The 57671-nt window shown below is 39.6% G+C and carries 43 protein-coding genes and 1 tRNA gene (2 of these 44 running past the window's edge); 14 read left to right on the forward strand and 30 right to left on the reverse strand.

What is annotated here, in order from left to right; all coding sequences use genetic code 11:
• The 10 genes from VCM39_RS15415 to VCM39_RS15460 form a co-directional block, all read right to left on the reverse strand.
• Window positions 1-79, reverse strand: partial view of a sialate O-acetylesterase gene (locus VCM39_RS15415; RefSeq protein ID WP_322932906.1) — the 5' portion only. Its footprint begins 1874 nt before the window's first position; only the first 79 of its 1953 coding nucleotides appear in the window; its start codon is at window positions 77-79; its stop codon lies off the left edge, out of view.
• Window positions 80-99: 20 nt separating this feature from the next.
• Window positions 100-2307: an alpha-galactosidase gene (locus VCM39_RS15420; RefSeq protein ID WP_322932905.1), complete on the reverse strand. Its 2208-nt coding sequence runs from the start codon at window positions 2305-2307 to the stop codon at window positions 100-102.
• Window positions 2308-2338: 31 nt separating this feature from the next.
• A complete protein-coding gene (locus tag VCM39_RS15425) occupies window positions 2339-3862 on the reverse strand; it encodes a sialate O-acetylesterase (RefSeq protein ID WP_322932904.1) in 1524 nt (507 codons plus the stop codon).
• A 56-nt stretch (window positions 3863-3918) separates the two neighbouring features.
• Complete coding sequence (locus VCM39_RS15430) at window positions 3919-5892, reverse strand: T9SS type A sorting domain-containing protein (protein WP_322932903.1); 1974 nt, start codon at window positions 5890-5892, stop codon at window positions 3919-3921.
• A gap of 40 nt (window positions 5893-5932) precedes the next feature.
• Window positions 5933-7294, reverse strand: a complete 1362-nt coding sequence (locus VCM39_RS15435) for an MGH1-like glycoside hydrolase domain-containing protein (RefSeq protein WP_322932902.1) — start codon at window positions 7292-7294, stop codon at window positions 5933-5935.
• Between the two features lie 89 nt (window positions 7295-7383).
• Window positions 7384-9249, reverse strand: coding sequence for a T9SS type A sorting domain-containing protein (locus VCM39_RS15440; RefSeq protein ID WP_322932901.1), 1866 nt, complete (start codon window positions 9247-9249; stop codon window positions 7384-7386).
• An 80-nt stretch (window positions 9250-9329) separates the two neighbouring features.
• Window positions 9330-11507 (reverse strand): GH92 family glycosyl hydrolase, encoded by a 2178-nt coding sequence (locus VCM39_RS15445; RefSeq protein WP_221648581.1) that lies wholly within the window; start codon window positions 11505-11507, stop codon window positions 9330-9332.
• A 325-nt stretch (window positions 11508-11832) separates the two neighbouring features.
• Window positions 11833-14253 (reverse strand): hypothetical protein, encoded by a 2421-nt coding sequence (locus tag VCM39_RS15450; RefSeq protein ID WP_322932900.1) that lies wholly within the window; start codon window positions 14251-14253, stop codon window positions 11833-11835.
• A gap of 547 nt (window positions 14254-14800) precedes the next feature.
• A complete protein-coding gene (locus tag VCM39_RS15455; RefSeq protein ID WP_322932899.1) occupies window positions 14801-15697 on the reverse strand; it encodes a LysR substrate-binding domain-containing protein in 897 nt (298 codons plus the stop codon).
• 43 nt (window positions 15698-15740) lie between these two features.
• On the reverse strand, window positions 15741-16319 hold the full coding sequence (locus VCM39_RS15460) for a DUF6621 family protein (protein WP_221648584.1): 579 nt from the start codon (window positions 16317-16319) through the stop codon (window positions 15741-15743).
• Between the two features lie 423 nt (window positions 16320-16742).
• On the opposite strand from VCM39_RS15460, the gene clpB reads away from it, so the two are divergent.
• Window positions 16743-19331, forward strand: coding sequence for an ATP-dependent chaperone ClpB (clpB, locus tag VCM39_RS15465; protein WP_322932898.1), 2589 nt, complete (start codon window positions 16743-16745; stop codon window positions 19329-19331).
• A 71-nt stretch (window positions 19332-19402) separates the two neighbouring features.
• Here clpB and VCM39_RS15470 read toward each other — a convergent pair whose 3' ends face one another.
• The 6 genes from VCM39_RS15470 to nusB all read right to left on the reverse strand — a co-directional run bounded on the left by VCM39_RS15470 (window position 19403) and on the right by nusB (window position 23601).
• Complete coding sequence (locus VCM39_RS15470) at window positions 19403-19642, reverse strand: hypothetical protein (RefSeq protein ID WP_221648586.1); 240 nt, start codon at window positions 19640-19642, stop codon at window positions 19403-19405.
• Between the two features lie 493 nt (window positions 19643-20135).
• The gene (locus tag VCM39_RS15475; protein ID WP_221648587.1) at window positions 20136-20570 is read right to left on the reverse strand and encodes a DUF5606 domain-containing protein; all 435 of its coding nucleotides are present in this window, start codon (window positions 20568-20570) and stop codon (window positions 20136-20138) included.
• Between the two features lie 104 nt (window positions 20571-20674).
• On the reverse strand, window positions 20675-21283 hold the full coding sequence (gene coaE / locus VCM39_RS15480; RefSeq protein ID WP_322932897.1) for a dephospho-CoA kinase: 609 nt from the start codon (window positions 21281-21283) through the stop codon (window positions 20675-20677).
• Window positions 21273-22286: a YbbR-like domain-containing protein gene (locus VCM39_RS15485; protein ID WP_322932896.1), complete on the reverse strand. Its 1014-nt coding sequence runs from the start codon at window positions 22284-22286 to the stop codon at window positions 21273-21275. Before VCM39_RS15485 ends, coaE begins: the two co-directional genes overlap by 11 nt.
• A 22-nt stretch (window positions 22287-22308) precedes the next feature.
• Window positions 22309-22632, reverse strand: coding sequence for a preprotein translocase subunit YajC (gene yajC / locus VCM39_RS15490; protein ID WP_221648590.1), 324 nt, complete (start codon window positions 22630-22632; stop codon window positions 22309-22311).
• A gap of 42 nt (window positions 22633-22674) precedes the next feature.
• The gene (gene nusB / locus VCM39_RS15495) at window positions 22675-23601 is read right to left on the reverse strand and encodes a transcription antitermination factor NusB (RefSeq protein WP_221648591.1); all 927 of its coding nucleotides are present in this window, start codon (window positions 23599-23601) and stop codon (window positions 22675-22677) included.
• A 168-nt stretch (window positions 23602-23769) separates the two neighbouring features.
• Here nusB and VCM39_RS15500 point away from each other — a divergent pair, with 168 nt between their 5' ends.
• The 4 genes from VCM39_RS15500 (at window position 23770) to VCM39_RS15515 (ending at window position 26047) form a co-directional block, all read left to right on the forward strand.
• Window positions 23770-24132 carry a DUF3276 family protein gene (locus VCM39_RS15500; protein WP_322932895.1) on the forward strand — a complete coding sequence of 121 codons (363 nt, stop codon included), beginning with the start codon at window positions 23770-23772 and terminating at the stop codon, window positions 24130-24132.
• Window positions 24133-24267: 135 nt separating this feature from the next.
• Complete coding sequence (locus VCM39_RS15505) at window positions 24268-24858, forward strand: 50S ribosomal protein L25/general stress protein Ctc (RefSeq protein ID WP_221648593.1); 591 nt, start codon at window positions 24268-24270, stop codon at window positions 24856-24858.
• A gap of 101 nt (window positions 24859-24959) precedes the next feature.
• Complete coding sequence (pth, locus tag VCM39_RS15510; RefSeq protein ID WP_221648594.1) at window positions 24960-25523, forward strand: aminoacyl-tRNA hydrolase; 564 nt, start codon at window positions 24960-24962, stop codon at window positions 25521-25523.
• Window positions 25524-25618: 95 nt separating this feature from the next.
• The gene (locus VCM39_RS15515) at window positions 25619-26047 is read left to right on the forward strand and encodes an RNA-binding S4 domain-containing protein (RefSeq protein ID WP_221648595.1); all 429 of its coding nucleotides are present in this window, start codon (window positions 25619-25621) and stop codon (window positions 26045-26047) included.
• An 82-nt stretch (window positions 26048-26129) separates the two neighbouring features.
• Here the strand turns inward: VCM39_RS15515 and VCM39_RS15520 are convergent, their stop codons facing one another.
• The 7 genes from VCM39_RS15520 to VCM39_RS15550 form a co-directional block, all read right to left on the reverse strand.
• Window positions 26130-26555 (reverse strand): HIT family protein, encoded by a 426-nt coding sequence (locus VCM39_RS15520; RefSeq protein WP_322932894.1) that lies wholly within the window; start codon window positions 26553-26555, stop codon window positions 26130-26132.
• A gap of 153 nt (window positions 26556-26708) precedes the next feature.
• A complete protein-coding gene (locus tag VCM39_RS15525) occupies window positions 26709-28961 on the reverse strand; it encodes a cation:proton antiporter (RefSeq protein WP_221648597.1) in 2253 nt (750 codons plus the stop codon).
• A 139-nt stretch (window positions 28962-29100) separates the two neighbouring features.
• A complete protein-coding gene (gene gcvT / locus VCM39_RS15530) occupies window positions 29101-30186 on the reverse strand; it encodes a glycine cleavage system aminomethyltransferase GcvT (protein WP_322932893.1) in 1086 nt (361 codons plus the stop codon).
• A gap of 49 nt (window positions 30187-30235) precedes the next feature.
• Window positions 30236-31462 (reverse strand): peptidase T, encoded by a 1227-nt coding sequence (pepT, locus tag VCM39_RS15535; protein WP_221648599.1) that lies wholly within the window; start codon window positions 31460-31462, stop codon window positions 30236-30238.
• Between the two features lie 136 nt (window positions 31463-31598).
• Entirely contained in the window at window positions 31599-33005 is a 1407-nt protein-coding gene (locus VCM39_RS15540) for an amidophosphoribosyltransferase (protein WP_002562019.1), read from the reverse strand.
• Between the two features lie 185 nt (window positions 33006-33190).
• Window positions 33191-35347: a glycoside hydrolase family 97 protein gene (locus VCM39_RS15545; RefSeq protein WP_289290844.1), complete on the reverse strand. Its 2157-nt coding sequence runs from the start codon at window positions 35345-35347 to the stop codon at window positions 33191-33193.
• 167 nt (window positions 35348-35514) lie between these two features.
• Window positions 35515-37080: a DUF6377 domain-containing protein gene (locus tag VCM39_RS15550; protein ID WP_322932891.1), complete on the reverse strand. Its 1566-nt coding sequence runs from the start codon at window positions 37078-37080 to the stop codon at window positions 35515-35517.
• A 156-nt stretch (window positions 37081-37236) separates the two neighbouring features.
• Between VCM39_RS15550 and crcB the strand changes: the two genes are divergently transcribed.
• The 3 genes from crcB to eno all read left to right on the forward strand — a co-directional run bounded on the left by crcB (window position 37237) and on the right by eno (window position 40434).
• A complete protein-coding gene (gene crcB / locus VCM39_RS15555) occupies window positions 37237-37620 on the forward strand; it encodes a fluoride efflux transporter CrcB (protein ID WP_289290846.1) in 384 nt (127 codons plus the stop codon).
• A 52-nt stretch (window positions 37621-37672) separates the two neighbouring features.
• Window positions 37673-38341 (forward strand): pentapeptide repeat-containing protein, encoded by a 669-nt coding sequence (locus tag VCM39_RS15560; protein ID WP_221648603.1) that lies wholly within the window; start codon window positions 37673-37675, stop codon window positions 38339-38341.
• An 812-nt stretch (window positions 38342-39153) separates the two neighbouring features.
• A complete protein-coding gene (gene eno, locus VCM39_RS15565; protein WP_195449890.1) occupies window positions 39154-40434 on the forward strand; it encodes a phosphopyruvate hydratase in 1281 nt (426 codons plus the stop codon).
• Window positions 40435-40517: 83 nt separating this feature from the next.
• Here the strand turns inward: eno and bglX are convergent, their stop codons facing one another.
• From bglX to VCM39_RS15600, 7 genes are all read right to left on the reverse strand, one after another.
• On the reverse strand, window positions 40518-42767 hold the full coding sequence (gene bglX, locus VCM39_RS15570) for a beta-glucosidase BglX (RefSeq protein WP_322932890.1): 2250 nt from the start codon (window positions 42765-42767) through the stop codon (window positions 40518-40520).
• 2 nt (window positions 42768-42769) lie between these two features.
• Window positions 42770-44056, reverse strand: a complete 1287-nt coding sequence (locus tag VCM39_RS15575; RefSeq protein ID WP_322932889.1) for a hypothetical protein — start codon at window positions 44054-44056, stop codon at window positions 42770-42772.
• Between the two features lie 79 nt (window positions 44057-44135).
• Window positions 44136-44978, reverse strand: coding sequence for a family 16 glycosylhydrolase (locus VCM39_RS15580; protein WP_221648606.1), 843 nt, complete (start codon window positions 44976-44978; stop codon window positions 44136-44138).
• A gap of 3 nt (window positions 44979-44981) precedes the next feature.
• Entirely contained in the window at window positions 44982-46658 is a 1677-nt protein-coding gene (locus VCM39_RS15585; protein WP_322932888.1) for a RagB/SusD family nutrient uptake outer membrane protein, read from the reverse strand.
• 20 nt (window positions 46659-46678) lie between these two features.
• Entirely contained in the window at window positions 46679-49810 is a 3132-nt protein-coding gene (locus VCM39_RS15590) for a SusC/RagA family TonB-linked outer membrane protein (RefSeq protein ID WP_407934701.1), read from the reverse strand.
• A gap of 217 nt (window positions 49811-50027) precedes the next feature.
• Entirely contained in the window at window positions 50028-52919 is a 2892-nt protein-coding gene (locus VCM39_RS15595) for a triple tyrosine motif-containing protein (protein ID WP_323673982.1), read from the reverse strand.
• A 129-nt stretch (window positions 52920-53048) separates the two neighbouring features.
• A tRNA-Thr gene (locus tag VCM39_RS15600) sits at window positions 53049-53122 on the reverse strand.
• Between the two features lie 316 nt (window positions 53123-53438).
• On the opposite strand from VCM39_RS15600, the gene VCM39_RS15605 reads away from it, so the two are divergent.
• The 6 genes in view from VCM39_RS15605 to VCM39_RS15630 are tightly spaced (at most 31 nt apart) and all read left to right on the forward strand, a layout consistent with a single transcriptional unit that may run on beyond the window.
• Window positions 53439-53966 (forward strand): DUF4199 domain-containing protein, encoded by a 528-nt coding sequence (locus VCM39_RS15605; RefSeq protein ID WP_289290967.1) that lies wholly within the window; start codon window positions 53439-53441, stop codon window positions 53964-53966.
• 27 nt (window positions 53967-53993) lie between these two features.
• On the forward strand, window positions 53994-54947 hold the full coding sequence (locus VCM39_RS15610) for a glycosyltransferase family 2 protein (RefSeq protein WP_002562033.1): 954 nt from the start codon (window positions 53994-53996) through the stop codon (window positions 54945-54947).
• Between the two features lie 31 nt (window positions 54948-54978).
• Window positions 54979-55485 (forward strand): DUF6452 family protein, encoded by a 507-nt coding sequence (locus tag VCM39_RS15615; protein WP_221648611.1) that lies wholly within the window; start codon window positions 54979-54981, stop codon window positions 55483-55485.
• Window positions 55442-56221 carry a DUF6048 family protein gene (locus tag VCM39_RS15620; RefSeq protein ID WP_289290970.1) on the forward strand — a complete coding sequence of 260 codons (780 nt, stop codon included), beginning with the start codon at window positions 55442-55444 and terminating at the stop codon, window positions 56219-56221. Before VCM39_RS15615 ends, VCM39_RS15620 begins: the two co-directional genes overlap by 44 nt.
• Before the next feature lie 5 nt (window positions 56222-56226).
• A complete protein-coding gene (locus tag VCM39_RS15625) occupies window positions 56227-56808 on the forward strand; it encodes a manganese efflux pump MntP family protein (protein WP_323673981.1) in 582 nt (193 codons plus the stop codon).
• Between the two features lie 12 nt (window positions 56809-56820).
• Window positions 56821-57671, forward strand: the 5' portion of a protein-coding gene (locus VCM39_RS15630; protein WP_221648614.1) for an FAD:protein FMN transferase. 157 nt of this gene lie beyond the right edge of the window; only the first 851 of its 1008 coding nucleotides appear in the window; it begins with the start codon at window positions 56821-56823; its stop codon lies off the right edge, out of view.

Genomic DNA, 57671 nt, shown 5'->3' on the forward strand with positions numbered 1-57671 from the left:
CACCGGATACCTTAATCATCGCGGATAAATCAGTAATGCCCAGCAATCCAAGAATAATCACTATAAATTTTCTTATCATAATTCAATTCTTTAACATTATCAATTAACTTCTGTAAGCATGAAAACGAAACTATCAAACATGGCACTATCATTTACATTTATCCCCATCTTCATCAATTCTTCACCTGTAAAGATCTTGTCATTTCCCCAAAAGGAACTTTTTTTGCCTATCCTGTTCAGTTCTGTCAGTTTATACTTCTTCTTTTCGTCCAAACCATCCAATTTAAATTCCAGGAAACGATCTCTGCCGTGAAATTCGAAACTATAAGCAAACACAACTGCATTTTTTTTATCTTTATCAACATACATGGATACTGCCCATCCCCCCTCATCATAGGGCGAAATAAGCCGGTATAAGTCACCGAACTGTACGATTGGCCGAATCTGTTTATAGGTTTCTACCGCATTTTTAGCAAAAATACGTTCATCGCCCTGCAAATCTTCAGGTTGCAATTCCATACCTAAACGTCCGGCCATAGCTACATCGAACCGATACTTTAGCGATGCATGCATTTTGGTTTGATGATTAGGACTGATCGAAACATGGGCTCCTGTAGCGATAGCCGGAAAAAACATATTAGTACCATATTGGATAAATATCCGACTAAGCGGATTCGTATTATCACTGGCCCAGACTTCATCATGATACTTTAAGGCACCATAATCCAAACGTCCTCCGCCCGATGAACAGAGTTGGATAGTAATATGCGGATATTTCTTACGTACCCGGTCGTAAACTGAATATAAACCATTGATGTAATCCACCCAGAAATGAGACTGCCTGTCAGCCGGAAGATATTCCGAACCTGCACGATTAATAAAACGATTCGAATCCCATTTAATGTACGAAATGTTAGGCGAACTACTCACTATATCATCAAATGTTCCGACGATAAAATCTTGTACTTCCGGATTAGTCAAATCCAATACACACTGACTTCTAACTAATAAAAGCTCCCGATTACCACTTCTAACGATCCATTCCGGATGTTTTTCGGCTAATTCACTTTTAGGATTCACCATTTCCAACTCTACCCAAATCCCGAACTTTACACCTTTCTTATGTGCATAATCGGCTAAATGACCTATCCCTCCGGGAAGTTTTTTCTTATTCACCTGCCAATCTCCCAATCCGCACCGATCGTCATCACGAGGATATTTATTACCGAACCAACCATCATCAAGAACAAACATTTCAATACCGAAATCAGCAGCGGCATCAATCATCCTTTTCACCTTTTTCTCATCAAACTTAAAATAAGTGCCTTCCCAACTGTTCAAGACAACTGGACGTATCTCATTCCCATGCGCCAATGCGTACTTACGACACCAGTCATGATAATTTCTTGAAATCTGCCCACGCCCACAAGAGCTATAAGTCCAGATCATTTCCGGCATTTTAATTTTCTTTCCCGGTTCTATCAGGAGCATCGAAGCATATGGATTAATCCCTCCTACCATATGCAATATACCATATTTATCAAGTTCGAAAGTCATTTTATAATTCCCCGACCAGGCTAAAGATCCGGCATATATCTCACCAGCTCTTTCTTGTGCCGGAGCATCTGCCGAAAGCATAAAAGAAGAATTCACCGACTCCGTTGTCAAAATTCCGGTCCGTGCTTCTATGCTCTTTGTTCCCGGTGTCAACTGCTCTTCTTTCATTTTCATTTCAGTTCCCCATCCTCCATAAAAATGAGTGAGATAATAAGACTTACGATGTAAAGGAAGATAAGCCGAAGCTATTTTTTCAATCTTGATGGCATCTTGTTCTTCATTTTCCAATTCTATGTATTGAGCGATAATATTCTCCTTTTTATATGCCTTAAATACAATATTGACAAAAAGAGGATATAATTTATCTTTAAGTCGAATGGTCGTCTCAGATACATTATCATCCATATTTATCGTATTATGCTCTACATAATATAGATCGGTAGTAAATACTCCATCAGCGTGTGTCAACTGCAAAGCGGGATCCAGACAGTCTCCGGAAGTAGGAAAAATCTCCGGTATAAGTGGACGACCATCACGTCTGAGCTTGTATTCCTTATTTAAAACAGTAGTCCGACTGTCAGAAACTAATCTATCTCCAAAATACAGAAAAGAGACCTTCTTATTTTCCGAAACAGTAAAAAACATATTCAATCCGGCCGTTTCTATAGTTATAAAATCTATTGATTTCGCACAAACTCCCACTCCGCACAGAACAAACAATAAAAAAGTAATCAATACACACTTTCTCATATCATATCATAATATTAGTTTTCCATCCTATTTATTTCTCAGATATTCTCACCGGTAAGGTAAAAGGAAATGCCGGTAAGCCATTTTTATTATATAGATTTGCGTTCACGTTATTTTCTACAGCATAACTTACTTTTACCGGATTCTGAATATTTTCACAACCTATTATCAATTTATTTCTTTTAACAACAGCTTTCACTTTTTGCTTCTTTCCGGTAGTATCAGTCACCCAAATATCATTTATCTCTTTCCCTTTTATGCACAATTCTTTCACAAGATTAAAACTCACTACTATTTTATCTCCTTTAGCTACCGCTCTCTCCGCTACCGGATAATCTGCAAAGTTTTTTCTCCCATATATCTTATTCAACGCCATATCAGCAAACCGCTGTCCGAAAGGTAATTTGTTATTCGGATGTACATCATCAGGATTTCCAATATCAATCGTACAAATAACATAAGTATTTTTCTTCTCACGCGCCTTCAGTTGAGCATCTCTTAAAATCGCTGCTCGCTCAGCAGACGGATAATTAAAATTAGTCAGCTGCCCGATAAGAACAGGAAAATCCGAATGGAAACCATCTCTCCAATTATCAATCATACTCTGTAACTGATATTCGTATTCATCTGCCCATTCCACACTATTCTCTCCTTGATACCAGATCAGTCCGGATATGGTATAGGGCATGCAAGGATGAACCATTCCGTTATAAAGGGAGCCGGGCTTACAATGTGGCCGTTGTAACATATGAACACTTTTCGGTTTTTTGACAATCTCCTGGGCAGTACCTTTTGCCAAATTTTCTTCCTGCAAAGCCAGCTTCTCTGCGTATGCAATGCTATCATGCGGAAAATCCTTCTTCCATTTCCACCATCTGTCTGTCGCTTTTCTCAAATTATCGTCAGAGGCCTGCAAATCATAAGAAAGCCATGATTCAATACCTGTTCCGGCCCAAGAAGCAGAAATAATTCCAATCGGAACATTTAACTGTTCTTGTAAGAAAACGGCAAAATGATAACTTATAGCCGAGAAATGTCGAACAGTCTCAGCATTACATTCTTTCCAAACAGCATTCTTACCAAAAACAGATTCCTTCCGGTCTGAGACATGACGCGGAACATGAAACAAACGAATATTGGCATGGTCGGCATTTTTCAATATGTTTTCAGCCTCCTTTTCTTCTATGATTGACCATCCCATATTAGATTGCCCACTAGTAAACCAAACTTCCCCTATTAAGACATTATTCAGTTCTATCCGATCCGTTCCATTAATCAAAATATGATAGGGTCCCCCGGCTTCAGGAGTAGAAATATACATATTCCATTTACCATCCAATCCGGCTTTTGCCACATACTTCCTATCGTTCCAACTTGTCTCTACGGATATATCCGTCCCTGGCTTGTCCCAACCCCAAAATGCAACTTTTGATTTCTGTTTCAAGACCATATCATTACCTATAAGTCCAGGCAAAATAGTCTTTGCATACAGAGTACCGAATGAAGTGATAGAAAGAAGAAAAATCACCAGAAGATTTGCAAAAAACTTTTTCATAATATTAAATATTTTCAGAACACTGGAATTACTGTATAAAAGTATCCTCTGTAATATCAGAAGACAGAGTACTTTTTAGAAAAACTCTCATCATTATAAATAAGATTAATAATATAAATTCCCTGTTTAAGCCGATGTAAAGTAACCGAAGAATATCCCCAAAAAGAATCTTCAAGAATTAATTGCCCGTAAGCATCAAAAACTCTCATTTTCACCTGTTTTTCCTGGTATCCATTTAAGCTTACATATCCATTATTGTCTACACAGATCAATTTCTCCCCATCGTGCTTTATTTGACTCAATCCTGTCCCCATAGGATCTTCATCCGTAACAATATTTTTCACATACTTCGTAACATATTCCATATCATTCCGAATCAAAAAATTCTGTCCATGATCTCGTACCCAGGTTGCAGGCTCAATCGTATTCTTGTAAAAATATCCACCATCTATCGCATTCAGAAACACACACGGTTTCGGACAATTCTTTATCGTATTACGATGAATAATGATATTCCTAAAACCACCGGCAGGTGCCAAATCACCATTCGATGCTTCCAATACTACTGAAATAGCAGCAGCCTGAGAACGTTTCAAATTTTGGCGAAACATACACGTTTCGATATGATTACCACTTATTTCCAGATTTCTCGACAGTCCTGCCTCCATCCAATTAAATTCAGGAGCAATAATTATTGCACCGGCACCAGTATATGTTATTTCATTATTTTGTATTTTTCCATCAGATGACTTTACCAATATTCCTCTTCCCGGAACATGGCCAATTTTATTATTGATAACCCGGAACCCCGCCCCGATTCTGTCAGTTGAATAAATCACATCACCAGGGGAGACATTACTAACTTTATCCCAATCTTCCGCTGAAAAACGAATCATAACAGTTCTTATATACCGGGTATCTTTAATATCTTTAAAATAAGATAAACATTTCTTTATATCCTCTGCGGTAGGATCGGCTGACAACGTCACTCGTGTGGGCTTAGCCTCTCCACGACAGACCCCATCATTCGAAACAACAACAACATTTTCATCTTTCTTGATAGTTACATCTGCAAGATTATAATCCCTTGCCAAAATATACAATTGTTTATATTCTTTATCTACCCTATATACCGGATAAAAATTCCCGTTAATTGCTATCGGGTCGTCATTTGTATACTGAATAACACATTCCTCTATAGTAGGTCCTATTGTCGCATGCTTACTATGAATTCCATCGGCAATACCAGGTCGTAACCTATCTTGAGGATATTTGGGATCGTCTACTTTCCGATCGATAATACAACGATAATAATGTGTATTTTCACAATAATGTTCGGCAAAATGAAAAGCAGGAGAATCATAAATGGTTATACCGGACATTGTCAGATTCTTACAATGATTCATAATGATACAATGACCAACATAAGTAGTAGGAATATTATTGAATACAACAAAATCACCGACTTCATAAGTTCCGACCTTAGGCATTGTCAAATTTACCTGTACTTTACGATCCTCTAAATAAACAATCGGATCTTTTATTTCATTGGTATAAAGATTCCAAATCAACTCCCGGGTATCTTTATCAAAGAAATGTACTCTATTCTGTACTGTTTCCGGATTCAGCATCGGATACCCTTCATGTATCTCCACTTGAAGTGTCTTTGCATCGGCCGACATTTGAGTAATCGTACCTTGTGTAGAGCAAGGCGGATCATACTCTATTGTCAAATCAGAAAAGACCATATCTTCACAATACTCAAAACTAAAAGCCTGTTTCTGATAATTACAAATAATTGTCGAACCATTTCCCTTTACCTGAATATTTTTTTTATAACTGAATAAGTAAGGTTGTTTTCCATCTTTCAAATCAAGGATATAAGTCCCTTTAGGAATATCAATCACAGAATTATTGATTTGAGCATCAAGAACAGTCCGTAGATCCCCACTTACTTCTCCCGCATTGCTCGTACAGGAGATCATTCCCCAAAAGAATAGTAAACAGAAAGACTTCATTTTATGTTTCATAAGTATTTTATTGATTCTTTATTTATTCGATTTTTACTTCTTAAAATTCATCAACCAATGGTCTTTTCTCCAGCCATGCCAACATATTCATAACCAGATAATTCCAATTCTGAAACCCAGGATTTAGTATAGGTTCCCCATTTTCAGGCTGATAATACTCGTGTAAAGCCCCGAAACGTTTAAAATCGCTTCCAAACAACTTTATAGTTTTCTCGGCCAGTTCGCATGCTTCTTCTTCATACCCATATTTCACCAACCCTTTCCAAACCATATAATTCGAAATCCCCCACACAGGTCCCAACCAAGACGACGGATTACCGGTAGCTTTCAAATTATACATCTTCTCCATTTTAGAAAGAGTTCTGATGCCATACGGAGCATTAAAGGTTTTTGTATTTTTAAAATGTTCCCGAACGATTCTTTCCGATTGTTCCGGCGTTGCAATATCTGCCCACATGGCCAAAAAGCCTGACCAAACACCAATTCTCATAATCAGACAATCCCAATCACGCGGCATGCCACTATGTCTCTCAAATGCCTCCGGACTTTTTACAGGCAATAAATTCAAATCTACACTATAAAAGAAGCCGTCTCTGTTATCCCAACAATGTTTTTGAATAGCTTCTTGCAAATCCGATGCATTCTTTTGGTATTGAGGTGCGGTCTCAAACAGACCCAACCTTTCACACAAATAAGCTACAGCTTTCAATTCCTTATACATCAAACAATTTAAAAAAATAGATCCGGAGCTTCTTGCCGGACGATAATAGGTACACGGATCATTATCTACTCCGATAGCTACATCATTTTGCCAATAATATAATCCGGTAACCCGATCCCGGTGATGGTTAACATAATTATTCACAAAAGTCTGAAGATAATAAAATTTAGCTCTGAGCCATTCGGCATCACCATCATTGAGTTTTGTTAAAAATGCAGCATGTTGAGCCAAACACGGCTTATGCATATTCGTTTTATAAATTTCTTTAGGTTGTATTTCGGCTCTCACAGATTCCCGCTTTATATTTATAGGTATCCAACCATCCATTCCTCCAAATTCCAAAAAATTCAAAATACAACCTTGTTCATATTTTATGGCTTCTTTCGAAGCTTTATCATTACCTATATCCAACAAAATCTGACGTAATGCTATATTAGTCAGCCAAGAATCCCAATCCCATAAAACATCGGAGTATTGACTGCTTCCCGGAGTAATGAAAGGATATTTCAAAGCTTTACCTTCTTCTCTGAACATACCTTTATAATCATTATAAATACATTTTTTTATGATAGAGCTATAATCTCTCCATGTTCCTTCTTGCTGAGAAAAAACAGAAAATATTGCTATCGAAAATACAATAAATAAAGAAAAGGCCCTTCTCTTTTCCAAGAATTTATCCATAGTTACAGGATTTAATCTCCAATAATTATTTTTATAATTCACAGAAAGGTGCATAAACCTTTTCAAAGCACCTTTCTGCGTTTTATTTTTTATTTCAATATCTTTTCAGAATATACCTTTCCATTTTTGTCTACTATCCGCACGATGTAAATACCCTTTGCCAGATTCCGTATATTAACAGATGTAACGTTCACAGCAACAGGGATGCACGGCATACCAAAAGATGTATATATTTGAACCGATGCAACTTCTTCAGAAAAATACAAAGTTCCCGTAGGATGATTCAAATAAACATGTACCTGAGAATCTACTTTAAATTCATTGACGGAAGAAGCAACTCCATTATACTCGAAAGCACCTAAGTCTCTGGAATTACCAGTTTTAGCAACACCTCTTATATCAGTTTGCGGAATCAACTCCTCTCCTTCATATATCAACGAAGAAACTCCATTATCAATAGCATATCCTTCAGGGTCATTGATCTCGATATAAGGAATACCTTCTGTCGGTTCGGTTAACTTACGATCAATTCCCACTTGTTTCAGTTTCTGGTCAGTAGACTTGCCGCGAACACTTTTATTGTTATTTGCCGTAGCAATATCTTCATTATTAAAATGATATAAAAATCCGGCACCCCAAGTTGCATCATACGCTCCACCTACACCATCAATTAAATTATTCTTAATAATATATTCACCTGTCGATCTGGCATCTTTTTCCCGGATTGACCATCCCCAACCTAACTGGTCAACCATTGTTCCGTCACCTTTATCGATAGGTTCTATCATACAATCCAACATAATATTATTAACAAAAACCAAATCGAAATCACCACCAAAATCACTGAAATTTATGGCATTCTGGTCTGTCTGAACTAATCCGTCAACACCTGTATTGTTCATCATGGACGTATTGTTTACAAAAACAAAACTTCCCGACATTCCTAAAGTAGGCGCTGATTTCTGAGAAGTAATAAGATTCGCTTGCGGGCCTTCCGTACGATTTTTGTAAAATACATTATTAACAAACTTCAAGTTTACATTTCCTTGTTCACATCTTGCCCAGTGCATGAATCCACTGGCACCTACAGACTTATTGTTTGATACCGTACAATTCATAAATGTTACATTTGCATTACATTCCTCATTAAGAAATAAACGTACGCCACCTGCTGTAGCATTTCTGGCTGTATTAGTAGCTACGTTAGAATCAAAAAAACACTTGTCAAAAGCAATATCCATCTCCATACCTTCTATGTATAAAGCCCCTCCGGAAGCTCCACTACCATTTTCAACCGTACCGTCTCCCGTTTCATTATTTCTGAATATACAATCTTCAAATCGGGCATAAATAGGATTCTCAGATTCTCTCAGACAAACGGCACCTCCTTGATAAGCTTTACATCCTTCAAAAATTGTATTTTTTACAATCAGTTTACCTTCACTGCAAATAGCGCCTCCACGACAGTTTACTCCAGTAGTAACCACTCCGTTTCTTACAACAACATTATTAAGGTTCAACTCCGAATACGGATCTACGTATATCATACCACCAGATCCGGTTCCCCCGTCCCGATGCAAATTCTTCAGCGTAATATCCTCCAAATTCAATTTCACTCTTCTCAAATCAAAGAAACTTGAAACATTCATTTCTCCATCATTAAACTCATCATCATTCACCCCCATTATTGCAGCTTCAGGAGTACCTCCTTTTATTGTAACTTCTTTGATAGTAGCCTCCTTACTTACGTCAATTACCGGGTCCAAATAGATTTCATCCAATACGATAATTGTACATCCATCTGTCCAATTATCAGCATTTAGTGAATACCAAGGTTGTTCTTTAGTTCCAGGATTGTCATCACTTCCACTCGAACTTACATAAAAAGTTTCTTGGGCTGATAAATTTGACTGCCAGCACAATGCCAATACCAGAGAGTAAAATAAGTTTTTCATAAATTTCAAATTTTAATGTTTAACATAAGCTCTATTACTACATTTATATCAAAGTACTTTAATGTTCAGATTATAACCTATCAGTGCTCGTTGCTCATTACAAACTCTAACGTTCCACCCCGCATAATATCATCATATGAGATTTTATGATCTCTGATTTGCCTTCCATTCAACTTAACCGATTCCACATATTTATTCTCCTTAGACAAATCATGCGCTATCATTGTGAATACTTTTCCATTCTTCAATTTTATTTGTGCCCGAGGAATCTGAGGGGCACCAATTACATATTCAAGACTGACCGGATTCACAGGATAAAATCCTAATGCACTGAATATATACCAGGCTGACATCTGACCACAATCATCATTCCCACATAGCCCATCAGGTTTTGGTAAATAGAAACGATCAAATACTTCACGGACTAATTCAGCTGTACGATCATTCTTCCCAAGTAAAGTATACATATATATTACATGATGACTCGGTTCGTTTCCATGAGCATATTGACCTATCAGGCCTGTTACATCTCCAACAAATCCAGTCTGATCAGCAGATTGTTCAATAACAAAAAGTGAATCCAGCTTCATTATCATCTTATCTGTTCCCCCCATTAACTCGGTCAATCCTGCTATATCTTGTTGTACATGCCATGTATATTGCCAAGCATTCCCTTCAGTATAATCACCACCGGCAGTCCCGGCATGAGATAAATGAAAAACATTGAATGGTGTACGCCATTTGCCGTTGGAATCTTTTCCACGCATCAACCTCGTTTCATTATCAAATAGATTTTTATAACTCGCCGAACGTTTCATAAAAAAATCATAATCATCACTTTTACCCAGTTTCTTGGCCAACTGTGCTGCACAATAATCATCATAAGCTCCCTCCAATGTACGAGAAACAGATTCTTCTTCTACAATGTCAAAAGGAAAATATCCATATCGGTCATAGGCCTCTACATCATATTTAAAATGAGAAACTGTCAAAGATTTCTTGATCAAATGATAAGCCTGTTCCACATCAATTCCTGGAAAGTTTTTCAAACAGGCTTCTACAATAACCGGGACTGCATGATTACCAATCATACAATGTGTCTCTTTTCCCCATAATGTCCAAATCGGTAGATACCCTTGGCATTCGGCATGCAGTAACATAGAATTTACCATATCGGGAAGTAACTCTGGAGTAAGAATGGTATATAGAGGATGAGCAGCCCGATAAGTATCCCATAAGGAAAAAGTAGAATAATATATTCCAAAAGGAGAAAGAGAAACTGAATCTTTCGCATTTTTATATTGTCCGTTTACATCAGCTACATTATTAGGTTGTATCAGTAAATGATACAAAGCCGTATAAAAATTTATTTTCTGTTCATCAGTACCTTCAATTTCAATTCGTGACAAGTAATTCTCCCATTTATTTTCAGCCTCTTTTCGAACCGTATCAAAATCCCAATGTTCCAATTCCAAATTCAGATTTTTTTTAGCTCCCTCAATACTAACCATTGAAAAAGCAACTTTTATCTGTACCTCTCTTTCATCAGCTAAACGAATTATCTTACGAGGAGCCTTATCTTCACGTCCATCTTCCGCATCTTCAAATGTTGCAATCGGTTTATCTAACTTTATTACATAAAAGAGATCGCGTTCAACCCAAGCCTTCACTCGCTGATAACCAGTTATAGTATACATATCCTCTTTCTGTATGTTGGCATCAAGTACTCTGTTATTGTAACTATTTTCACTTCCAACCATTCCATTCTGAAAGTTAATGTATATTGCAGGATTCTCTTTTTCAAACTGATACCGATGCATAGCAACATGCGAAGTAGCTGTTAGCTCTACTTTTACCGAATTATCAATCAGTTCTACAGAATAGTAACCAGGATTAGCCACTTCTGAATCCTTCCGATAAGTACTTTGAAAATCCTTTGTATCCTTCCCTGAAAATGGCATAATCAGTATATCACCCATATCCGGTACTCCTGTCCCATTCAACCGATTTTGAGAGAATCCTGATATCAAGGTATCTTCATAACGATATCCGGCACAGTAATCCCAACCAATACATCCGGTCTGAGGACCAGGTTGTACCATCCCCAAAGGATAAGTCGCCCCCGGAAAGGTATGCCCTGTATAAGTAGTACCTATAAAAGGGTCTACATATCGATTTAACTCAGAAGATATTTGTTTGTTACCAGAACATGAAACAAATAATAATGTAACATATAGAAAAGGAATACGGCTTTTCATGGGTTCAATACTTAAGATAATTCTTTGATTAATAATTTGCTTTCCTTTGTTTTCTACAGAGTACCAAAATCTATAGAACACAGATCAAGTACCAAAAACTTAAGCAAATGTATGTGTATGAACCTAATAAAAGATTAACCAGACCTTAATTGGAGTAATTTATTAAAAACAAAAACATAACCCACTGGAAACATGATTATTAAACCCGCAAAAAAAATAAGATTCAATCAAGTTTACACACCTTAATTGAATCTTAATTTATCATTAATGGACTAAAACGCTTTAAAATACAGTCTTTAAAACAGAAGTACAATGGGAATATCTACTATGATATAACTTCGTCATAACTAATTTCAGGATAAGTATTAAGTAAACGCAAATACTCTTGTGCGAATTTATCAAAACACTGTTTGGAAGCACCTTTCTGTCCAAGCAAAAACAAAGCACGGCATTTTATTCTCACAGCTTCCTCATCTATATTATCATGAAGCAATATCACATTAGCAATTTTCACCTGTAAATTCAAATCTGATTCTACCTCCGGCAACAATACTGATTTTAAAAGAACTTCTATCAAAAGAGTCGAATACTCCGATTTGTATCCATCTGCCCATTCTGCATTCAAATTAGGAAGAAGAGTCCCATTCTGAGCAATATCTAAAATGGCATTTAATATATTCGCACTAACCCTCTGTTCTTCTTTAGTCTTTTTTAATAAAAGCATTATATTTTTATAATCACAGAGCACTTCATTCCCCATCTCTACAAACCAATAAGACGTCTTATTGACAATACTAATATCACCAACTTTCTCTAATAATAATCTAAGCTTGCGTACATTGACACTTCTATTATTCGATGCACTGGCTTTATCCATTTCAAACCAGAATGTTTCATCCAATTTCTCCGAAGTAACCTTCTTTCCGTCTTTTACAGTACTTAATAAAAGATATAAGAAAATCTGCTTAACGATAGGAGTGAAATTATCAGTAATATCTACTCCTTCTTTATCAAAGACCTGAAATCCCCCCAAAAGCTTTACAGTAGAAACCGGAGTTTTTAATTCAACAGCAGGCGTCTTTGCTGCACTCTCGGAAAATGAAGGGATACTTTTTGCAGGAGGAGTTTCTCTTCGTTTTCTTCTTACGCAAAAGAAAACAATAAAAAATAAAACAATGAGTAATAAAAAGCATATTACCAAAATCAATTGATTACTTTTTTTCTCAGCCAATGCACTCTTCTGAATAACATCCGAGACCTTTAACGGAGGATATGACAAAGAATAAATATCCACATTAAAATTATCCGATTGATTTTTCTGCATTAAGACTGCATATAAGATAGATTTCTCCTTGTCCAATATAAGATCACAAAACGATTCCATATCCAAAAAGTTATATGGAATAGAATCGGCAATAATAGAGACGGAGCCATCTGTAAGACTCACTTCACACAGACTTAATAAGGTATGAAAACGATTATTATCATAAGCCAGTGCATATGCTTTATCTTTATCAATTATCATTGAGTTTGAAAAAGTTACCGGTACTCTCGGAACAGTCAAATCAAACAACTTTTTGCAAGTTTGATTTCGAGAATCCATTTCATACAGATCATAAAAGTTCTTGGGAGATTCTTCCTGTTTTCCAGATATACTACCATATCCTCCCAGAAGCAAAAATTTCCCCTTACCCAAATAACCTAAAGCACTCAAATAACGCGGAGAGATATCCTTTGACATATTCTTTATATCCCAAACACCACTGTCTAATGGATGTGTAGATAACCACGCCTTATAAGACTGATAGCCATATCCTCCAAACGTAACCAGCTGCCTTTTTTCCATATCAATAAAACGATTATGGTGGTGTGCCGGTGCAAACCTCTGGTCCAGCTTATCTCCTGACCACTCATTCTTTGCAAAATCATAAAGAATAAAATCGGGATATAGCAAACTATAAGAAACCAATCGGTAGTTTATACAATCATATATCATCTGGCTACTCCCCCCTGCACCAAAAGGAGAACCTTTTTGAGTTTTAATTCTTTTGATACGAAAATTATCCATATTAAAGAAAATCATAGAATCAGAAGTAGCAATAAAAAGTCGATTCTGAATAGAATCAAAAGCTATCTGAGCATATCTCTCCGACACAGGAATAGATGTTTCTTTTTGCCATTTTATATATTTATCAATATCCCAACTTCCATTCTCTACTATCGCTTCTTTACTACAGATATCATCATACACCTTTGTACCTGCATATTTATCTAATTTCCAGAAATAGAGTAAATCCCCTTTATCATTCCGAACGGCAACATCTTTTATTGAAATCGGAGGTACATCTGAACTGTAAAACACTTTAGTCCAATTTCTACCAAAATTAATTCTGATATCATCTAATTTATTAAAAGAATAAGGTATCGTCTGGATATTATCATTAATAGAACAAATAATTTTGTCTTGCTTGAAATTAATCTTCATTTTACTCCAGTCTTCCCTATTTTTAGGTAACGATATTTTAAAATCAACATTAGCTAAAGCTTTATCATCATTAATCAATACAAAATTAAGTTTAGAAGCATTTATATTCGATATTATATCAAAACTATTAGTACCAGAAGTAACCCTACATATATAACCATAAGTCTGTACCCCTGGATTAAATTTAATATCAAGCTCTAATGAAAAACCATCCTGAAACGAAAAAGGATCATCCGGAGTTAAATTCAAAGACGTTCTCACATCTTGATTTACAGTATGAGAATAAAAGGTCAAGCCATAATGAATGTTACTTCCATTCACTTTAAAAAACGAGAAACAAAAAAACAGTAATAGATATATTCTTCGCATAACAACAAGCCCTCATCAACGGAATAAAAATGTTAAAATAGTATTTTACAAAAGGTTTAATTATCAATTTTATCATAAAAGGTAAATTACTCATATGGTAATATCCTCTGCAAATATTCACTAAAATTCCAAGAATAAGCAAACAAATAGCCGTAAATCTTATATATAAAAACCAGGAACTATCAATCTTTTCAAGTTTTTATAGCATAAAAAGCGTGGAACTGTATCCTGCATTTGTTGGAATGAGACATAACGCCTCTCTTTAATAAGACAGTGAGTTTATCGCTATAATCTCATTGCAAAAATATAAAAACTTGCCAATAAAATTAGGTTATATTGCCAGTTTTTACAGAATAAACCTTTTCTCAGATAGGATATTCAAAACAAACATTCAATATATGATTCGGATGATTTACTCTCATTACGACCAATCCTCTACTCACATTTTTTTACCATAATGCATCGCAAACTGCATAAACACCTGTGACAGCCCTCCCTCTTGTCCCTGCTGATGTACAAAACAGAATTCCCTCAACATCTGCATTCCTTTTATTTCAATTACCCGGAAAGCACCAGAAACTAATTCTTTGGTTATAGAACGGATAGACACAATACCCATACAATCGGTATTCTCGAGAAAGAGCTTGATGCTTTCTGTACTACCGAGATACATCAGAACATTAAGTGCAGACAATTTTATATTATGTTGTAACAAAGCACGTTCAAAAACATCAAGCGTACCAGAACCGCGTTCACGAAGCACAAGAGGAATGCCTGGCAAGTCTTCGGGAGTTATTTCATCCGGTAGCGAAAGTTTACTTTGAGTATGTACCACAGCTACCAGCTCATCATCTAAAAAAGTCGTATATTTCAGATTTGGTAAACGAAAGATACCCTCAACTAAGCCTAAGTCAATCCGATGTTCTTGTAACGCAGCCTCTATTCCACGAGAATTCCCATTCAGCAAAGACAGATTTACCTGTGGAAATTTACGAATAAAATTTCCAAGTAGAGGTGGAAGTACATATTGGGCAATGGTAGTACTGGCTCCAAGTTTTAATTCACCTATATAATCACCATGTAGAAGATGCATTTCATATTCCAACCGCTTATAGGCATCAAGAATGCGTTCGCTATGCTCCAGAAGCAATTTCCCAGCTTCTGTGAGAGAAATTTTATTCCCTTGCCGATCGAAAAGCCGTACCTGATAACAGGTTTCCAATTCCTGGATATGTTTTGTTATGGCAGGTTGACTTACAAAAAGCTCCTGAGAGGCTTTAGTAAAACTGAGATTCTTCGCTACACTCTGAAATACTTTCAAACGAAAATCGGACATATAAGTAGTGATTAACGATTAGTAACAGGTGAAAAAAAGACTCCTATAATTCGTCTCCTTTAATTCCCAATGCTTGCATCAATGGGTATGCCAGCATCTCCCACTGATACTCTATAGTCTCTTCCGATTCATTCACCCGGAACTGAATAATCTCTTTTTCTTTTACTTTATTCAAAACAGCAGTCACTTTATTACCATACTCTTCATTGAAAGAAAGCACAATCAGCTTTTTCACATCTGCCGAGTCAAGGACTATCTGCAATAAATCAAGAAACAGCTCTTCACGAGTCACCATCCCTTCGCAGGGTACTCCTGCGAAAGAAAACTCTCCAAACTGATCTGAAAAGGCAACCCCATCAAGCTCTTTTTTCAAATCTGACGGATTACAGAAAGCCAGATTAGAAGAATCCTGATCGTACACAAATAACAGTTGCACTTTATTATCTCCTTCTTCAATACCGGCATCCAATGCCAGATAGGTAGTTAGCAAGGATAAATCAATTTCCTGTAGCGGACGATTTAACACATTCTCGAAATATCTCTTCAAATCTGACACTATGAAATTCAGAAATGCGGCATCAACGAGTATCACTATCTCAGGAAGTTTTATCTTTTCATCCATAAAAATCTTATTCTTATCTATTTATTTGCGGATAAAGATACAATAAAGCTTTTATACAGATAGCATTAATCTTCTAAAAGTTTTGGTACAAACAGGAATGGTGTAAGGAAAGAGTAGAAATTCAAAGTTGTTTCAAAGCTTTGAGAAAAAATTCTCAAAGCATATGAAACAACACTCTCAACGTATTGAGAAAAGACTCTCAATAGGTTGAAACACTTTTCTCAATACGTTGAAACAAAATGAAACATTAAAGAGGCTGAGAACTTCTCCGCAAACAACATTGCACATAAATATAAGAGCAGGACATTTTGTCAACCTATTATCTAAAATTACTGAAAAAATGGCATAATATGTGCATTGGCAAATCTTTTGCGCCCTTTCAGTGTTATTAGAAACGTGAAAATAAGAAAGGAGACATAAGATATGAACTTTAACAACTTTACCATTAAGTCACAAGAAGCGGTGCAGGAGGCCGTCAATTTGGTCAAAGCCCGAGGGCAACAGGCCATCGAGCCGGTCCATCTACTAACGGGAGTAATGAAGGTAGGTGAGAACGTTACCAACTTCATTTTTCAGAAATTGGGAGTAAACGGACAACAGATTGCACTGGTTGTTGATAAACAAATTGACTCATTGCCAAAAGTTTCCGGTGGAGAACCTTATCTGAGCAGAGAGTCAAATGAAGTACTTCAGAAAGCAACCCAGTATTCCAAAGAAATGGGTGACGAGTTTGTTTCACTGGAACATCTGTTATTGGCTTTATTGACTGTAAAAAGTACCGCCTCTACCATTCTCAAGGATGCAGGTATGGCGGAAAAAGAATTACGAAGCGCTATCAGCGAACTGCGCAAAGGAGAGAAAGTTACTTCACAATCAAGCGAAGATACTTATCAGTCACTCGAAAAATATGCTATCAACCTAAACGAAGCAGCACGTAGCGGTAAACTCGATCCGGTAATCGGACGGGATGAAGAGATACGGCGTGTACTACAGATATTGAGCCGCCGTACAAAAAACAATCCTATCCTGATCGGTGAGCCAGGTACCGGTAAAACGGCTATTGTAGAAGGTTTGGCACATCGTATATTAAGAGGTGACGTACCTGAAAACCTGAGAGACAAACAAGTATACTCTTTGGATATGGGTGCATTGGTAGCAGGAGCCAAATATAAAGGTGAATTTGAGGAACGATTGAAATCAGTGGTCAATGAAGTAATGAAATCCGAAGGAAACATCATTCTATTCATTGATGAAATACACACACTGGTAGGTGCCGGAAAAGGTGAAGGTGCCATGGACGCTGCCAACATTCTAAAACCGGCATTGGCTCGTGGAGAACTGCGTGCTATCGGTGCTACCACTCTTGATGAGTATCAAAAATACTTTGAAAAGGATAAAGCATTGGAACGCCGTTTCCAGATTGTACAAGTGGATGAACCAGATACTCTGAGTACTATTTCTATCCTCCGTGGATTGAAAGAGCGCTACGAAAATCACCATCACGTACGTATTAAAGATGATGCTATCATCGCTGCAGTAGAATTGAGTAGCCGTTATATCACCGATCGTTTTTTACCGGATAAGGCTATCGACCTCATGGATGAGGCAGCAGCCAAGTTACGTATGGAAGTAGATTCTGTTCCGGAAGACTTGGATGAGATTTCACGTAAAATCAAACAATTGGAGATTGAACGTGAAGCCATCAAGCGTGAAAAGGATCAACCCAAATTGGATACAATAGGCAAAGAGATAGCCGAATTGAAGGAACAGGAGAAATCATTCAAAGCGAAATGGCAAAGTGAGAAATCACTGATGGATAAGATTCAGCAAAACAAAGTGGAAATTGAAAATCTGAAGTTTGAAGCTGAAAAAGCTGAACGTGAGGGTGATTACGGAAAAGTAGCCGAGATACGTTATGGAAAGTTACAGGCTTTAGACCAGGAAATAAAAGAGACACAAGAAGAGCTGAAACAAATGCAGGGAGGTTCTGCAATGATTAAAGAGGAAGTAGATGCTGAGGACATTGCTGATGTGGTATCCCGCTGGACAGGAATCCCCGTCAGCAAAATGCTTCAAAGTGAGAAAGACAAACTACTCCATCTTGAGGATGAACTTCACGAGCGGGTTATCGGCCAAGACGAAGCAATTGCTGCCGTAGCCGATGCAGTACGCCGTAGCCGTGCCGGACTGCAAGACCCGAAACGGCCGATTGGCTCATTTATCTTCCTGGGAACTACTGGTGTAGGTAAAACAGAATTGGCTAAAGCACTTGCTGAATTTCTGTTCGATGACGAAACAATGATGACACGTATTGACATGAGTGAATACCAGGAGAAACACAGTGTTTCTCGTTTGGTTGGAGCTCCTCCGGGATACGTAGGATATGATGAAGGCGGACAATTGACAGAAGCCATCCGGCGTAAACCATATTCAGTAGTATTGTTTGATGAAATAGAAAAGGCGCATCCGGATGTATTCAATATCCTGCTGCAGGTATTGGATGACGGGCGCTTGACGGACAATAAAGGACGTGTAGTCAATTTCAAAAACACAATCATCATCATGACTTCAAACATGGGAAGCTCCTATATACAAAGTCAAATGGAAAAACTCAATAGCTCCAACAAAGAAGAAGTAGTTGAAGAGACCAAAAAGGAAGTGATGAACATGCTGAAGAAAACAATTCGTCCGGAATTCCTGAACCGTATTGATGAAACAATCATGTTCTTACCATTAACGGAGAAAGAGATCAGGGAAATTGTTTTGCTACAGATTAAAGGTGTTCAAAAGATGCTTGCTGGCAATGGTGTAGAACTGAAACTGACAGATACTGCCATAAACTTTATAGCGCAAGCCGGTTATGATCCGGAGTTTGGTGCACGACCTGTAAAAAGAGCGATCCAACGTTATTTGCTCAATGACCTGTCGAAAAAGTTACTTGCACAAGAAGTAGATCGCAGTAAAGCAATCATCGTTGATGTTGCGGGGGATGGATTATCATTCCGCAACTAAAATAAAAACAGATCCTTATATACAATGCCAGTATGTTACACAATATACTGGCATTTTTTATAGCAAAAAACTTAATAAATAATTCTACGTACTACCACCTCACTGGCAGGATGCAGTATAACAAGTACGTAGGCTCCACGCTTCGGAAGTTCTAATGTCAATGAGGAGGAAATACATAATTCTTTTACCTGCAAATATCCGTTATCATTATACAAATAAACCATTGTATTTATAAGCAAATCACTCAGACACAATACTCCCTTTTCTGTGTCTAACTGAAACTCGAATGCTTTGTTTGACCTTTTATCCATACCCCATTTACATCTATCTTCCAGTCCCCCAAGAAGATATTTATATATAAAAGCGTGGGAACTGTTGCCATTATCGCACTTGAGGCTCTGGACTGCCACTATTCAAATAATGTACAACAACCCACGCCCAATACCATATATTTGCATATACAGCAGAGCATGAGCGCTTGTTTCCATTATTCCTGAATAGTGAAATTGTCCAGATTTCAAGTACAGAATAATATAATAAACGCCTTTGTTCTAAGTAATTACTAAACAGTCCTCCCTCCTGACTTTTCAGGAATCGGTGGATTGCAACAAAGATAAGTAAAAAAGCTCTGAATCTTATAAAGGAAAGCTCAAAAATATTCCTGTAAATATATAGTATAAGCAGAACAGAACGAGTTCCTTTTTGTTTAAAGCATTCCAATAAAAAAAGAAAAAGCGTGATAAACATCCTCAAAAGATATTTATCACGCTTCTTTTATAACTGAAAAAGATATCAGATTACATCTTATTCCGCTGTTTCTACAGCCTCCTCTTGTTCTTCTGTGGCATCTTTAAACTCAGTAATTCCATTTGTAACAAGAATGTTATACCATGAAATTAATTTTTTAATATCGGTCACATATACCCTCTCACGATCAAAATCAGGCAACACTTCTGCCAGATAAGCTCGCAATTCCTCCACAGTAGCCTTCTTAGGATCAATAGAAGCAGTTCCCACATTTTCTTTTTCCTTGATTGACTCAAGAACATCACGCAAAGGAACTTCAGCATCATTTGTATACATTGCTATATCTGCCAGAGAAATAATTTTTTCATTTCCGTAAGCCGGGAAACGCTTTTTTTCTGCGCTAACAGATTCAACAATCAGCATATTCTTTCCCTGCGAAATAAGTTTATACAATCCCGGTTTTCCGGAGATAGACAAAATAGTCTTCAACATAGTATATTCTTTTTATTTATTAGTTATTTTTTCGGTGGGCAAAGATAGTGTAAGCCAAAGACAATACAAAATAAGCAAGCCTATTTTTATTGTTAAGACAATACCTATTTTCCCGAAAGAGAAGCAATATTTTCAAATAGCAAAGAAATTAGTTCCAGAACCTGTGGAATTAATGGCACTTCGCCGTCATTAACAATTACAAACTCGGCTTGTTTACGCTTTTCTTCATCACTCATCTGGCTTTGTATACGCTTCATTATAAGTTCACGCGAGGAACAATCACGTTTGATAGCACGCCGTACACGTAGTTCCAATGGGGCATACACCATCACCACCACATCTACTTCAGCAGCAAAACCCGATTCTATTAATATGGCAGATTCCATACCTACTATAGGAGAAAGCGATTGCCTCTCTACCCAGCGACGAAAATCGTCCTTTACCTGCGGATGAATAATTTCATTGATTCGCCTTGTATGATCCGGATGCCCAAAAAGATAAGAAGCCAGAAATGCTTTATTCAGTTCACCGCCTTCAAAAACTTTGTCGCCCAGCAAAGCACAGAGTTCCTTCCGAATGAAGGGATCTGTATTTGTCAATCTTTTAGATTCAATATCGGCTATGTACACAGGAATACCCATCACTTCCAGCAATCGTGAAACAACACTTTTGCCACTACCTATACCACCGGTTATGCCTACTTTAATCGCCATTAGAAGATACTTGTTCTATAAGAAAATCAACCTTTTTAGGTGTTATACGAATATGACTCACCCCATTAGGAATAGATTTGAGTTTTACCGTATACTTATCTGAACCCAACTTTAATAGCTCTTCATAAGATATATTTATAATAAAGGAGTTTGCTTCAATCTTATAAAAGTTGTGATACCCTACCTGAAAAGTTATCTGTACCTTTGAAGGAAAAGTACGCAAAACCTTATCAGCAGGAAAATTAACTCCATGCAAAGGTACTTCAACTGTCTTTTCCGTATACATATCTACCGGAAAAGTTAAATCTACAGCATTGGGAATAAACTTAGCCCCTTTTACCTCTGCCAGAGCAACATGATGTGTCAATGTATCCGCAATATTGCTCAGGTCAACCTTACGCGTATAGGCAGTAGTTATTGTATCCAGAATAGCAATAGGAGCATAAACCAAAACAGAATCCGGTGAATAGATCGTATCGGATAGATAGTATTGCCGGGCGGCAGTCACTTTACCCTGCATTTTCACCGGAACACGTTTTGATCTACCGGTAGAGTATATGTATTCCAGTGTATCGGGCTTTACAGAAACCAACCGGGTAGATACATTCAGTTGACTCATAATTTTTTTCTCAAACTCTGACGAATAAATCCGCACATGATTATTTCGGGCACTATAGTCATTGAAATTGAGATTCACCGGAAAAAAGCTTTTCCCTAACATATAGTTTAACAAAACGGTTCCCCTGTCTTTTACCTTAATACGCAGTTCAGAAGGAGGCTCCGAGGTAATTACTACATCATTGGGAACTTCTTTCAAACGGACAGGAATAGAAAATTCCGCTTCATAATCATTGTTTAAAGTTTGAAGAAGCCAGAAACCACTGGCTATAAGGAAAAAAAATAAAAAGATCAGGAATTCCCTACTCTTTTCACTGAGTAAAAAGTTCCTAATCTTTTTAGAAAATCTCAAATAAATATACTTTATATCCCTACGTTCAAACATAGGCTTTATTTATGTTTATAGCTTATTTAGCTGGCTGCTGACTAGCAGCAGAAGCATCAGCAAAAATAGAATTCTTATCTATCTTAATTTTTACATTAGTTGCAATTTCAAGTACAATGTGGTCATCATTAATCTCTTTAATAATGCCATGTATACCTCCGGCAGTGATAACCTTTTGATTCACCTGAAGAGATTTACGGAAATTAGCAATCTCTTTTTGTTTTTTGTTCTGAGGGCGAATCATAAAGAAATACATGATAACAAACATTGCTATCAGCATAATCCACATCAGACTTCCGTCGGGACCAGCAGCAGGAGCTTGCAGTAATACAGTCAATAAATTCATAAATAATCTGTTTTAGTTTTTTAATCTATAATAGCAAAGGTATCAGTTTTTCGCCAACTTACCTTCTTTTTTTAATTGATTAACAATTCCATCCAAAGTTCCATTGATAAAGCTACCACTCTTAGCAGTGCTATAAAGCTTGGCAATCTCTACATACTCATTTAACGAAACACTGACCGGAATGTTCGGAAAACTCAGAATTTCTGCCAAAGCAGTCTGCATAATAATTACATCCATAAATGCAACACGATCCAAATCCCAGTTCTTGGTATTTTCGCTAATGAGATGGCGGTAGTAATCTGCATTCAGAATAGTACGGCGGAAAAGACGACGTGCGAATTCCTGATCTTCATCATCTTTAAATTCCGGAAGTAAAGTCTGATTTGCACCGTTCTTTTCTTCAAAACGTTTAATGGTTTTCAAAACAAATGTATCTACAATCTCTTTGTCATCATTCCAATACAAACTCTGGTCTTCTAACACCTGATCCAAAGAGTCGTTATTAAAAACAAATGCTTTGTAGAGCTTTCTCCATAGTTCACGGTCGACTTCATAAGAACTATCAGCAGAAGCCATATATTCTTTATATATATCTGACTCCACTATTTTATCATAAAGTTCTTTGATAAAATCCTGATCGTTAGCCCATGTTCTTTTTTGATTGGCTATAAACTCTGTCAATTGTTTATTTACTTCAAGTTGCGCTACGAATTTGTTTTCAACAAATTTCATGTTAGGATACAACTCTTCTTTGGTAGGTTTCAGTTTGGCTTTTGCTGTGTCAATACGTTTTTGTGCGTAGTCCGTCAATGCAATCATAAGCATCAACAAATAGTTGTAGAGGTCATAAGCCTTCGAGAGGCTAAAAAACAACTCTTTCTCCGCTGAGTCTAAATTTTTGCTGCCGTTCTGATAGTAAGCATACACTATCTGTATGATTTTTAGACGAATAAGAACTCTGTTAATCATAATCTTTAATAATACTGTTATTAACGAATTGCAAAAGTAGATATTTTTAATGAGTTTCCACAAATAAATCACATTTTTTAATGTTGTATTTCATTCTCTGCCCTTTTTCTTTTGACAGTTGAAAAAAAAGTTCCAATTTTGAAGCCGATTATAAACAGACCTAATGATATGGAAGATTTAAAAAAGAAAATGAGTATAGATATGAATGATAAAGAGATTGTATTCTCAAAGTCCATTAAGGCTGGTAAGCGTATTTATTATCTTGACGTAAAGAAAAACCGTAAAGACGAAATGTTCCTTGCCATCACTGAGAGTAAGAAAGTGATTATGAGCGAAGGTGATGACTCGCAGGTAAGTTTTGAGAAACATAAGATTTTCTTATACAAAGAAGATTTCGATAAGTTCATGACCGGACTGACTCAAGCTATAGAGTACATCAACGACCAGCAGGGACACACTGTGAAAGAGGAAGAGCTTATAGAAGGTGTACAGCCAACTGATGAAATAAAAATAGATATTGATTTTGAATAACAATTTCTTTGATATTTCAAAAAGAAAGCGTACTTTTGCACCGCTTTTTTGCAACATTGTGTGGGTATCACACCGTGTGATGGTGAATTAAGCACTCAAATCACTTAATTTAGAGTAACACAAAAAAATTAAAAAATGAAATCAATTGAAGTAAAAGGAACTGCAAGAACTATTGCAGAACGCTCTTCTGATCAAGCCAGAGCATTGAAAGCTATTCGTAAAGACAACGGTGTACCTTGTGTACTTTACGGAGGTGGTGAAAATATCCACTTTACTGTACCTGTAGAAGGTCTGCGTAATTTGGTTTATACTCCGCACATTCATGTAGTAGACCTGATTATTGATGGCAAAAAAGTAAATGCTATCCTGAAAGATATTCAGTTTCACCCAGTAAAAGACAACATTCTGCATGTTGACTTCTATCAGATTGATGAGGCTAAACCTATTGTAATGGAAGTTCCGGTACAGTTGGAAGGTCTTGCAGAAGGTGTTAAGGCCGGTGGTAAGCTGGTTTTGCAGATGCGTAAGCTGAGAGTAAAAGCTCTTTATAACATCATCCCGGAAAAATTGACAGTAAATGTTTCTCACTTAGGTCTTGGTAAGACTGTTAAAGTGGGTGAGCTGAACTATGAAGGTCTCGAATTGTTGAATGCTAAAGAAGCTGTTGTATGTGCAGTTAAATTGACTCGTGCAGCAAGAGGTGCAGCTGCTACTGCAGGAAAATAATCACAGAAATACTTCTATCAGAATATTTCGGAACGCAGATTATCACAGATTTTGGTCTGTGTTAGTCTGCGTTTCTTTTTCATTTCAATACATATTTATTTATGAAATATCTCATTGTAGGATTGGGTAATATTGGTCCCGAATATCATGAAACACGCCATAATATAGGTTTTATGGTAGTAGATGCTCTGGCAAAATTAAATAATACTCCATTCGTCAGTGGACGTTATGGTTCTACTGCTTCTTTCTCGATAAAAGGCCGGCAATTGTTGTTACTTAAACCTTCTACATTTATGAATTTAAGTGGGCTGGCTGTTCGTTACTGGATGCAGGAAGAGAAAATTCCACTGGAAAATGTACTGATTGTAGTAGATGATCTGGCATTACCATTCGGAACCCTTCGCCTGAAAGGAAAGGGAAGTGATGCCGGACACAACGGTCTGAAACATATCGCAGCTACTTTAGGAACACAAGACTATGCACGTCTGCGCTTTGGAATAGGAAATGAATTTCCGCGTGGAGGACAAGTTGATTTTGTACTCGGACATTTTACAAACGAAGATTGGAAGACAATGGATGAGCGTCTGGAAACCGCCGGAGAGATAATTAAAAGTTTTTGCCTGGCAGGAATCAACTTGACAATGAATCAGTTCAACAAAAAATAAGAACAAGTACAATTTACCATTTACAATGTACAAATTTGTAGTATGGTAAAAGGATAAGTTTAAAAATTGTAAATCGTAAAATTGTAAATATCTCTATGCCTGAAGCAAGAATAGATAAATGGATGTGGGCTGTACGTATTTTCAAGACACGTACGATTGCCGCAGAAGCCTGTAAAAAGGGACGAATCAGTATGAATGGTTCATTTGTAAAAGCAGCCCGAATGATTAAGCCTGGAGATGTTATTCAGGTGAAGAAACCTCCTATCACATATTCATTCAAGGTACTGCAAGCCATCGAAAAACGTATTGGTGCCAAATTGGTTCCCGAAGTGATGGAAAATGTAACAACGCCCGACCAATATGAATTATTAGAAATGAGCAAAATCAGTGGATTCATAGATCGTGCCCGCGGCACAGGTCGTCCTACGAAAAAAGACCGCAGAAGTATAGAAGAATTTACTACTCCGGAATTTATGGACGATTTTGACTTTGATTTCGATTTCGAAGAAGAGGGAGTTGAGTGATAAGTGGAATAGTGATAAGTGATTAGTACCATGCGGAATATGGCGCAGTAACTAATCACTTATCACTACTCACTCGCCACTATTACAAGTTTTCTTTCACCGCATCTATCAGTTCCTGATATTTGGCATCTGTCAGATAGACTTTCCCCGGATTCATCTGAAATGTAGCACCATAATCCGGTCCGTCTACATATTTAGGGGCTAAATGAAAATGCAGATGAGAGAGTTTATCAGAATAAGCACCATAATTTATTTTTTCCGGATGGAAAGCTTTATCCATCGCACGGGTCACACGAACCACATCTGCCATAAATGCATTGCGGTCTTCATCACTCAATTCATTCAAATCATTCACATGATCTTTGTATGCCACAAGGCAACGTCCACGATAGGTTTGCTCTTTAAAAAGAAACACGCGTGATACACTTAGCTGTGCAATCTCAATCATCAGATTGTGCAGCGTTTCATTGTTCTGACAGTACAGACATTCTTTAGGATCGCTTTTCATGATATAAAATTCTGTTTTAAATTTATACGAAAGCAAAGATAATGCAAACCGAGCTCAGAATAAAATGAGCTTGTTCGTTTTTTATGCCGAGATGCAGCTTATCTTCGCTTTTTGGCAAAGATAAACATATGATGTTTATCTAATGTCGATTTTTTAATTCTTTTGCCCGACTAATTGGTAAACATCCTCTTTTTCGCCAACTACCCACAACACATCCCCTTCCTCAAACGGAGCATTAACGTCCGGAGTCATCAGCATTTCTTCGCCACGTTCCACTCCAGCTATCAGACAATGATACTTATCACGAATACCCGATTCACGCAAAGTCTTGCCCAGAAAAGCACAATCAGAATCAATCATAAACTGCTTTAAAGTCATCTCACTCTTTTCAAAGACATCACTGTCTACATAAGAACCGCGCGACATATCTTCTCCAAATACATTCAATTGTTCATCCGTACCAATCACCTGAATCTTATCCATCGGAAACAACCGTACACTTCCTCCCGGAATATTAATACGCCGTTTCCCACGAAGAATTGAAACAACATGAACTCCGTATTTCTTCCCCAAATTTAGTTCAAGCAATGTTTTTCCCGACCAAAGAGATTCGCCCGGAATTTCAAAATCGGCCAGATGCAAATCGCGGGAAAGTAATCGTCCTGCATACTCAGGTTTTTTCTCTCCCATATATTCGGCCCGTACATCCCGGGAACGAAGATTTTGAAAAAACTTCCGCTCAATCAATATAGACCTTTTCTTTAGTTGGCGTGAGAGCACCATCAATACAACAAGCAATATAGCTACACCAATTATCAGCCCTATTGACGATTTAAAGAGCTGGGCAATGATAAACATAACGAATAATACCGCAATCACCATACGTAATACAATCGTTGAAACCAACGGAGCACGATTGGCACGATGAGCCTCCCAAAGAGTAGTAAACTCAGTCGAATGATTCTTCTTCACCATTATAGCACGCAGGAAAGGTGATATACATAAAATAGTAAAAGCAGCTCCCAGTAATGAGCCCCAAAATCCAGGCAGGTTTTCACGGAAGAACGGAACAACAAAACGAAACGACAGAGCTATCACAGAAATACTGACAATGGAATATACCACTACGATTCGAGCCATCGCAAAAAGAAGTTTACGCCATAGGTTTTCATGATTCAACGTTTGTGAACCAGAGGAATAACGAGTCAGGAAATTTCTCCAGGATTCGGGCAAATGCCTATCAACAAAACTGGATGCCGGCTCTGCCAAACGAATCATATAAGGAGTAAGAAAAGTAGTAATCACCGAAACTGCAACCACAATCGGATAAAGAAAATCACTCGTCACATGGAGTGCCACCCCTAATGAGGCAATAATAAAGGCAAACTCTCCAATCTGTGTCAGACTGAACCCACATTGCATGGCCGTCTTCAAAGGCTGACCTGCCAAAACAACTCCAAATGTGCCAAAGAGTGCTTGTCCTACTATGACAGCAAGAGTTATCACCAGGATAGGCAACGCATATTCCCCAATCATTGCAGGATCTACCATCATACCGACAGAAACAAAAAAGATTGCACCAAAAAGGTCTTTAACGGGTTTCACTAACCGATCTATGGACTCTGCTTCTATTGTTTCGGCAAGAATAGAGCCCATAATAAAAGCACCAAAAGCAGCAGAGAATCCGGTATTAGCAGCAATTACCACCATACCAAAACAAAGAGCCAAAGAAACAATCAGCAAAGTCTCTTCACTCATCAGCTTACGGCAACGCTTTAGAAACTCAGGAATAAGGTAAATACCGACTACGAACCAAAGAATCAGGAAGAAAAGAAGCTTACCGATACTTTCAAGCATTTCGGTACCCTCAAAGTTATTGCTCACGGCCATTGTAGAAAGCATCACCATAAGAACAATAGCAAGAATATCTTCCAATATCAGAATACTCAGTACTAATCCGGTGAATTGCTTCTTGCGTAACCCAAGATCATCAAACGCCTTATAGATAATAGTCGTTGAAGACATTGCAATCATACCTCCCAAAAAGATACAATCCATCCGTTGCCACCCAAAGCTCATCCCGACACCGGCTCCCAGCAAAATCATACAAAATATAATGGTACAAGCCGCAATAACGGCAGTCCCTCCTACTTTCACTATCTTCTTAAAACTGAATTCGAGTCCCAATGCGAACAGAAGAAATATTACACCGATATCGGCCCATGTCTTAATATTAGCGGTATCCATCACCGAAGGAGTATAAGGCATGTGAGGACTGGCAAGAAAACCGGCGACAACATACCCCAACACCAATGGCTGTTTTAGTTTTTTAAACAACAGGGTCATAATACCTGCACAAAGCAGTATCAGTGCCAGGTCGGCTATTAATGTGGGTAAGTTTGACATTTTCGTTTACTTCATTTACTTTTATTGCATACAAAAGTAAAGGAAAATCAAACTCAAATTCCGCCTAAGACAAAAAAAAATTATGCCTTAACCTAAAATTTATTAAGTTAAGGCATAAATCAGAAAGAAAAGCTCTTATTTATTTCCGGAACGGTGGTCTTACAACCGAGGCTTTCAATTTACGTCCACGCATATCAATGTAAATTTCTGTTCCCAATTTACTATATTCCGGTTTAACATATCCCATACCAATTCCTATTTTACGAACAGGCGACATCGTCCCCGAAGTAACCACTCCTATCTTTTCACCTTCCGCATTCACTAACTCATAGCCATGACGGGGAATGCCACGATCTATCATCTCGAATCCTACCAGTTTACGTATTGTACCTTCTGCTTTCTGTTTTTCAAGCATGAAACGATTGATAAAATCCTTCCCGTCTATAAACTTAGTAATCCAACCTAATCCTGCCTCAATGGGTGAAGTGGTATCATCCAGATCATTACCATAAAGACAAAAACCCATTTCAAGACGAAGCGTATCACGTGCTCCCAACCCAATTGGTTTGATACCCAATTCGGCTCCGGCTTCGAAAACAGCATTCCATATCCTGTCGGCAGCATCCGGATAAAAGTAAAGTTCAAAACCTCCTGCACCGGTATATCCGGTATTGGAAATTATCACATTCTTTTCACCTGCAAATTCTCCTTCCTTAAATGTGTAATAAGGTATCTCAGAAAGATTAATATCCGTCAGTTTCTGCAAAGCAAGAATGGCCTTCGGCCCTTGTATGGCAAGCTGCGCTGTACGGTCGGAAGAATTTTCAAGTTCCGCCCCTTCGGTATTATGCAACACACACCAGTTCCAGTCTTTCTCAATATTAGAGGCATTGACTACCAAGAGATACTTCTGGGGATCATATTGATACACCAACAAATCGTCTACGATACCCCCTTTTTCATTAGGAAAGCAAGTATATTGCACTTTACCGGGAGCAAGTGCAGCTACATTATTAGAGGTCACTTTCTGAAGAAAAGCCAATGCATTAGGACCTTTCACCCAGAATTCACCCATATGAGACACATCAAACACACCAACAGCATTGCACACCGTAAGATGCTCGTCGATGATACCTGTATATTCAATAGGCATATTATATCCGGCAAACTCATGCATTTTAGCACCCAGCGCAATATGCTTGTCGGTAAATGGAGTGGTTTTCATTATTTACGATTTATGAATTATGATTTATGCGGTTTACTTCCTGACAAGATCAGGCTTCTTTGGCTACAAGTTCTGCGATCTTTACAATAACCTTCATGGCCTTTTCCATATTCTGGATAGGCACAAACTCAAAACGTCCGTGGAAATTCAGTCCACCTGCAAAGATATTAGGGCAAGGCAATCCTTTGAACGAGAGTTGTGCACCATCCGTACCTCCACGAATCGGCTTCACATTCGGTTTCACACCCACAGCTTCCATAGCCGCAAAAGCAGTATCAATAATATGCATCACAGGTTCTATCTTTTCGCGCATGTTATAATACTGATCGCGGAGTTCAAGTACAGCAGTATCTTCACCGAATTCAGCATTTATTTTTCTCACCAGATGAGCCATTTCACGTTTACGACTTTCAAACCTTGAACGGTCGTGGTCACGGATAATGTAAGAAAGCGTAGTCTGCTCCACATCTCCCTGAATACCGATAAGATGATAAAAACCTTCATATCCTTCTGTATGTTCCGGTGTTTCATGACGTGGTAACATACTGATAAACTGATTGGCAATACGAATCGAGTTGATCATTTTATGTTTAGCATAGCCAGGATGTACATTACGTCCTTTAAACACAATCTTGGCGGCGGCGGCATTGAAATTCTCATATTCCAACTCTCCTACTTCACCACCATCCATCGTGTAAGCCCACTCACAGCCGAATTTCTCTACATCAAACTTGTGTGCACCTTCACCTATCTCTTCATCGGGATTAAAACCAATACGGATTTTTCCATGTTTAATTTCGGGATGTTCTTTAAGATAAGCCACTGCAGAAATAATCTCGGCAATACCTGCTTTATCATCAGCTCCCAACAAGGTTTTTCCATTGGTTACAATTAAGTCTTCTCCTTTATGAGCAAGCAACTCCGGAAATTGTGCCGGACTAAGTATTACTCTGTCTTCTGCATTGAGTACAATATCTGAGCCGTTATAATTTTCTACAATACGAGGTGTTACATCCTTTCCACTCATATCGGGACTTGTATCCATATGGGCTATAAACCCAATAGTGGGTACTTCCTTTTCCGTATTTGCCGGAAGAGTGGCGAAAAGATAGCCATATTCATCCAGTGTAATTTCTTCCAAGCCTAAAGACTCCAGTTCTGATTTCAGATATTTGGCAAAAACCATCTGTCCCGGAGTACTGGGAGTAAGCCGTGTCTCTTCATTTGATTGAGTATCAAAGCTTACATACTTCAAAAAACGTTCTACTAAAGTCATGATATTTACTATTTTATGATTTACTATTTACGATTGATAATACATTTGCCGTAAAGGTAAAAAAAGAGCCGTGAATTGCCAAGCAAATCACAGCTCTTTTTTTTGAATATACTTATTATCAGTTACTAATAGTTATTTAAAAATGGCTACTACCATCAAAACAATGGGTACATACCTGACATTTTGGTAGTCCAATAGCTTCTATTAAAGTTTCCAACGTATTAAACTTCAACGAAGAAAGGCCGAAGCGCTTAGCTATAATATCTACCATCTTTTCGTATTCCGGCGAACCCGTTGTAGCATATTTCTCCAGGTTCTTATTTTCGTCTCCTTCCAGTTCCTTAATAATACGGCGGGTTATCAGTTCCAACGCATTCTTTGAAGCGGTGAAACCCACAAACGGACAAGCATAAATCAGCGGCGGACAGGCAATACGCATGTGAACCTCTTTTGCACCACATTCATAAAGCACTTTTACATTGTCACGCAACTGTGTTCCACGCACAATAGAATCATCGCAAAATAACAAACGTTTACCATCAAGCATAGCACGGTTGGGAATCAATTTCATCTTCGCTACCAGCGATCGCATCTCCTGGTTGCTCGGAGTAAAGCTACGCGGCCATGTCGGAGTATATTTTGAAATAGCACGATGATAGGGAACTCCTTTTCCTTCAGCATAACCCAAAGCCATACCTACCCCCGAATCCGGAATACCACACGCACAATCGACTTCCGAAGTATCCTTCTGTCCCATCTTCATCCCACTGGTGAAACGTACTTCCTCTACATTACGCCCTTCATAGCAAGATGTAGGGAAACCATAGTACACCCACAGAAACGAGCAAATCTGCATACCTTCATCGGGTTTGCGCAACTGTGTCATGCTATCAGCACGCAAGTGTACAATCTCACCAGGACCAAGATATTTTTCTATTTCGTAATCAAGATTAGGAAAACTACTCGACTCACTCGTGGCAGCATATGCCCCCTCTTTCTTACCAATCACAATCGGTGTACGCCCCCATCGGTCACGGGCGGCAATAATACCATCTTCTGTCAATAAAAGCATAGAGCAGGACCCTTTAATGTGTTTGTACACATTCTCGATACCTTCAACAAAAGTTTTTCCCTGAATGATGAGTAGTGCGATAAGTTCAGTTTGATTGGTATTGCTGGAACTAAGTTCCGCGAAGTGCATGTGTTGGGAGAGTAGTTCTTCCTCGAGTTCTTTTAGGTTTACGATTTTTGCGACAGTAACAATGGCGAAGCGTCCGAGATGAGAATTAATAACGATAGGTTGTGCGTCTGTGTCGCTGATAATGCCTATTCCGGCATTTCCTTTAAATTTATCCAGATCGGATTCAAATTTGGTGCGGAAATATGAACTTTCCAGGTTATGAATGGAACGGATAAAACCTTGCTCTTCACTATAGGTTGCAAGACCGCCCCGTTTTGTCCCCAAATGTGAATTATAATCTGTGCCGTAGAATAAATCGGTCACACAGCCCACTCGTGAGACTGTTCCGAAAAAACCTCCCATATAAGATTCTTTTAATTAGTGTTAGTTTAAAAAAAGACAGTGCAAAAGTACAAAAAAGAATCTGACCGGAAAAGAAATAATGTGCCAATTAAACAATGTGCCAATATGCCAATTGGCTGCGCAACGTTGACACGCTGACACGCCGTATGGCAATTGGCACATTGGCATATTAGCAGATTGGCTAATTATTTAAACTTCTTCATCTTTTTATCTGCCGGAGCAGCTTCAATGATACTCATTGCAAAGCCACCACTACGGGCCAATTTGGTAGAAATCTTTGTTTTGTTAGTTACCAAACCTTTTTTAATCTGATAAGATGTCGGATTTGATTCGTAATCTGCATCCTTGCCGTCTGCATAAAGAGTAGCTACATATTGTTTTCCCGGTTCCAGAAAATCAAGAGTGAAAGTAGAGGTACGGGCATTTTCATCAGTAATACCACCTACAAACCAGTTATTTGTACCTTTTGCCTTACGGGCTACGGTAATATAATCTCCCGGTTCAGCTTCCAGATATTTGCTGTCGTCCCAATCTACAGCCACATCTTTAATAAATTGGAAAGCATCCATATAGCGCTCATAATTTTCGGGAAGATCAGCTGCCATCTGAAGCGGACTGTACATCGTTAGGTAAAGAGCCAACTGTTTTGCCAGAGTAGTATGTACAAAGCTGTGTTCTCCTGTCAGAAAAGACAATTGAGTATCAAAGATACCCGGTGTGTAATCCATCGGACCACCAATCTGACGAGTAAAAGGAAGCAATGTAGTGTGGAACGGTTTGCTACCGCCAAAAGCTTCGTATTCAGTACCACGGGCAGACTCATTTCCGATAAGATTGGGATAAGTACGACATAGCCCGGTAGGACGAACAGCTTCGTGAGCATTTACACAAATCTTATAGTCGGCGGCTTTCTTCACGGCATAGAGATAGTGATTATTCATCCACTGACCATAATGATGTTCGCCCCGAGGAATGATATTACCTACATAACCACTCTTCACCGCATTATATCCGTTATCAACCATAAACTGATAGGCCTTATCCATATGACGTTCGTAGTTGCGTACAGAAGCAGATGTTTCATGATGCATCATCAGTTTCACGCCTTTACTCTTAGCATAGTCATTCAGCATTTTCACGTCAAAGTCAGGATATGCAGTAACAAAATCGAATACATAATCTTTGGAGTGACCGAACCAGTCTTCCCATCCTTCATTCCATCCTTCAACCAATACTTGGTCAAATCCATGTTCGGCAGCAAAATCAATGTAACGTTTTACATTCTCATTGTTAGCACCATGCTTGCCGTTTGGCTTCGTTTTTGAATAATCGGTTTCACCAAGTTTCACAGACAAAACATCATCCGTATAAGCCCAGCTACTCTTTCCGGTAATCATTTCCCACCACACACCTACATATTTCACCGGTTTAATCCAGGAAACATCTTCATAAGCACAAGGATCATTCAGATTAAGTGTCAATTTAGAAGCAAGAATATCGCGGGCATCATCACTTACTATCACAGTACGCCACGGAGACTTACAAGGAGTTTGCATATATCCCTTATCTCCCACTGCGTCCGGAGTAAGCCATGACTCAAAAACAAGATTCTTGTCATCCAGATTCAGATTCATACAAGAGTAATCCACCAAAGCAGCTTCATGCAGGTTGATGTATAGTCCGTCAGCTGTCTTCATCTGCAAAGAAGTTTGTACTCCGGTTGGTGAAAAAGAGGCCTGCGATGCATTGTCTGTAATAGCTCCATTCATTAAGCCACGGATTTCAGAAAGTTTAGACTCCGTATAATCATATTCCTGTGTGTCATAATCACCCGGAATCCAGAAAGCAGTATGATCACCAGTCATGGCAAACTGTGAATGTTCTTCCTTAATAACAAAGTAATTCAGATTCTTTTGCAATGGAAATTCATAGCGAAAGCCCAAACCATCGTCATACAAGCGAAAACGGATAACGATGTTACGATCCTGCGCTTTCTGATCCAGTGTTACTGCCAATTCATTGTAATGATTGCGAATAGACTTTACTTCACCCCAAACCGGTTCCCAGGTTTCGTCAAAAGTACTTGTCTTGGCATCAGTCAATGTAAACCCATTCATTAGTCCCGGGTCGTTTTTAAGTTCCAACCCCAACTTCGAAGGTTTGATTACTTCCTTATCTTTATAAGAAAGTTCATACACCGGTTCGCCTTGTGCGTTCACCGAAAAATTGAGTTTCAAAAGTCCGTTAGGAGAAGTAATACTTTCGGCCATAGCTGCTGTGCTTATTAATAAAGCGAGCAAGAAAAAAGCCATCTTGATGGTTAGTGTTTTCATGTTAATCATGATATGAATTAATAAATAAAAATCGTATGGCAAAGATAAACAGGAAATATTCAGATACACTCCCCATATAAATGGAATATAAAAGAAATATCTGAAAACGTTTGCATAAGTTTCTTATTATTAATGAGATAATCAGAAGATTAAAAACAGAAAATATAAATGGGTATTCACTCTACCGCTCCTATTTTGAGGATTTCTTCTTCAAATTTGTCCCGGTTAATGGCTTTATTCTTGACTTTATTCCGATAGGTATAGATGGTATTGATTGAATAGTGCAGAAAATTAGCAATCTTGGAACTGTCATCAATCCCCAAACGAATAATGGCAAAAATGCGTAACTCGGTATTCAGCAATTCGCCGGTTTTAAGAACGAAACGTTCTTCGGGCTGTAACAGTTCATTGAACTCTGCCACAAAGTTGGGATACAGATGCAGAAAAGCATTGTCAAAATTAGCATAAAACTCTTTCTGCTCTACTCCTGCAAACTGTGAAGACTTGGTTAGCTTTAATAATTCCTCTGATTGTCCTGCTGTGATCTTCCTGTTCACAGTACTCCGAAAACGATCCAGCTTTTCGATATAAATAGAGCAAAGATTAAGAAAATGGCCGATATATTCCTCTTTGATGTGATTTGCCTGTTTCAGGTTTCGTTGAGTAACGGACAATTTTTTCATTTGTTTATATATTAAGATTACAGAAACAATCAGAAAGACAGAAAGTATACTGACTACAATCAGAAAAAAGATCAATTGATGGCGCTGCCGTTCTATCTGTTGCTTATAAGCCCCCTCAATCACAGGAAGAACACCTGATATCTCAATGGTACGCAAACGGGCATTACAGAAAATAGCATCCTCAAGCGAACGCTTTATATAACGATATGCGCGGGATACATCTCCCCGTTCATAAAGAACAAAAGCCAGATTGGACAAAGCAGCATTCTCCTTGACTGATGCTTTTATATCCGAAATAGCAGATAACGCCAGATATCTCTCATATGCATCTGTATGTTTTTCATCTTTATACAAATGAGCCAGTGAAAAAGCAGCACGGGCATAGATATTAGAAGTTTCGGGTTGATCATGCAGTAATCCCAACAGCACTTTTTTGGCATGACTAAACTGTTGATTAGCTATAAAACGTTCGGCTTCGTAAAGACGATATTCCGGTAAAGCCGGTGAAAGCACGGCGAGTAAGGAATCCCGGTATACATTTTGTCGCCTGATATAGTCCGTTGCATAGGGGCTGTTATGAGAGTAATTAACAAGAAAAGAATATAGCTGACGCCCACAATTATAAAAAGCAGGAAGTAAACTATCCGGCAACGTAGCACGATTGATACCATACAGCGTTTCCCATGCTTCCTTGTACATCCCGGAAATAGACAATACAGATGTCTGACAAAGACGAACGTCATCAGCCAACGCGATACTGCGTAAAGAATCGGCTATCAGCAAGCTATTATCAAAATATTTCATGGCAGAGTCTGAAACAAAGAGTTCGTATTCAGTTCCCAGTTCCTTATTGAGGATAAACTGTTGCCGCAACGTAAGAGAAGGATAATGTAAAAGTCGCTTCAAACTATCTATACGTTCTTCTTTCTGTTTCATATATATTTCCTGTTGCCCCATTATCTTATCCAAGCGGACAAGAACGGAATCCACTCCTTTGCCAGCCAATGCTACAAGGGCACAATAGAAGAACGATATCATTACTAAAAAAAATCTTTTCATTATCCGACATTTTTACTTTAGTGTTCAAAAGTACATAAAATCCACTAAAATCTACCACCTTCACTTCTCTAAAACAAGCTGTACCTCAACATTACACAAATAAATTTGTTTCTGCTTCTGATTAATACTATTTTTGCCCCGATTAGCACAAAAAGAATGAAAGAGATCGTTTATATATTTATCGGAGGTGGCGTAGGAAGTGTGCTTCGCTATCTGGCACAAATCAGCATTAACGAACGGATGTCCGGTATAGGTTTTCCTTTCTCGTGGGGAACTTTTATCGTAAATATTGCCGGTAGTTTTCTGATCGGTTTATTCTACTCAGTATCCGAGCGCTGGAATCTGTCTATGGAAATGAGATTATTTCTCACCACAGGACTGTGCGGAGGATTTACCACTTTTTCCACCTTTTCCAACGACGGATTAAGTCTGCTGAGAGGAGAGTTTTACAGCACATTTCTGCTTTATGCCTTATTGAGTATTGGATTGGGATTAGTAGCGGTAATGGCCGGAGGAGCAGCAGGAAAGCTACTGGGATAAAATCAACAAAAACACATTATAACTAAAGCCACTACAAATACCGTAATATATAATGAAACAACCCCGGAATAATAAACCTCAAATAGTTCGTATCGCTGCTCCCATGATCGAAGAGCAGGAAGAGAGCTTGAAAACTTTAAAAGACTTATTAGAGCAAGAGGAGACGGTATCCAGCCTCTCGTTTAATAAAAATAACGAAGAATTCATTCATACTCCTTATCGGACTATTAAAGAGTGCACATTCAGTGGTCTCACTTTCAGAGATTGTCAACTAAAATCAGCCCAACTCACCGATGTACGTTTTGAGAATTGCGACTTATCCAATATCTCTTTTGCCGAAAGTTCTCTTTACCGGGTAGAATTTATTTCTTGTAAACTGGTAGGGACTAATCTCTCTGAAACCACCCTCAATCATGTCTCATTCCGCGAATGTAACGCAGCTTATATTAATGTTGCCATGAGCAAAATGAACCAAGTTCGCTTTTCCGGTTGTCATTTTAGAAATGGTAGTCTCAACGATTGCCGGTTATCATCTGTAGCTTTTGATAATTGCGATTTGGTGGAGGCAGATTTCTCTCACACTTCGTTACGAAGTATCGATCTTCGTACTTCACGCATCAGTGGAATCGTACTAAACATCAGCGATCTGCGAGGTGTTATCGTTAATTCATTGCAAGCGATGGATTTGCTTCCCATGTTAGGAGTTGTTATTGAAGATTAGGCGTAAGAGATTTATCCTACATCGTATGGAAATGAAGCAGTTCACCACGGAGGACACGGAGAGCACAGAGATATTATTTTCTCTGATGAAACGCGGATGATCGCAGATAAACGCAGATTAAAAGACTATAGCTCTTTATCATACATTTGTTTCTCTTTGCGAAAATCTGCGATCATCTGCGTTTCAATAAAGATTTAAACTCTGTGTCCTCTGCTACCTCTGTGGTGAAATACTGTATGGCTTTGAGCTTAATAGTCTCTGCCGTTGCTCTCTATTTCCTTCTCCGGTATTGATAAAGTTCTATCTTATAGAGGAACGTAAGAAGCCTCGGTGTACAACGTTGTTTTAGATGTACATGTAAAGCAGTACGACATGTGCATGTGGAGCAGTACGACATGTGCATCTCGTACCGTTTTAGATGTACATGTAAAACAAGACTATACACCGGGAAAAGAAACGTTCCTTTCTAAGAAAGGCAAAATACAACACCGGACAACAGCATGCTTCCCGCACAAGGAGACGCATCAGGCAATGGTAGATGAATGGAAATGCAGATGAACACAGCCTTAAATGAACTTGCGCCATGCTTTTATGATACAAGGTCCTTTCGATCAGTATTGATCTACATAAAATTAAACTTTTATTCACCTATCCGGATGAAACAAAACCAATTACTTCTTTGTTAATTAATAAAAGTAAAGTTACTGGCTAATTATGGGGAGCAGCTTTACATTAGAATACCTATTTATAGGGATTCTCTGTTCTCCATGAAGTGAGTATATTTGCAAGTATCTAAAAAATATAGAGAAACAATGAAAATAGAAAAAATTACAGGACGCGAAATCCTCGATTCCAGAGGCAATCCCACAGTAGAAGTAGACGTAGTATTAGAATCAGGTATCATGGGACGTGCATCCGTTCCATCGGGTGCATCAACCGGTGAGCACGAAGCATTGGAACTGCGTGACGGTGACAAAAAACGCTACGGAGGAAAAGGTGTGCTGAAAGCTGTAGAAAACGTGAACAATATTATTGCTCCGCATCTTATTGGCATGTCAGCTCTCGACCAAATGGGTATTGACCACGCAATGCTGGCTCTTGACGGTACGAAAACCAAAGCAAACCTGGGTGCTAACGCCATTCTGGGTGTATCACTTGCCGTAGCCAAAGCAGCCGCTGCATATCTCGACATTCCTCTTTACAGATATATCGGCGGAACTAACACTTATGTACTGCCTGTCCCGATGATGAATATCATCAACGGTGGTTCTCATAGTGATGCCCCGATTGCTTTCCAGGAATTTATGATTCGTCCGGTAGGTGCCAAATCTTTCAAAGAAGGTTTGCGTATGGGTGCCGAAGTATTCCATGCCCTGAAAAAAGTATTGAAAGATCGTGGTCTTAGCACGGCGGTCGGTGATGAAGGTGGCTTTGCTCCTAACCTTGAAGGCACTGAAGATGCTCTGAACTCTATTCTCGCAGCTATTAAAGCTGCCGGATACGAACCGGGTAAGGATGTGATGATCGGTATGGACTGCGCTTCTTCCGAATTCTATCGTGACGGCATTTACGACTATACCAAGTTTGAAGGTGCCAAAGGTAAGAAACGTACCGCTGACGAACAGATAGACTATCTGGAAAAACTAATCAACGAATATCCGATTGACTCTATCGAAGACGGTATGAGTGAAAACGACTGGGAAGGCTGGAAGAAGCTGACCGAACGTATCGGCGACCGTTGTCAGTTGGTAGGTGACGACTTGTTTGTGACCAACGTTGACTTCCTTGCCATGGGTATTGAAAAGGGTTGTGCCAACTCTATCCTGATTAAAGTAAACCAGATTGGTTCGTTGACAGAAACGCTGAATGCTATCGAAATGGCACATCGTCATGGTTATACAACAGTAACCTCTCACCGTTCCGGTGAAACAGAAGATGCTACCATCGCTGATATTGCAGTAGCTACCAACAGCGGACAAATCAAAACCGGTTCACTGAGCCGTTCAGACCGCATGGCAAAATACAACCAGCTTCTTCGTATTGAAGAAGAACTTGGCGATCGTGCCGTATATGGATATAAACTATTGAAATAATTAAAGCTGTTTATAATAGTTAAGAGGGGGATAAGCCGTGATGGCCTGTCCCCCTCTCCTATTTTAACCCTCTGATTGAATAATCAATCGGCTACCTTAAATGAAACTTCATTTCCACTTTGGCTATCCGTTGCTACCCAAAGTCCGAAATCTCCGGGTTCAACCACTTTTTCCATATTTATATTATAGAAAGCCAACTCGCTCACCGGTAGTTCAAATGTCACCGTCTTCTTTTCACCCGGCTTTAAAGTGACGCGGGTAAAGCGCTTCAACTCCTTCACCGGACGGGTTACAGAACCCACCTTATCCCGTACATACAGCTGAGCTACCTCCGTACCTTCGTAATCACCCGTATTTTCCAGATCGAAGGTAACAGTCAGTACATCATTCTTTTTCAGTTCATCAGCAGAAAGTTTCACATCACCATACTTAAATGTAGTATAAGACAGTCCATATCCAAACGGATAGAGCGGATCAAAACCGGCATCCATATAGAAAGAGGTACACCCTAATGAAGTCTGTCCGGCTTCTACCGGAATATCTTTCAACAGGGTTTCGTTGCGCGTAGCCGGCCGGCCGGAATTGTTATGTGAATAATAGGCCGGAATCTGTCCCACCATCTTCGGGAAAGTAACGGGAGTTTTACCACTCGGCACTTCTTTGCCGAACAAAAGATCAGCAATCGCAGGGCCTCCCATTGTACCCGGATGAAACGAATAAAGTACTGCTGCAGAGAGATCCGCCTCTTTGCCAATCGTCAACGGACGGCCTGCCATTACTACCGTCACTACCGGTTTCCCGGTTTTAGCTAAAGCAGCAATCAATTCGGACTGAGCACCTTGCAGATTCAAATCGGCCAGACAGTGCGCTTCACCGGAAAGGATAGACTCCTCTCCTACAAATGCCAGAACTACATCAGCACGGACAGCCGCTGCAACAGCCTTACTAATACCAGATGTCTTGTTATCCCGGCTGTAAGCCAGTCCCGGTTCAAAAATCACCTGTACTTTATCGCCATACATCTCTTTGATAGCAGCCAACGGCGTTTTCGTATGTGCCTTATCTCCGTCAAAAACCCAAGTTCCCATCTGCTCGTAAGGAGCATCAGCCAAAGGTCCCACAACAGCCACAGTACGTACTGTTTCTTTCAAAGGAAGTATCCGTTTGTCGTTCTTCAACAGAATGGCCGACTCCACAGCAGCACGTTTGGCAGCCGCCAAATGAGCATCGGCATACATCACAGAAGGCTGTTTTTCGTCTACATACGGATGGTCAAATAATCCAAGACGATACTTGATACGCAAAATATTACGGACGGCTTCATTTATGGTTTCTTCTTTCACCTTACCTTCTTTGACCAGTTCGGGCAATTTATTAACAAATGTGTAACTGACCATTTCCATATCCACACCTGCATTCACCGCTTTTAGGGCAGCTTCTTTGTCATCGGCAGCAAAACCGTGAGGGATCATCTCCTTAGCAGAAGCCCAGTCCGTCACTACAATACCGTCAAATCCCCATTCTTTACGAAGTACATCTTTCAGAATAAAGCCATTCCCGGTAGCCGGAATCCCGTCATTATCATTGAACGAAGTCATGAAAGTGGCAGCACCGGCATTGGCAGCAGCTTCAAACGGAGGCAGATATACATTACGTAAACGGCGTTCGGGAATAAACGTAGAGTTATAATCAAGTCCGCCTTCGGCAGCACCGTATCCCACAAAATGTTTCGGACAAGCAGCAATGGAGGAAGAGCTGCTTAATGAATCACCTTGAAATCCCTTAACCATAGCAGCACCCATAACAGAAGTCAGATAAGTATCTTCTCCACAACCCTCGGCAATGCGTCCCCAGCGCGGATCACGGGCAATGTCAATCATCGGGGCAAACGTCCAGCGAATCCCCACAGAGGATGCCTCAACAGCTGCCACACGCGCACCTTCTTCTGCCACAGAAGGATCAAAAGTGGCAGCCTGCCCCAAAGGGATAGGAAAAATAGTCTTAAACCCATGAATAACATCACGGGCTATCAACAGCGGAATTCCCAGGCGGGATTCTTCCACCGCCACGCGCTGCAAAGCATTGACACGGACCGGATCTATCTCATTCAAAATAGAGCCTATCTCACCTTTTTTAATCAACACACTCATTTCTTCAATGTTGCCGAAAGAGCTGATCTGGTTCATCTGACCGATCTTCTCCTCCAACGTCATCTTAGAAAGCAGTTTTTCTACCTTGTTCTCAACAGCTTTGTCTTTGGTGTCGGATACCTGTGTACACGACATAAAAGGAAGTAATAAGAGACAGGCAGAGAGAAATTTAGTTGTTTTCATACTTATTTATATACTTGAAATGGAACATTCACTGTAGATACGAATCCCGTATTATCCAGCACATATACATACAATCTATATTCACCAGGAGTTTCAACAATCGTTTCATAAGTTGCGGTATCCGAAGTATTCACCTCTCCCACTCTTTCCGGACGCGGTTCAAAAGAACCACCGAAGCCAAGTTCGGTGGCTTCTTTCAATATTTCCCATACATAAGTCAACTGATCGTTTTCTTTATCTGCGACGGCTACATGAGCTTTGAACGCAGTTCCGGCTTTGACGCGAACACTGTTGATGGCATGCATTCCGTTTATAGTCATAGCCTCAACCACAGGAGCCGTTTCCGTCAGTTCTTTTCCGGTCCAGCCCCTCTGCATAGCCTCTACCATAGGAGTCTTTTCGCCACGCAGCGGCAATCCCTCTACATTGTCTTCTACAAACATACTGAACCAGGTGGGAGTACGTTCTTCCTTCTGCCCCCATAGAAAAACAAAAGAACCCAGACAACGCTCATTTGCAAGAATATAGCGGGTATAACGTTCTTCGTACACCTGTCTTTTTTCTTCGCTTGTTTGCTCGATAGGTGCCTTCCAGTCTGTAGAAGCAGTTTCCCACCATCCGGTTGGCCCCCATTCCGTCACCATAAAAGGACCTTTATAAGCAGATTGGTCTACCATCTCCTTTATTTCACCAATCGGACCATACGTATTGATACCTACATAATCAAGCGTAGGGGCAAATTTAGCAATAGAGTCAAGAGCAGCGGAATTGTGTGCTATAACTGTAGATACCAGATGGCGCTTGTCAATTGATTTAATGATCTGTGCCAACTCTTCCACGAAACTCCACGCAGCACCTACATTAGCATTACCCAGATCGATCTCATTTCCAATTCCCCAGGCCAACAGACAAGTGTCATTTTTGAAAGTCTCTGCCAGGAGGCGCACTTCCTGACGCAGTTTATCTTTGTACGCATCATCATAATAGAGTGCCGAATCTTTCGTCATTGCTATCCCCTGCATTACATACATCTTATTTTCCGCAGCTAAAGCCAGATCTTTTCTAACTGTTTCTACATCTCCACCCCAGGTTCTGAAAGCATTGGCTCCATTCTGGTTAGCAACGTCCAGTCGATAGGTTCCGCCTACACCTTTAATAGATGTATCCACTCCGTCAATATAAAGCTTAAAACCTTCTCCGGACTTCTTTATCTCAATTCCGGACGGAGCAGAGCAACCACCTAATAGAAAGCTCCCCAAAACACAACCACAAATTAAAAGTTTTTTCATTATTATCTACCTATTACATTGAGAATTAGGGACATCTTTCGGCTTTACCAATGTAAGCTTTCAAATGCCCCTAAAGATATTAATTCTTTTGATAAACACGAACGTAATCAATCTGGAATATTGCCGGATAACAAGTATTATCTACCCCTTTTGTTCCTCCCATTCCTCCACCGACAGCCTGGTTCAATTTCACATAAAACGGAACATCAAATGGCCAGGTCTCTTTATTACCGGTTCCGTCATTCTGAAACCGGAAACGAAGCACACCGTCAATATAACCTTTGATCTCCTGTGGTGTCCACTCCAGTCCATATACGTGAAAATCATCTTGTGCCCTGTCAATAACCGTAATAGAAGTTTGCTGTGTTCCGATACTGTGATTGTATCGCTCTGTATGAGCAGATATATGAATAGAATCGGGATGACTCCCCACATGTTCCATTATATCTATCTCACCATCCAGCGGCCAATTCTTAAAATCTTCGGGCAACATCCAGAAAGCAGGCCAGGTGCCAACTCCTTCCGGCAACTTCATCCGGGCTTCAAAATAACCATACTTCCAGCTTTGAGCAGTATTCATCCGTGCAGATAAATAATTGTATCCCTCAACCGGTTTATCAGGTATTAACGCTTTAATATGCAATATACCTCCATCCAGGTAAGCCACCGTATCCGTTTCATAAACAGCAGGAACGTAATATTGCAGTTCGGCATTCCCCCAACCTCCACCACCAACTTCGTATTTCCACTTTAAAGTATCCGGCAAAGAACGATCTGCAGAATCGAACTCGTCATTCCAAATCAATTTATACTCTTTGGGTACAAATGCACTATCCACTACAGACTTCGCAACCGGACGTTCGGTACAAGCTGTACCGGCAGCCACTACTATAGTCAGCAATACCAATAATTTCACATTCATATATTAATCTTTCAATAACGGGTTCTTTTCCTGTTCTTTAAGCGGAATGGGCAAGTAATAGTGTGTACCATTGAAAATGCGGTCTTCCACCTTAGACACTTCATATCGCAATGTGACATTGTCATCATATATATTCATACCCATAATCGGTTCGGCCAGTACGTCGCCATCTTTCCAACGACGCAGATCATAGAAGCGGTGCTCCTCTAAAAGGAGTTCAATTCTGCGCTCATTCTTAATTCTTTCACGCATCTCTATTTTCGACAATCCCGAAGGCAAATCCGGTTGTCCGGAACGGGAACGAACTTCATTGATTGCCAGATAGACACTTGGATCGGGGGCAGCCAACTCTTCATTCTTTGCTTCGGCATAATTCAGCAAAACCTCTGCATAGCGTATATATGGCCAATTATTACTTTGAGCATATCCTCCGTACAGGTTGGTAGAAGGATCAAGTTCTTCTATAAACTTCTTAGGACCATAGCCGCAACGCGCCTTACCCAATTGAGGCTTGCATGAACCGTTCTTGGAAGGATCAACCGTATTGGTCACCATAGACATCCGGTGAGTTTCCCAGATGGAACCATTATAGATAATACTTTGGTAAAAACGTGCATCCCGGTTTGTATACGGATCCTGCTTATTATACATTGTATTGGTTGGGTCTGTTGTTAACTTTCCATTCACCGTTTCATAAGCATCTACCAGATTTTGGGTAGGATACAATCCGTTCCATGAGCCGGCATCCACAGCGTCCAGACTCCACATCATATGAATATTGTGAGGAGCTTCGGGGAAAGTGAAACGACGTTCAAAAATGACCTCTTTATTGGCAGCTGTTTTATCAAATGCCATAGAACGGTAAGGAGTATCCGTCAGTTTATACAGTTTGTATATATCCAGATCCATCACATCCTGAGCTGCCTGAGCTGCATCGGCCCACTTCCGGGAGTCATCGGAACTATTCAGAGGGCTTGCCAGATACAACAAAGCACGCGATTTAAGTGCCAGAAAAGCACCTTTTGTTGCATGTCCGGCCTCATCATCCGAATAACTGAGAGGTAAATTATCAGCATACAAATCACACTCCTCTTTCACAAACTTCACAATATCGGCAAACGAAGAGGGAGCCACTTGCAACTCATCCGTAAGGCTTTGTGCTTTCACAATCAAAGGTGCTTTACCAAAAGTACGTGCCAATTCAAAGTGACAGAAAGCTCTCAGAAAACGAGCTTCTGCTTCTACTCTCTTTTTCTCGGTAGCCGATAAGATTCGTTCTTCAACACCGGGAGCACGCTCGATGATGATATTACACTTGCGTATCACTTTATACTCCTGGTTCCAGATCTCCTCTACAAAGGGACAACTCTGGGCAGTGATTGCATCTTTATTGAGTTGCGTATAGATAGGGCCATCGCTAACACTGGCAAAGTCGTCAGTAGCAGCATCCAGATTCCCAGCCCACGACATGGACCAGTCCTGCTCGTAACCAGCCGTACACCTGTTGAACCCGCACAACATAGAACCGTATGTATTTGCTACAAACTGATTAATCAGATTCTTGTCTTCCCAGATAGCTTCATCAGAGATAAAAGTAGTAGGTTTTATATCCAGCATATCCGAACATCCGGACGCAAGAACCACCAATATCGTTATTAATAAATTTCTATTCTTTTTCATAATCGTATCATTCTTTAAAGTTAAAACTGAAGAGTAAGTCCTACATTAAACGCCTTCATTTGCGGATATGTCCATCCTTCCTGTTGAGTGTTTTCCGGGTCAATTTGCGGAACATCGGAAATGGTAAACAGGTTCTGCGCATTCACATAGACACGCAATCCGGTTATTGCCGCAGACCGCAACCATCTGGAAGGAAGCGTATATCCTATTTCAATATTCTTCAAACGAAAATAAGAAGCATCATAGAGGTAGGTCTGAACAGCGCTGATATCCGTAGTCGGGAAGTTATGAGTAGATTCTGCCAAACGAGGATATTTCGCATTTACATTCTGTTCGGTCCAACTCTCGTTTACCCAAAGCTGCGGAAGATTACCCTGATTGAAATAAGGTTGTATCACACCACCCTTCAGATAAACCTGTGTACGGGCAGCTCCCTGGAATAAGAAACTGAAATCAAGATTCTTCCAGTTCAACGAACCATTTATACCATAGATTATCTCAGGAATATTTCCATTTCCCAAATAAGTCATATCGTTAGAATCTACCACGCCATTGCCGTCAACATCCACATATTTAATATCTCCCGGCTTAGTCACATACCCTGTACCTGCCACTTCCTGCTTTGGATAAGCATCTATTTCTTCCTGAGACTTAAAGATACCATCTGTTTTATACCCATAGTAACCATTGATGGGTCTGCCCGTTTTACGCATATACTTGGATGTTCCGGCTGCTTCTGCCATTTCTACAATCTCATTCCGGGCAAAGGTAAAGTTACCGCCCAATGAGAAATCGACCTGCTGTATTCTCTGATGATAATTAAGTGATAAATCGACTCCTTTGTTTTTCACCTCTCCTAAATTCTCAAGCGGTAATATTCCACCGAATGAAGAAGGCACTTCGGCACCACGCTGGGCAAGAATATCTATTCGTTTTTCCATAAAGAAATCAACTGTCAGATTAAGACGGTTAAACAAAGTAGCATCTACCGCCACATTCGTCTTGGTCGACTTTTCCCAGGTAGCCAGTGAGTTGGCAATAGGTCCGGGCAGCATTCCTTTGGTAAGCAATGTTCCGAAAATATAGTCTCCTAAATTATTGGTAAACCCATTGCTTGCATTGTTACCGGAATATAGATCAAAACGGCTGTAGAAGGGGAAAATTACACCTCCTGTATTATCATTACCCAGTGTACCGTAAGAAGCTCTCACCTTCAGGAAATTAACCGTATTCTTCAGATTCTGAAAGAATTTCTCTTCCGAAAGTACCCATCCCAAAGAGGCAGAAGCAAACGTACCCCATCTCTTGTTGGGAGCAAAGTTTTCGGACGCGTCACGACGCAGGTTAAACTCTACCAAATACTTTTGGGCATAATTGTAGTTGATACGCCCCATATAGCTGGCACGGGCTGTTTTACTGTCATAGGCATTCAATGACTGATTGGCTGTATTTCCGGCATTCATCTGATCCAGAATTTCCGAATCAAAAGAGATACGATTCATTTCCGATCTTTCAATGACCCCCTTTCTTGCCAAAGCCATAGCCATTGCAGTGATATTGTGATTGCCGAAAGAACGGTGGTAGTTCAACTGCAATTGGTATTCCTGGTATTCATCACCGTTTTGCGTCAATCCCAAGCTGGCACTTGAACGTGGTTTCAAAACATAGGCTCCATCTGCATCCTTAGAGTAAACATAAGGAGATACATTCCATGATTTGTTTTTATATACATTCTTGCTGAAAGAAGCAGTTCCTTTTACAGACAGACCGGAAGTTATGAAATCGAGTTTCTGGTCCAGTTCTACACGTGCATCTACTACAAATGTATTTCCTTTGCTATAACTTCCACCCGGCTGATTGGAAGCCACAATATTGGGATGAGTTGCATCGGGCACAGCAAATGTACCATCAGGATAGCGACACAACAGCACAGGAGTGTTACGCACCAATTGCTGGAAAATACCCTGGCTTGCACCTACATTCAAGGTGTTCTCTACACGACCGGAAATATCAACTCCCAAACGGGTCGTATTTGTAATAGTAGCATCAATATTGCTACGCAAATTGTAACGCTTATAATCCAGATCTTCCCAAAGTCCGCCCTGGCTAAGGAAACCGGCACTTACATAATAGCGTACTTTCTCCGTACCTCCGGATACGGATAAATTGTGCTGGTGCTGAATAGCACGTTGAGACAACATCTCTTTATACCAGTCTGTATTCGGATACTTTTCCGGGTCGGTACCATCTCTGAACTTCGCCAGTTCGTCACCATTATAGATCTCCTTTCCCGTATAGGTATTATATAAACGGGCATAGTCATAAGAGTTGGCAAACTCCGGCAGTTTGGTTGGCGACTGTATAGATACATTTCCGGAATATTTAATACTTGTCTTATCCTGTGTTCCGCGTTTAGTAGTGATTACCACTACACCATTGGCACCACGCATACCGAAGATGGCAGCAGAAGCAGCATCCTTCAACACATTGATAGATTCAATGTCATTGGGATCCATACGTGCAAAGTCGGCAGAAGAACGTTCCATACCATCGATAATAAAAGCAGGAGAAGTCTCTCCCTGAAAAGTAGCAATACCACGTACATACAATGAGGCATCATCTGCTCCCGGTTCACCGGTAGCCTGCTTGGATATAAGTCCCGGCATCTGTCCTACCAGAGCATTGGTAGAGTTGGCAGACTTTGCCTTCAATAGCTCATCGCTCTTTATAGAAGTAACGGCACCCGTCAGATTGGCTTTCTTTTGAACCCCATATCCCACAACCACTACTTCCTCCAACGCTGCTGCATCCTCTTCCAGCACCACGTGAAGTATCTTATTCCCTTTCACCGGAATATCCTGTGATTTATAGCCGATATAAGAAACAGAAAGAATTGAATTAGAAGGTACAGTGAGAATAAATTTACCGTCTAAATCGGTTATTGTACCATTGGCAGTAGCATCTTTCACCACTACATTCACTCCAGGCAAAGGCTCCCTATCCGACCCGCCTATAACTGTACCCGTGACCTGTATGTTCTGAGAAAATACAGTAAGGTAAGCTCCTAACAGAATTAAAACTGATAATAACTTTTTCATAAGTCTTTGTATAATTAAGATTAACTCGTTGTCCGTTTTGGACAATGCAAACATAGAGAATAAACAGATTAAGAAGTTAAAAAGGCAGACGTCTAAAATACGTCAATAGAAGAAACTGAATACGTTACGAATACGTCAACCAAATATAATACATTATATTTCAACAAGATAGCAATACGCACATACATTTCGTCAAGTATGTTACAGAACACAAAAAGAGTGATAACCCTGCTTTCTTTCATTCGGGTCATCACTCTTTACCAAACAGGAGTTAAATCTTCTGGCTCAGATAATCAATCAAACCTTCTTCTCTATCCAGCTCAAATTTCTTTCGAAGACGATAACGTATTGTTTCTACTCCCCGGACAGAAATACCCAGCAAAGGGGCTATTTCTTTTGAAGAGAGGTTCATTTTAAGATAGGCACACATCATACGTTCATTGAATGATAAATCGGGATGTTTTTCACCCAACCTTTTCATAAAATTATTATGCACCAGGTCAAACTGTTCCTCGATCCTCTTCAATACTTCATCGCTCTGAATATTCGAATCGATCTTATTACTAACTAAAAGCAGCATCTTTTTGTATTCTTTTGATCCCTCCCCCTTTAAAGCTGTAACAACTTTAAACAAGTCCGATTTTATCTCGGTCAGCATCTCATTCTTACGTACAAAATTGATCATCAGATTGGCCATTTCCTGGCTTTTATGTTTTAACTCATACTCCAGCTTCTCTTTTTCGAGTTCCACTATCTGACGTTCCTTACGCGCACTTTCCTCTTCATATTCTTTCTCCAATTCCTGTAGTTCTTTATCTTTTTCTACTACCGCTTGCTGTTTTTTGCGCTTCACACGTACATCGTCCCATTTGTAAACATACCACATCAGCAACAAAAAGAGCATGAAATAGCACAAATAGGCTATTCCCGTACGATACCAGGGAGGAAGAATTCGAAAAGAGAAAGAATCAGTAGCCGTAGTACCATTTCGGAACACCGCCTTTATTTCAAAGGTATAATCTCCTTCCGGAAGATTGCTATACTCCTTGGTCTGTACATTAGTATATTCAGACCACTTGCGGTCATTCAACCTATATTGATAGCTAAGCTCCTCTCCGTGTGTCAATGAAGATATTCCATATTCAAACCGGATGGCATTCTGATTATAAGCAATTTCCGGCGTACCTTTCACTGACAGGAAATTATCAGTATAAATCAGAGAATCCTTAGGATAAGAGAGGTACACATTGCGAATATGCATCAAGTCACTATAGTCTTTTTGCTGGTTATGAGAAGGGATCTTAAACAGAGCAAAACCATCATAATCCGGAATAATCATTAACGAATCAGAAACAGGGACGATTACTTCGGCACCTTGTACCAATTCAACCGAAGGGAGCTCAATAGGGACAATACAGGTTTCAGCCCCTTTCTTATAGTTTCTCAGACTGGCAATACAAATTTCCTGCTGACTAAGGCTGATCAGATGATTATTGTACTGCACCAGACGCGAATATTGATTCACCCCATTAAGAAGCAGGTTCATTTCCTGAAAAGGTTCCATACAATCGGCCGATTCATTATACCGGTATACTCCCTTTGGAGTAGCAAAACAAATCCGGCCATCCACCTTACTTACAAATATATCTTTGTCAGAAGGAAACCCGTTATTCGTATTATACGATTTAATTTCTACCACACGAGACAGATCATCACTGAGTTTTACCCGTTTAACCTCGCCGGAAAGACATATCCACAACACAGAAGCAGACTGTTGTTCAAGAAAACGGCAAGAGTCGAACAACCCTTCTACTTTACAAACAACCTTCCATACGGCGTCTTTTTTTTCCATCAGATAAAGGCCATCATAAACGCCAACGTATATCAGATTCTTTTTTCCCATCACCGGTTGACATCCCCAGGCACCGGCCACATCTGCTATTTTTTTCATACTGTTTCCTTCCACCAGAAAGACACCCCGGTCGTGCAAACAAAAAATATCATCATCTATACGGCATAAGTTCCAAACCTGTCCGCTGGATTGAGCCACAGGATGTATATCAGGCAGATTATCAGTTAACTGTACCGGATAATGAGTATAGTACAATCCACGGTTTGTCCCCAAATAGAGACGATCTTCCGACAATAAAGCCGCATAACCGGTTCCGTAAGAGTAGGGATAAGAATAAAGATTAGTCAGCGATGAATTCAAACAAACATAATCAATGCCACTATCCAACCCCGCCCACAGATTCCCCCAATGGTCAAAAGCAACAGAAAGTACCGTATTGTTCTGTAAGCTATTGTATTCATTAAAGAACTTTACCCGTTTTGTCTGAGTATCTATCAACAAAATCCCTTTATGTATAGTCCCCAATGCAATCTTACCACCCGAAGCGGCAGCACAAAACACTTCATTCTGCCGCATGAAACTCTCTACACCCGTCAGAAACGGAACCGCAGTACGCCCATCACAGTAAAACAAACCATCATAAGCCGTCACAACAAGCACTCCGTCTTTATAAGGAATAATGCTCCGGATTCTTTTGGACTTCAATGCCTCCGCTCCCTGCAATGGAAAGAAAGTATTCCCTACCAATACCCACACCCCATGATCAGTACCTATATATAAAACTCCGTTCACCATATCGGAGCAGTCTATCTTACAATTCATTTCAATGGTAGTATACTGTCCATTGAGGTATTTCAATACCCTCCCATCTCCCTGTAAGTAGAGGATGTTATCGTTTTCATGTATTCCCCAGACATTGCCGATAGCCCGTGAAGTCGCATCCAATGAATCAGACATACAAGTGTAAACCAACCTGCCATCATCTCCCGGTTCAAAATAACCGAATTCATTAATTCCGCCCGCATAAATCCTTTTCTGTGATACGGAAGGCAGAACGGAACGAACATCCGAACCATTTTTCAAAGGAAAGATATTCCAGGAGTTACCATCAAATTGCAGCATACCGTTTTTATTGGCAAAATAGATCCAATTACTGCTGTAAGAACCTATCTGCCAGGTCTGAGAACCTTTACCATAAAGGGTTTTATTGTAGTTGATAATGAAATTATTCCAATCGGAGGCCGAAGCACATACTGATACCAGGAGAAACGAAACAATCAGAGGTAACAATCGTTTTTTCATATGCGTCATAGTATGGTTCTCTTTGCTATTAGTAGTACAAACTTACTATATTCCGGTGAAGTTCCCAAGAAAAAGAAAGAGAAAAGTTAAAAAAAGAAAAGCACCCCGGCAGATACCGAGATGCTTTCATTAAATTTGAGCCTCTTGTCGGATTCGAACCAACGACCCCGAGATTACAAATCACGTGCTCTGGCCAACTGAGCTAAAGAGGCGGGTGGGTAAGCTTACTATATCGCGCCGCTACAACCAACTACCTTTGCTGCGATCAAGCCCTGGAGGATTCGAAGGGAGCTGGCCGTATAGGACTTACCCGTTTTGCGGTTGCAAAGGTACATCTTTTTCTTTAACTTGCAATAGCTAACGCGCATTTTTTCTATCAAAAAGGAACAAACAGCTACTTTTCAGACAGTTATCAAACAAAAAAAAGTTTATCGTTCCCAACTTTCAAGGCTTTATTAACTTTAACAGCCTGATCTCCCCTATCAACCAATATTATTTGTACCTTTGTGCGCTATTTTAATTTAAAAAATGACAGAAAACAGAAATTACTTACAGAAATATGCCATGCATTTTGGCACATACATGGGAGCATATTGGATATTGAAATTCATTTTATTCCCATTGGGTTTTACAATTCCGTTTCTTTCACTCCTGTTTATGGGCCTTACTATCGGTGTGCCTTTCATAGGATATCACTATGTTAAGATGTATCGGAACAAAATATGCGGTGGTGCAATCAGCTTTGCCCATGCATGTCTTTTCACTTTATTTATGTACATGTTTGCTTCACTACTGGTTGCAGTAGCACATTATATCTATTTCCAGTTTATCGATCATGGATTTATCATCACGCAATGCATGAATGATATGGAACAGATGTTAGTTACCCTCCCCGGAATGGAGACAGAGAAAGAAGTATTCAAAACCGCAATGGCCAATGCTCAGTCTTTATCTTCTATTGACATCACGATGCAACTTTTATCATGGAATGTCTTTGCCGGTAGCTTACTTGCTATTCCTACAGCATTGTTTGTAATGAAACGAAACAGAGAATAATTCATAAATCATAAATTCATAATAAAAATGGATATATCTGTAGTCATCCCTTTGTTCAACGAAGAAGAATCACTTCCCGAACTGTTTGCCTGGATTGAACGGGTAATGAAAGCCAACGGCTTCTCATACGAAGTTATTTTTGTCAATGATGGCAGTACAGATCGTTCATGGGAAATTATAGAGCAACTCAAAGCTCAGTCACCGATTGTAAAAGGAATTAAATTCCGTCGCAATTACGGTAAATCACCGGCTTTATACTGTGGATTCAAACAGGCAGAAGGCGATGTGGTCATTACTATGGATGCAGATTTGCAAGACAGTCCGGACGAAATACCGGAACTCTACCGTATGATTACGGAAGAGGGGTATGATCTTGTTTCGGGATGGAAGCAAAAGAGATATGATCCGCTTTCCAAAACACTCCCTACTAAATTATTCAATGCTACAGCACGTAAAGTATCGGGCATCAAAAACTTACACGATTTCAACTGTGGATTGAAAGCCTATCGCCAGGCTGTAGTGAAGAATATCGAAGTATACGGCGAAATGCACCGTTATATCCCTTATCTGGCTAAGAATGCCGGATTTAAGAAAATCGGCGAGAAGGTGGTACAACACCAGGCACGTAAATTCGGTAAAACGAAGTTTGGCGGTCTGAATCGTTTCTTTAACGGATACCTGGATTTGATTTCTCTCTGGTTTCTTTCTACTTTCGGAGTAAAACCAATGCATTTCTTCGGATTGCTGGGCTCGTTAATGTTTATCTTCGGATTTATATCCGTTGTAATAGTAGGAGCTACCAAACTGTATCACATGCATAACGGAATGGCCTATAGATTGGTAACGGACTCTCCGTATTTCTATCTATCCCTTACAGCTATGATAATAGGAACACAGTTATTCCTGGCAGGATTTCTGGGTGAGCTGATCTCCCGCAATGCTCCGGAACGTAATAACTATCAGGTAGAAAAAATGATTTGAGAATGACCCAACCATATAAAAGAGTATATATATGAAGAATTTAATCCGACTGTTCCTGGTCCTCCTCATTGCAAGTGTTGGTATCGGACTACACACCTCATGCTCTGAAGACAGTGATTGCTCTATTGCCGGACGTGCTATGATCAATTGTACGCTCTATACCAAAAATATTAAAGATGAGATCGTAAACGATACACTCGACTCTCTGACGGTAACCGCACTCGGTACAGATTCTATCATTATCAACAATCAAAAAAAGGTACATACTCTAACGCTGCCGCTGCGATATGCCTCAGATTCCACCATATTCATTTTCTACTATGCGTATAGAGAAGATCGGACATTGTGTGATACCATCTATATCAAACAACATAATGTGCCCTACTTTGAGTCAATGGAGTGTGGATATAGCATGAAACAAAGTATCGTCGGATTAAAATACAGCCGTTTAGAATTAGATACGATCCAAATACCTAATAAACAAGCCAATACTGATGGGACAGAAAATCTTAAGTTACTCTACCGCAATCGCGATTAGTCTGTTTCTACTCTTTTCATTGGAGATTTCGGCGCAGAACCAACAACGGCCCTACGTCAATCCCACTCCCAAAAGAGATCAGAAAAAGAACGTGAAAGAGGAACCCAAAGAAGAAGTTCCCCTTTACAACGGCACGTATATTGGCGTAGACTTATACGGTCTGGGTAGCAAACTCTTCGGAAATGATTTTCTGAGTTCTGAAGTGGATATAGTAGTGAATCTGAAAAACATGTTTCTCCCTACTGCTGAAATTGGTTTCAGCACCACTGATTCATGGAACGATACCGGTATTCACTATAAAAGTTCAGCCCCTTTCTTCCGCATCGGAGTAGATTATAACACGATGTCCAAGAAAAAGGAGAAGAATAGTTTTTTGTATGTCGGCCTTCGTTACGGGTTCAGTCATATGAAATATGATATCAACAGCATGCCGATGAAAGATCCGGCATTTGGCGGTGAATATGAGAATCCTAGTCTCGGAGATATCATCTGGGGAGGTAGTGTTCCCTATGATCACCCCGGACAAAAAGCGACTATGCAGTGGATGGAATTTGTGGCAGGCGTAAAAGTACAGATATACAAGAATTTCTATATGGGCTGGGCGTTACGAATGAAGTATAAACTCTCCGCCTCGGTTAGCGAATATGGTAACCCGTGGATGGTGCCCGGATTCGGGAAATATGGTTCCAACAACATGGGAGTGACATACACTCTGATATATAAACTACCTTATTAAACACAATGACAGGATTAGAGATTTGGCTGCTTGCAATTGGTTTGGCGATGGACTGTTTCGCTGTTTCTATTGCAAGCGGTATTATTTTAAAACGGATTCAATGGCGTCCCATGCTGGTCATGGCTTTTTTCTTCGGATTCTTCCAGGCATTAATGCCATTTCTGGGCTGGATAGGCGCCAGTGCATTCAGCCACCTCATTGAGAGTGTAGACCATTGGATTGCTTTTGCAATCCTTTCATTTTTAGGTGGACGCATGATTCTAGAATCATTCAAAGATGAAGAATGCCGCAAAGAATTTAATCCTGCCAGCCTGAAAGTTGTGTTAACCATGGCAATAGCCACAAGCATCGATGCTTTAGCCATAGGTGTTTCTTTTGCCTTTCTGGGCATCCGGGATTTCTCCGAGATCCTCCCTCCTATCGGTATCGTTGGATTCGTTTCATTCGCAGTGTCATTAATAGGATTGTTATTCGGTATTAAATGCGGCTGTGGCATTGCACGAAAGCTACGTGCCGAGTTATGGGGAGGTGTAATACTGATAATTATCGGAATCAAAATATTAATTGAACATTTATTTTTCAGCTAAATAAAAACAGATATGAAAGCGAAGAAAAGTTTTATCTGGTTAGGAATACTCCTGCTGGCTACCATCTGGATACTGGTACGTAAAAACAACGTACCCTACAACAGTATTAATGGTTTGGTCTTCGGTACAATTTATAATATTACCTATCAATATGAGGGTGATCTAAAGCCAGAAATAGAAGCTGAGTTAAAGCGTTTTGATGCTTCGTTGTCTCCATTCAATGACACATCAGTGATTTCCCGCGTGAACCGGAACGAAGACATTATAACGGATAGCTTTTTCCAAACCTGCTTCAACCGTTCTATGGAAATCTCCAAAGAGACCGGTGGTGCTTTCGACATCACCATAGCCCCACTGGCAAATGCCTGGGGATTTGGTTTCAAACAAGGAGCATTTCCCGATTCTATGATGGTGGACAGCTTGCTGCAAATCACTGACTACAGAAGAGTAAAACTGGTTGATGGCAAGGTAGTAAAAGAAGACCCTCGCATTATGCTCAGTTGCAGTGCAGTAGCCAAGGGATACTCCGTAGACGTGGTGGCCCATTTGCTCGATAGCAAAGGCATTCAAAACTATATGATAGATATAGGCGGCGAAATAGTTGCCAAAGGAAAAAACTCACGCAATGGCCTGTGGCGTATCGGCATTAATAAGCCCATAGATGATTCACTGTCCGTCAATCAGGAAATACAGACGATTCTCGAACTGACAGACGTAGGTCTTGCTACATCGGGCAATTATCGCAACTTCTACTATAAAGATGGAAAGAAATATGCACACACCATTGATCCGAGAACAGGATATCCGGTACAGCATAACATTTTATCTGCCACCGTCATTGCCAAAGATTGTATGACAGCCGA

It is taken from the genome of Bacteroides mucinivorans (assembly GCF_034654355.2).
In the GTDB taxonomy this organism is placed as follows: Bacteria; Bacteroidota; Bacteroidia; order Bacteroidales; family Bacteroidaceae; genus Bacteroides; species Bacteroides nordii.

Coding starts and splice junctions, on each gene's coding strand:
- pepT (WP_221648599.1), bottom strand. CDS start 31,462: ATGACTTTAGTAGAACGTTTTTTGAAGTATGTAAGCTTTGATACTCAA.
- VCM39_RS15515 (WP_221648595.1), top strand. CDS start 25,619: ATGCCTGAAGCAAGAATAGATAAATGGATGTGGGCTGTACGTATTTTC.
- VCM39_RS15545 (WP_289290844.1), bottom strand. CDS start 35,347: ATGATTAACATGAAAACACTAACCATCAAGATGGCTTTTTTCTTGCTC.
- VCM39_RS15525 (WP_221648597.1), bottom strand. CDS start 28,961: ATGTCAAACTTACCCACATTAATAGCCGACCTGGCACTGATACTGCTT.
- VCM39_RS15550 (WP_322932891.1), bottom strand. CDS start 37,080: ATGAAAAGATTTTTTTTAGTAATGATATCGTTCTTCTATTGTGCCCTT.
- VCM39_RS15595 (WP_323673982.1), bottom strand. CDS start 52,919: ATGACGCATATGAAAAAACGATTGTTACCTCTGATTGTTTCGTTTCTC.
- VCM39_RS15605 (WP_289290967.1), top strand. CDS start 53,439: ATGACAGAAAACAGAAATTACTTACAGAAATATGCCATGCATTTTGGC.
- pth (WP_221648594.1), top strand. CDS start 24,960: ATGAAATATCTCATTGTAGGATTGGGTAATATTGGTCCCGAATATCAT.
- VCM39_RS15520 (WP_322932894.1), bottom strand. CDS start 26,555: ATGAAAAGCGATCCTAAAGAATGTCTGTACTGTCAGAACAATGAAACG.
- VCM39_RS15460 (WP_221648584.1), bottom strand. CDS start 16,319: ATGGATGAAAAGATAAAACTTCCTGAGATAGTGATACTCGTTGATGCC.
- VCM39_RS15540 (WP_002562019.1), bottom strand. CDS start 33,005: ATGGGAGGTTTTTTCGGAACAGTCTCACGAGTGGGCTGTGTGACCGAT.
- VCM39_RS15590 (WP_407934701.1), bottom strand. CDS start 49,810: ATGTTTGCATTGTCCAAAACGGACAACGAGTTAATCTTAATTATACAA.
- VCM39_RS15440 (WP_322932901.1), bottom strand. CDS start 9,249: ATGAAAAACTTATTTTACTCTCTGGTATTGGCATTGTGCTGGCAGTCA.
- nusB (WP_221648591.1), bottom strand. CDS start 23,601: ATGATTAACAGAGTTCTTATTCGTCTAAAAATCATACAGATAGTGTAT.
- crcB (WP_289290846.1), top strand. CDS start 37,237: ATGAAAGAGATCGTTTATATATTTATCGGAGGTGGCGTAGGAAGTGTG.
- yajC (WP_221648590.1), bottom strand. CDS start 22,632: ATGAATTTATTGACTGTATTACTGCAAGCTCCTGCTGCTGGTCCCGAC.
- VCM39_RS15475 (WP_221648587.1), bottom strand. CDS start 20,570: ATGTTGAAGACTATTTTGTCTATCTCCGGAAAACCGGGATTGTATAAA.
- bglX (WP_322932890.1), bottom strand. CDS start 42,767: ATGAAAACAACTAAATTTCTCTCTGCCTGTCTCTTATTACTTCCTTTT.
- VCM39_RS15445 (WP_221648581.1), bottom strand. CDS start 11,507: ATGAAAAGCCGTATTCCTTTTCTATATGTTACATTATTATTTGTTTCA.
- gcvT (WP_322932893.1), bottom strand. CDS start 30,186: ATGAAAACCACTCCATTTACCGACAAGCATATTGCGCTGGGTGCTAAA.
- VCM39_RS15435 (WP_322932902.1), bottom strand. CDS start 7,294: ATGGATAAATTCTTGGAAAAGAGAAGGGCCTTTTCTTTATTTATTGTA.
- VCM39_RS15425 (WP_322932904.1), bottom strand. CDS start 3,862: ATGAAAAAGTTTTTTGCAAATCTTCTGGTGATTTTTCTTCTTTCTATC.
- eno (WP_195449890.1), top strand. CDS start 39,154: ATGAAAATAGAAAAAATTACAGGACGCGAAATCCTCGATTCCAGAGGC.
- VCM39_RS15625 (WP_323673981.1), top strand. CDS start 56,227: ATGACAGGATTAGAGATTTGGCTGCTTGCAATTGGTTTGGCGATGGAC.
- VCM39_RS15560 (WP_221648603.1), top strand. CDS start 37,673: ATGAAACAACCCCGGAATAATAAACCTCAAATAGTTCGTATCGCTGCT.
- VCM39_RS15575 (WP_322932889.1), bottom strand. CDS start 44,056: ATGAAAAAACTTTTAATTTGTGGTTGTGTTTTGGGGAGCTTTCTATTA.
- VCM39_RS15580 (WP_221648606.1), bottom strand. CDS start 44,978: ATGAATGTGAAATTATTGGTATTGCTGACTATAGTAGTGGCTGCCGGT.
- VCM39_RS15485 (WP_322932896.1), bottom strand. CDS start 22,286: ATGTTTGAACGTAGGGATATAAAGTATATTTATTTGAGATTTTCTAAA.
- VCM39_RS15420 (WP_322932905.1), bottom strand. CDS start 2,307: ATGAGAAAGTGTGTATTGATTACTTTTTTATTGTTTGTTCTGTGCGGA.
- VCM39_RS15610 (WP_002562033.1), top strand. CDS start 53,994: ATGGATATATCTGTAGTCATCCCTTTGTTCAACGAAGAAGAATCACTT.
- coaE (WP_322932897.1), bottom strand. CDS start 21,283: ATGGCGATTAAAGTAGGCATAACCGGTGGTATAGGTAGTGGCAAAAGT.
- VCM39_RS15620 (WP_289290970.1), top strand. CDS start 55,442: ATGGGACAGAAAATCTTAAGTTACTCTACCGCAATCGCGATTAGTCTG.
- VCM39_RS15505 (WP_221648593.1), top strand. CDS start 24,268: ATGAAATCAATTGAAGTAAAAGGAACTGCAAGAACTATTGCAGAACGC.
- VCM39_RS15470 (WP_221648586.1), bottom strand. CDS start 19,642: ATGGATAAAAGGTCAAACAAAGCATTCGAGTTTCAGTTAGACACAGAA.
- VCM39_RS15455 (WP_322932899.1), bottom strand. CDS start 15,697: ATGTCCGATTTTCGTTTGAAAGTATTTCAGAGTGTAGCGAAGAATCTC.
- clpB (WP_322932898.1), top strand. CDS start 16,743: ATGAACTTTAACAACTTTACCATTAAGTCACAAGAAGCGGTGCAGGAG.
- VCM39_RS15430 (WP_322932903.1), bottom strand. CDS start 5,892: ATGAAACATAAAATGAAGTCTTTCTGTTTACTATTCTTTTGGGGAATG.
- VCM39_RS15615 (WP_221648611.1), top strand. CDS start 54,979: ATGAAGAATTTAATCCGACTGTTCCTGGTCCTCCTCATTGCAAGTGTT.
- VCM39_RS15585 (WP_322932888.1), bottom strand. CDS start 46,658: ATGAAAAAGAATAGAAATTTATTAATAACGATATTGGTGGTTCTTGCG.
- VCM39_RS15500 (WP_322932895.1), top strand. CDS start 23,770: ATGGAAGATTTAAAAAAGAAAATGAGTATAGATATGAATGATAAAGAG.